We start from the raw sequence: 45,387 nt of genomic DNA on the forward strand, positions 1-45,387 counted from the left end.
TTCTATCCGAACCGGGTAAGGGAACTATATCTCTATTTTTCAGTTAAATGAAAGAGCCGTGTTTTTCTATATTCTTTCTTATCAATTAGATAGCTTAACCAGTACGAAAAACCACCTTTTTATCACGAACCATCCGAACCCTCCCAAAAAATGACTAAAAAAAACGTACGTTTTCATTAGTCATTTTATAGGATGATCCCAAGAAGGGACGAAAGAACTGAATTTCATTATATATAGTATTATTAATTAAATTATTAGATTATGAACAAAAAGTTTTCTACTCTTGTAGCAGCATGCTTATTGCTCTCTGGTTTCGCAAATGCAACGAATCCGGACGACGCTCCGAAAGATGCTGTGAAAGCTGAAACTGTAGCAACTGGTAATTATTACCACATTGGTGCTTTTACAGGTACTACAAATGTATTCCTTACCATTAAAAAGACGGATGATGGTTTTGCTCTGGTAAAAAAAGGTCTTGAATCAGGAGATTTGTTGACTGCATCTACTGACTCAGCTTTGTGGGAACCGACAGTGATTAAGTCACAGGCTCCTTCTGCTCCTGTTTATACTTTTAAGAATAAGTACACAGGTAAAATCTTAGCTGTAAAGTATGCTGGCGATAACAAAGATCAAACGGCTATCTTGGTTGATCCTGCAACAGAAGGCGCATTCTCTGAATTTACATGGGATTATAATGGTACTGACTCTGCGTTAGTTGCTTATGATGCTCAGAACAAGCCTTATGTATTGGATTTCTCAGGAGCGTCTACTGGTAGTGTAGTAAAATTTGTAAAAGGTAAAAGTGCAAATTTGAACGGAAAGGGTGTTAAACCTTTTAACCCTGCAGAGATTTATATGACAGCAGAAATGCTGAATGCAGAATTAGGAGGAAAATCTTTCAAACTGAATGTCTTAGGTACTTATACAGATAAGACTAAGGATCCTTTGATTGGTGAATTTATTGCTCAGGATGCGAGTACTTTAGGTAATCCCTTGACTTATCCTGGTGTTTATTTACAAGCCAAAGATAAAAGCAAAGATCGTAAAGTTAAAGATGCTGATGGTAATTATCTGAAGAATAATAATGTTTTTCTGGTTGTTGATACTGTATTTGTCGATGGTTTTGGTCGTGTAGACTCTATTAACGCAAAGGGGCTACGGATGGCATTAGATACTATCAGTTCAACTCATGCCGCTTGGTCCTCTCCAGCTGCTTGGACTACAGATTCTGTTGCTGCAGGTAGACAACCGGCTAACTATCGTTTCTTTATTTATAAAAACATTGGAAAGGTTGCATCTGACTCTTTGATTGTAAAAGTTGATACTATACCTTCTATTGGTGTAAGTGGTAATTCTTTCTCACAGGGTATTAACCATGCTTCTGCCCCTGGCGCTGGTTATTTGGCTAATTATGTAATTGGTACAGGTAATACTCCTGTTCTGACTCCGCTTGATTCTTCTTATTTAGTATCTCAGCCTAAATATCAGTTGCCATTTATTACTTTAGGTGAAGGAACAAAAGCTAACTTGCCGGAAGGCATCTACTCTATTCAGCAGAAAAATGGCGGCTTCTATCAAGCAGCTTTAGTTAAGGCTGGTGCCGTTGCTGAATATGATTCTCTCGGTACTGCCGTTTGTAAGGAAGTCCCTTATTCTCAGTGGAGACTTTCTGGTTCAAATGGACGTTATAGCATTGTAAACCGTGAAAATGGTGTTGTATTCAAGAATTATCAACAGGTAATGACTCTTTATACAACTGATAAAGAAAATGAATACAAATATGGTGACGAAACATTGATTATTAAACCGATCGCTGATGTAGATGAAGATGATGCTTACTTAGGTTACAAGCATTTCACTGCTGAAGAATTGGATAATTTAGCTGTCCGTTTACGGTTCACTGCATTTGGTGGTGTTGAAAACTTATATGTAGTTGGTAATAGAGCTGACTCATTACTTCATGTTCGTCAGGTTGCAGATGTGGAAGATGCTATCGAATTCAAACTTGTAGCTGTAAAAGATAAAGATGGAAAAGATAAAGATGTTAAATATAATGCTTCTGAAGGTTTGAATCGTCGCGCTTATCAGCTGATGGTCAATAATTATGGAGATAATAGTGTTAGAGAATATTTAGTTTGGGATGGTAGAAATTCTGCATTTGCATTGAGTGATTTTGAAGATCGTGGTGATGGTGCTGTTGCCGATAGCGCTGCTGTGGCTGTTATCTTCCGTCAGAATTGTGAAGGTGCATATCAGATACTTCCTGTTGATACAGCTATGATTGGTGTAAATCATTCTGGTTTTAAAGCAGATAGTTTGTGGGTAAATGGAACCCAGTTGACTGTAATAGGCTCTAATGATTTATTGGTTGGTTCTGATGTAAAGGGCTTACCTACCGGATATTTCGTATTGGATATTCCAGAAGCTCCGAAATATGCAGCAGTAGAAACAGGCCATTATAGAGTACAGTCTGTAAATAATACATCTTTGGCTATTACTACGAATGCTGATGGTGCAGCTGTATTGCGCGGTGTCGGTGAGTCAATGCTGAAGTCTGACCCTGCTTATGCAGCAAATAACTTCGTGTTATATGTTGATTCAGCTTGTACACATAATGCTGCAATGCCGACATATTATATTTCTACAACTCAGGCTACAGCAGGTACATTGACTCCAGAAGATTCTATTGCTGGTGCCCGTTATTATATGATGAATACTTTGGCAAGAGATGGCAAAGCAAATGCAGAAAAACTTGTATTTGCTAAAGCTAAACAGCCGTTTGAAACGGGTGATACTTTGGTTGTAGCTCCTTATGCAAAGACTGACACAATGGTAATTGGTGGTAAAGACGGTGCTCAGAACCGTGCAGCATTTGCATTCCAGACTACAGCTAATCCGGGTGAATATAAGATTCAGAATGTTGCAACCGGTGAGTATGTAAAACAGGTTAATACTGTTATATCTCTGGCTACAGGTTATGCCAATGGTAATAACTTTACATTGGAAGCTCAGGAAACACCGACTTCTAACGAGGGAGTTACCATTTCCGATGTAACTGTTATCGCAGGCGAAGGTCAGGTAACGGTTGCTAACGCTGCCGGCAAGAAAGTGGTTATCACTAACATCTTAGGCCAGACAGTCGCTAACACGGTTATCACTTCTGACAATGCTATAATCGCTGCTCCTCAGGGTGTAGTCGTAGTAGCTGTTGAAGGCGAAGAAGCTGTTAAAGCTATCGTTAAGTAAAAAGGATATTATGTAGAGGCGGGGCTTGCTTCGCCTCTCTTAATCAATATAATTCTAAAATTTGCCGTGCGCACGTAGGGATACACGGTTGTGTATTTTTACGATGGCAATTATCCCGTGACGGGTGAACAAGCGGTAATATTAATACTAAAGTAAAAAATTAAAAAAGTTCATCTGCCATTATCCCTGTGAAGAGAAAACGCAGACACAAAATGAAGCCTCTCCGGTAGCAATATCGGGGAGGCTTTTTGTTAAAAAGGCATTGGCTCTGTATGTTTTAGAGATTAAGATGAATCTGTTTCGTTTTTTCTTACTACATTTGTATTACAATAATACACAAAAAGACTAAGAGTTATGATACAGACAGTTCCAAATCCTAAGATGACAAGGACGGAAGTTGAAAATTTCCGTCGGGAGTTTCAGCGGATCAAAGACGGCAGATTAACTCCTGAAGAAAAGAAAATGGTAGCTGAAAGAGTGGCCAGAATGAAAAAAACCGCAGAAATATTTATTAGCAACAATGGAGGAAAAAACCCGATACTTGGATATTGAAAATTTATCAATTTGTAAAATAACGGAAGATGATAGCGAGGCGTTGTCATCTTTTTTTTGCGGAAGAGCAGAACTTGATGATTTTTTCCATAATCAAATATTAATCTGTGCAAAGCATCATTATGTCTCTGCATATTGCGTGCGAGACACTATAACTTCGGATATTTTGGCTGTTTTTACTTTAGCGAATGACGCTGTCATAGTTGATAATATGGAAGATCGGGAGGATTTTATCGAACAGTCATCACTGAAAATTAATAAGGAATATATTTCTACATTTGAGAAACAAACCTCATTTCCTGCTGTTAATATCGGCCATTTGGGAGTTAAAACTGGTTTTCAAAGTTTATCTATCGGGCAAATGGTTATAGATTTTGTCTTGTTTACTTTCTCGCAGTTTGACATATCAGGCTGTCAGTTTGTAACTGTAGATTCACTAAATAACCCTCGGACGAATAAATTTTACATGACGAATAGGTTCCTGCTTCAGACATCCTTAGACATATTTAATGAGACGAGAAGAATGTATCTTCCGATTCAATTTTATAAAGATTGAAAACGGCTTTATGAAAAGAGCGTATTCTATTTTTCTATTCCCAAAGAAAAAAATTGTACTTTTGTGAGCTACATTAATAAAGATGGAACAATGGCTAACGATGAAATGAAACAAATCTGGAAAGTGCCGGAGCCGACTCTTAGGAGGTTGCCGTGGTATCTTGCCTTTTTGAAACTGATGAAAGGAAGAGGGGAGACTTTCGTATCATCTACTCAGATTGCCAAAGAAATTAATGTGGATCCCAGTCAGGTGGCGAAAGACCTCTCCTTTGTGAATATTTCGGGGAAGACACGAGTCGGCTATGAGATCAGTACGCTGGTGGACGTGTTGGAAGACTTCTTAGGCTTTACGGCTCAGCATAAAGCATTCCTGTTCGGGGTCGGTAGTCTGGGAGCAGCCTTGCTGCAGGATTCCGGTCTGAAACAGTATGGACTGGAGATTGTCGGAGGCTTCGATGTCCGGCGGGAACTGGCCGGAACGGAGATCAACGGGATACCGGTCTACCACATGGATGATTTTCCTGCCAAGCAGAAAGAATACGGGGCGACGATCGGAGTGATCACCGTCCCTGTCGACAAGGCGCAGGAAGTGACCGAGCTGATTATCGCCGGAGGAATCAAGGCCTTGTGGAACTTTACCCCGTTCCGCATCCGTGTGCCGGAAGATATCGTCGTGCAAAATACCTCTATGTACGCCCACCTTGCCGTGATGTTCAACCGCTTGAATTCAATCAATCACTGACATATGAAAATAATAGCCGTAGGAATGAATTATGCCGCCCACAATAAAGAGCTGCATCATTCGTTAGAATTATCGGAGCCTACTATCTTTATGAAGTCCGACTCTTCGTTGCTGAAGGACGGCAAACCGTTCTTCATTCCTGATTTCTCTTCGGAGATCCACTACGAAACGGAGATCGTCGTGAAGATAGACCGGCTGGGAAAAAACATAGCCGAACGTTTCGCCCACCGTTACTATAACGAGGTGACGGTGGGGATTGACTTCACTGCCCGCGACCTGCAACGTAAACTGCGTGCGCAAGGTCTGCCTTGGGAAATCAGCAAGGCGTTCGATAATTCGGCAGTTCTCGGAACATTCATTCCGGTAGAGCGTGCGGGAGATGTGAACCGCATTCCTTTCCACCTGGATATTAACGGAAAGACTGTTCAGGAAGGAAACACGCAGGATATGCTTTTCCCGGTCGATAAGATCATTGCCTATGTGAGCCGTTTCTTTACGTTGAAGATAGGCGATCTGATCTACACCGGAACCCCGGTGGGCGTGGGGCCGGTCAAGATAGACGACCACTTGCAGGGATATATCGGCGAGCAGAAGCTGCTGGATTTCTTTGTGAGATAACACGGAAAAAGAACGTATGAAGAGAATCTTATATACCTTGCTGTTTGTATTCAGTCTGCTGACATCAGCCTGGGCGGATGGGAGTCGCTATGCCTCCCGGTCGGTGTTGAACTCCGGGAAATGGGTGAAGATACAGGTGGAAGAAGACGGCATTTACAAACTGACGGCTGCCGACCTGAAGAAGATGGGCTTTTCCAGCCTGGAAAAGGTCGCCGTTTACGGGTACGGAGGTTGGCCGTTGGAGGAAGATTTCTCTAAGATGTATATAGATGATGTGCCTGAAGTGGCTGTGTGGCGCGGAAGTGATTACTTGCTGTTCTATGGGAAAGGAAAACGCAAATGGGAATATTCTTCTTCCGATAAAGCCTTTGTCCATACCAATAACCCCTATTCCAACTACGGATACTATTTCGTGACCGAAAAAGAAACGGCCGGGCGGACGATGGAAAAGGCTGCATCCGCCGATGGGGCTACTCTGCAGGTGACGACTTTCGATGACTATGTTTTGCACGAAGAAGAGTTGGTATCGGTGAACAGTTCCGGGCGTGAACTATATGGAGAGTCGTTTACTTCTACTTTATCCCGTGATTTTACAATCTCGATTCCGGGCATTACGAACGATGAGGGAAAGGCCACCCTGTCTTTTATCTCCCGCGGCAACGGAACGGTCACCATGAATGTCGATGGCAACTCTTTAATCTCCGGCTCGGTGTCGGTCCCCTCGGACGAATACGAAGTGGCACGGGAACTGCATCGCGAAAGTGCTTGGACGGCTGATAAAGGCGAGACTGTAAAGGTCAACATCAGATACAGTACGACCGGACACAAGAATGTGCACTTGAACTATTTCCGTCTTCAGATGAAGAGGCTATTGAAAGTATATGACAATTGTACATTCTTCCGCAGTCTCTCGGCAAGAGGCAATGCTTCCCGCTTTGTGATTCAGGGAGCCGATGCCAATACACTGGTTTTTGATGTGACCGACGGGGTAAATCCGCAGCAGATGGAGACGTCTCTGAACGGGACGGAGCTGTCTTTTTCGATTCCTGCTTCCGTTTCTTTGAGGGAGTTTGTCGTAGTCAAGCCTTCGCAGATTAAAGCTCCCGTGACGGTCGGCGAGGTGGCGAACCAGAATCTGCATGCCTTAGGGCAGCAAGATATGATCATTATTGCCCAGCCTAATTTCACCGCACAAGCGGAACGTCTGGCGGAAGCGCATCGGACAAAAGATAACCTGACGGTCCAGGTCGTAGCGCCGGAAGCGATTTATAACGAGTTTTCGAGCGGTACGCCGGATGCAACCGCTTACCGCCGTTTTATGAAGATGTTCTACGACCGGCAGACTTCGGAAGCCGATGCTCCCAAATATTTGCTGCTGTTCGGTGACGGCTCGTTCGACAACCGTAAACTGACCTCTGCTTGGAAATCGGTGGATATGAGCAATATGCTGCTGACGTACCAGACGAAAAAGTCGTTGAATCAGTTTTCTTATGTGATAGATGATTATTTTGGCTTCCTTGAGGATGAAGATAGTGGCAATAGTGGCCAGAAAGAGTATGAAGATAAAATCCCCTATAAGAAAGTGAATATCGGTATCGGACGTTTTCCGATCCGTACGTTAGATCAGGCGACCAAAGCGGTGGATAAGGTAATCAACTACATGGAAAACAAGGAGACCGGCATTTGGAAAAACAATCTTTGTTTTATGGCGGATGATGGAAGCAACAGCGACGGGTTCTCTCAAGGGCACATGATCCAGGCGGATACGTTGACGGACTATCTGGTAGCCGACCATCCTGAGTTTCTTGTGAATAAACTCTACTTCGATGCGTATAGGAAAGATGTAACGGGCGGACAGAACGGATACCCCGATGTTCGTTCCAATTTGCAGAAGTTGCTGAAAGACGGCTTGCTCTTGGTTAATTATACGGGGCATGGCGGAACGACAGCCCTGAGCGATGAAAAGGTTTTGACGCAGACGGATATCACTCAGTTCTCTTATCCTCGTTTACCCGTGTGGATCACGGCGACTTGCGACTTTACCCGTTTCGACGATCTGAACACTTCTGCCGGTGAAGATTTGTTCCTGAATGCAAAAAGTGGCGGTATTGCTTTGTTCACGACGGTCCGCGTAGCTTACATCCCTTATAATGCATATATCAACAGTCGTTTGATCCGTAATATGTTTGAGAAGAAGAATGGAAAACGTTTGACGTTGGGAGAAATCATTAAAGAGACAAAATGTGATCTGATCAATTCTTCGGCGGCTCGTTATAAGTTGGGTTTCTGTCTGATCGGTGACCCTGCCATGAAACTGAACTATCCGGAGTATCGTATGCAGGTAACGTCTGTCAACGGAGAGGCTGTGGATGGAGAGGCCATCCCGTTCAAAGCTCTGGAAAAGATAACCGTCGAAGGGCAAGTGCTGGATCCGTCCGGAGCGTTGGCTACGGACTTTACCGGTATCGTGAATCCTACAGTGAAGGATAGTAAGGTCACTGTTACCTGCTTGAATAACAATAAATCAGATGAGGCCGCTTTCACCTTTACCGACTATCCGAATACGATTTTTGTCGGGAATGACTCCGTGCGTAACGGTAAGTTCAGCTTTACTTTTACGGTTCCGAAGGATATTTCCTATTCCAATTTGCAGGGGAAAATGAACCTGTATGCCGTCGATACGGAAAATGGCAATGAGGCGCAAGGCAATTTCGACAACTTCATTGTCGGAGGAACTTCCGATACGGCGGAAACCGATACGGTCGGTCCGGAAATCCGTGCCCTTTACCTGAATGATACGACATTTGTGGATGGCGGCCAGGTGAACACGACTCCCTATTTTGTCGCCGAATTGTGGGACAAGAGCGGAGTGAATATCACGGGAAGCAGTGTCGGACATGATATGATGCTGGTAATAGACGAGTCGATCGTCCTGAGCTATAATCTGAACAGTTATTACGAATTGCTGCCGGGCGAAGATGGGGCCGGCATCGTGAAGTTCCCGATCCCGGCACTGGAACCGGGCAAACATACGGCAGAGTTCCGGGTGTGGGATATCCTGAATAATTCGACCGTGCGGACATTTACCTTCGAAGTGGTGGAAGGGCTGAAACCGTTCCTGTTCGATGTGATCGCAACACCGGGCATCGCCCGCGAGCAGGTGACCTTCCATCTTATGCACAACCGTCCGGAAAGCCGGATGCGGGTGGGCATCATGGTCTATGATCTGGCTGGCCGCCAGCTCTGGAGACATGAAGAAAGCGGAACGTCAGGCCTGTTCGAAAACTATACGGTCTCCTGGGATCTGACATCCGGCGGCGCCCGTTTGCGTCCCGGTGTCTATATCTACCGGGCAGCCATCAGCACCGATAATTCCAAAGACGCGACAAAAGCAAGGAAGTTCATCATTTTAGGCGAATAAGAAGGAACGCATGAGCTCCATCGTATTTATCGTAGCCGTCAGGACAAAGAATCCGATAATAACCCAGTCCAGTATCCGGTACATGCGGATCGGCAATCGCGTGTATAGCCAACCCAGCAGGATCGGGACTGCAAACATCCAGTGTCCGCCGAACAGGATCGCTTCGTTCATCCCGTAGCGGATGATAAAGTGGATCACGAAATCGATACTCAGGTACATAAGCAGCAGTTGTACATATTTGTTTTTGAGGTTGAGCAAGGCCGAGGCGGCGACCAAGAACAGCAGAAACACGATCACGGCATTGTTCCAACTGTGCAGGTATTCGCTGGGTCGCAATACGACCTCTTTCCCGACTGATTGTTGTGTGAGAGGCGTGCTTATAATCGTATTGCCCCAGAAATCGACCAGTGCCTGTTTGCCGAATGTCTCGTCGTGGATAAAATATTGTCCGAGTTGCCTGGTCGTTTCGATCGGAGACGGACCTTCCGGATTGAACAGTTTCGCTTTGAGGGTGTAAAAGCTCATGACGGCAGCTACGCAAACGACAAATGGCAGCATGACTTTGAATCCCGTCCGTATTTTATGCCAGAACGGTGCTTTGTTCAGGAACAGGGCCATTGCCGGTTTGGCTGCGTTGGTGATTGTGATCCCTCCGCAAAGGAAAGAGAGGAAGAGAACAGTCCGCCCTTTTATATATCCGGTCTGTTTGTATTCCTTGGAAAGCATTAACAGTGAGAAGATGAGCAGGAAAAAGGAGAACGGATAGGTTTCCGTTGTGAACGACAGGACAACGGTTGTGAAGAAGCATCCCGTGAACCCTGTCAGCAATAGTGCCCGGCGGGAAGAAATCCGGACGATCTGTTTCAGGTAGCGGTAGATCAGGACCAGTCCGCCGGTTATCAACAGGTTCATCAGCATCAGGCAGATAATACCCGAAGTTTTCTCTTTGAACAGGGTTGTCAACAGGATTGTCAACAGGGTTTTCAACAAATGGAAGATGCCGAAGAAAGGATGGCTGACGTCGAACGCTCCTCCGCGCGTGTGAAGATGGAATAGATTGTCATAACCCAAGTAACTTCCCGCTCCCCCGTTGGGCACGTCTATCAGTTCCGTATGAAAGAGCATCCGGTAGCCGATACACCCGTAAAGGAGGAAGAAGAAAAGGAAAAGCCCGGTTTCTATCGGGGTCGGTGGAAATAACGTGCGCTTAGTCTCTCTCCACTCGATCCGGAGAGCGCGAAACAGAATAGACAGGCAGGATGGCATCATATCTATGTTTATTTGTTGTTGAACGGTTTATAATGGGGAACATCTGCAAGGGCGAGCAGTTCCTTGTCGCCGGAACTGTCGCCATATACATGCAACGTCTCGGAGGCGAAATCCGGATATAGCCGGCGGAGCCTGCGGACCTTCTCGTTTCCTTTACAGTTGGGCGTGGAAAATCGCCCGGTCAGCCTCCCTCCCCTGACTACCAACTCTGTCCCTTCCACAAGCCGGATTCCGACTGTTTGCGCCCAGGGACGTATCCAGTCAGGCGCGGACGCGCTGATAATGGCGATCTTGTTTCCTTCTTCCTGATGCCTGCGTATTTCTTTCAGGGCGGCAGGATAGACGAAAGCCGGTATGCGGGAGGCATATTCGAGGCAAGCCTGTTGGAAATCCTCCGTTTTCATCCCCCGCAGGAAAGAGGAGATCACAAGCTCTTTGGCCCGGTGCGTGGAGAGAATGCCTGCCGAGGCCGCTCCTTTCAGCAGGACCATCCAGGGGAGCCGCAGGAGGAAAGCCGTTCGTCCGCAAGCCTGAATCAGAAAGTCCGGCAGTGAGTCGCGGGAAATGAGGGTGCCGTCGAAGTCGAATATTGCGATTGCCATATCAATAAATAAGTAAAGCGAATACGATAAACCAGCCGGCCACGGTCAGCTGCAAAGTACGGTCCTGCAACAGGATATCGGTCGGGTTGCAGTTGCTCTTCTCCACCAGGATGATCTGCAGGTAACGCATGATACCTGCCAGTACGAACGGGATCGTGACATACAGGTATTCGCTGCTCCTCGACGTCACTTCGGGCGAAAGCGTATATACTATGTAAGCCACGGCAATGATGGAAGAAAGAAATGACAGGATCACGTTCAGGTAGTCGATCGTATATCCGGTAATATTCTTACGTGAAATCTGTCCGGTTTCCATGAAATTGCGCAAATCGTCCCGGCGCTTGGCGAAGGCGAGGAAGAGGGAGAGGATGAATGTCATGATAATCAGCCAGTGCGAAAGTTCTATCTTCCCGGCGACAGCTCCCGCTTCGAGCCGGATGATGAAACCGCAGGCGACGATCATGGCATCTATGATCTGCACCTGCTTGAGGTAAAGCGTATAGGCTAAGTTCAGGAGGATGTATCCTCCTGACAACAACCAGATCTGGTTGTTACTTGTATGGATGAAGCTGAAACAGACTGCACTCATCCCATAGAGCAGGAACATGAAGACGAGGGCTGCCATCGGCGAAACCTTCCGGGAGGCGATCGGACGGAATCGTTTGACCGGATGCAGGCGGTCTTCACCCGCATCCATCAAGTCGTTGAAGACATAGACGCCGCTGGTGAGGAGGCAGAAACCGGCAAACAGGATTGCAACGTTCCGCAACCTGTCCGCGTCCCCTATCTCCTGTGCAAAAAACATGGGAAGGAACAAGAGGATGTTTTTTACCCACTGGGAAGGGCGCATCAGAAGAAATAATGCTTTAACTTTGCCTGTCGATTGTATATCTTTCATACTCAAAAGGCAAAAGTAGGAATTTTATTCGAGCATACAATAAAGTTCGGATTATTCAGTTTATAATGCAGTGGGGACGGTTCGCGGACCGCCCCCTATTGAATCGGAAAATAATTAAGAATAGACATATGATAAGTAAATTCAGAATCGGTGCACTCGTTATAATACTCAACTTCTTGGTTGCGGTTGCTGCGGCTTGGGGACAAGTGGATAATCCTTCTTTGCTCCAAATGGCGGTTCCTTCGCTGAATATCGCTCCGGATGCGCGAGGCGGCGGTATGGGAGATATGGGGGCGGCAACTTTGCCGGACATCAATTCGCAGTATTGGAATGCTGCCAAATATGCTTTTATGGGAAGCAAGGCGGGAGTCAGCTTGTCTTACACGCCGTGGTTGCGTAAATTGGTCAACGATGTGGCTTTGGTGAACATGACCGGTTACTACAAATTAGGGAATAGCGATTTGCAGGCTATCAGCGCGTCTTTGCGTTATTTCTCATTAGGCGAAGTGAATATATGGGAGAACATCGGGGATGTCCCTATAGGAGTAAATCCGTATGAGATGGCGTTCGACGTGGCTTATAGCCGTAAGCTGTCCGAGTCCTATTCAATGGCGGTAACCTTGCGTTACATCCGTTCGGATATGGGGACGGACCAGAGTGACGAGAGCAATGCGGGCAATGCTTTTGCAGCCGATATTTCCGGTTACCTGGAGAAATATGTGCTGATGGGAAATGCCGAGGCGTTGTGGAGCTTCGGTTTCAACCTGTCCAATATCGGGAGTAAGATCTCGTATGACGGGGGCAATACGAACCAGTACCTTCCGGCAAAGCTGACGTTGGGAACCGGCCTGCTTTACCCGATCGACGACTACAACCAGATCGGCGTTTATCTGGACCTGAACAAATACATGGTCCCGTATGCCCCGCAAAAGGAAGAAGGAGAGACGGATGCCGATTTCCAGACGCGTGTGGACGACTATAAGTCGTGGTCGAGTATTTCCGGCATGATGAAGTCTTTTACCGATTCGCCTAACGGTTTGCTGAAAGAGATCATGGTCTCGGTCGGAGCCGAGTATAGCTATAATGAACAATTCTTCGTTCGCGGCGGTTACTTTTACGAGAATGCGAATGTCGGCAACCGTAAATACTTTTCCGTAGGCGCCGGTTTCCGTATGAGCGTGTTCCAGCTGGATGCCGCTTATCTGATCAGTACGGTTCCGCAGAACCCGTTGGACCAGACACTCCGTTTCTCCCTGTCTTTCGATATGGACGGGATCAAGAACCTGTTCAGGTAATTAAAAATTAAAAATTAAGAATTAAAAATTATAGCGGATGAAGATTCGGGTAGGTTTTGGATATGATGTGCATGCACTGGTTCCGGACCGCGACTTGTGGCTGGGCGGAGTGAAGATAGAGCATACGATGGGCTTGCAAGGGCACAGCGATGCGGATGTCTTGATTCATGCCATCTGCGACGCCTTGTTAGGAGCAGCCAATATGCGCGATATCGGGTATCATTTTCCCGATACGGCAGGAGAATACAAGGACATCGACAGCAAGATCCTGTTGTTCGATACGATGGAACTGCTCCGTGATGCCGGATATACGTTGGGCAATATAGATGCGACCGTCGCCGCCGAACGTCCGAAACTGAATCCCCATATTCCCGAAATGAAGCGGGTGATGGCCGACGTCCTCCAGGTGGATGTCGACGATATCTCCATCAAGGCGACGACCACCGAGAAGTTGGGCTTTACCGGGCGGCAGGAAGGAATAGCCGCCTACGCAACGGTACTGATACAGAAATAGTCCGCCTCTTCAGGATCTTTCCCCCTACTATTGCCGGGAGTTTCCCTTATGTGAAACTTTAGTTCCATGCCTATGAAACTATAGTTCCATGCGGGAGAAACTATAGTTTCATGCCGGGGAAACTAAAGTTTCATGGGCATGGAACTGATCTCTCTCTCTTACTCCTTTTTTACTTCGCAGGGAATGGTGAACCAAAACGTGCTACCCGCGCCTTCTTCCGATTCGACTCCGATTTCCCCTTTCAGGCATTCTATGATGGTCTGGCAAATCGATAAGCCGAGTCCCGTCCCTTGGATAAAAGCGTCGAATTTGGCGAACCGCTTGAATACGTGCGGGAGGTTCTCTTCGGCGATCCCTTTTCCCGTATCGGTTACATAGAAGCGTAACCCGCCGTCCATCTCTTCATATCCCATTGTGATAGACCCTTTGAACGTGAATTTGCAGGCGTTTGTCAGGAAGTTGGTAAGGACCTGCATCAGGCGGTTTTTCTCGGAATGGATGAAGCAAGGCTTGTCCGGGAGATCGCATTTCAGCTCCACGCCCGGTTGCGGCTTATCGGAGAATACCTGCATCAAGTGGTTGAACAGGGCGGAAACGTCGATATCACTGTATGTGAAATCGAGTTTGCCGGCTTCTATCTTGGAGAGATCGAGAATGTCGTTGATCAGTTGCAGAAGCAGTTCGTTGTTGGTCTCGATGATCTTGCAAAACTCCTCCCTGTCTTCTTCCGGGCATTCCCCTTGGGCGATCAGGTTGGAAAAACCGACGATTGCGTTCAACGGGGTGCGTATCTCATGGCTCATATTGGCAAGGAATGCCGTTTTCAAGCGGTCGGATTCTTCTATCTTCTCCTTTTCCAGCAATTCTTTTTTTCTTTTCTGCTTCAGGATAAGGAGGCGGATGCGCAGTGCGGCAATGGAAGCAAGCAGGAAGAGGATGACGATGCCGCAAAGGATGGCTATCTTGTATTTTTCGAGAAACGTGGGCGGTTCGTCGAAATAGATCGCATTTTTCGGGTAGAAGGACGGGTCGATACCGTGTGCGTAGAGATGTTGGTAGTTCAGGTAGGTTTTGGGTGTTCCTCCCACCAGCTCCCGGCCTACGAGCGCGTCTTTGTCTTTCAGTATTTCTTTCAAGGTGGAGACGATGGCGTCGCCGAAATCCTCGGTCGAAATATAATGTCCGCCGGCAAAACTCCCGTTCTTCAATCCCCGGTCGGATATCAGGAAGACGGGCGGATTGGAGAAACTGTTCGTCATCTTTTGCACGTTGTCCACCAGGTAGTGGCTTTCCTCTTTCTGCGGGGTGGCATACCAGGAGTAATAGATGATGCCGGCGTCTTTATTGCTGTAGGTCGTCAGTCTGTCCAGCAGGTTCTCGGTCGAAAGTTCCGGCCATGTGAGCATCTCCAGCCGGAGCGTGGGGAAAGCTTGCTTCAGGACGCTCTGCAACTCCTGCCCGGTTACGATGCTGATATAACGGTTGTCGCTGATGAATACGATTTTTTTCAGTCCGGGTTGTATCTTTAACATTGTTTCGACGGTTTCCCGCACATAGAGAGGTTGGCTCAAAGTCGTGACCTTATAGCCTTTTGTCACGGCAGCCGTCGGCATCATGGCCTTTTTCGGGTCCAGTTTGCGGTCTACCATGTCCTTTATGTTTCGCGGCATCATTCCCCGCGAATAGCTGATCAGGGTCGGAATGTCTTTCCATTCCTTGTCGAACAGCGGGCGGACGACCAGCCATGCCGGATCGCCGATACAGACCACCGCTTTGGGCGGTGTGGGATATTGTTCGCGCAGGTATTGTATTCTTTCGCAGATTTGCGCCGTGTCGCTGATGGCCGGAATCTGTAACTCTTCCCCTTTCACTTCGATCCCTTCGAGGGGAAACAGGGTCCGGATTTTCTCGCAGGGCTCATGTGTCCAGCTTTCGTTGAAATTGATAGAGTGGAGTAATAGAATATAATCCTGTGCCGCTTTCTCTTGGACGGACCAGGCCGGGCAGCACATAAGCAATAGAAACAATATATTTAGAGGGCCGGTTATTTTCATTTCATGTTAGATATAATAATTGAAAATCAGATATCTTTTGCAAAGATAGACAATGTAGTCCGTAACTCTATCACGCTTGGTTATAAAAATGAAACGACAGTTTCAGTTCGGCCTTGGCGAGGCCGGATTATCGTCGGGTATTGTTTATCCCGGCGTTAATTTGTAGATTTGACCCCATAAAGAAAGGATGAAATATGAAGAGTAACGACTGGAAGGACCGTTTGGGAGTCATGTATTCGACGAACCCGGATTTTCAATATAACACAGGAGACGGAGAGGAAGAAGAAACGCTTCCGAAAGAGAAGCAGCAGTTGCGCATCGCTTTGGATAAGCGGAACCGGGGCGGCAAAGCCGTGACATTGGTGACCGGTTTCCGGGGGACGGCTGCCGATCTGGAAGCGCTTGGGAAGTTCCTGAAAGTAAAATGCGGCGTCGGCGGCTCGGCCAAAGACGGGGAAATCATCGTACAGGGTGACCTGCGCCCTAAAGTGCTGGAATTATTGCAAAAGGAAGGCTACGTCAAAAGCCGCATAATCTGATCGTATGCTGACAGTCTACAGAGCCTCCGCCGGAGCCGGGAAAACGCACAAGCTGACCGGTGAATATCTGACCTTGCTGTTTACGGGGCCGGGCGCTTTTCGCCGTATCCTTGCCGTGACCTTTACGAACAAGGCGACGGACGAGATGAAGACCCGTATTGTCGACGAACTGTACAATCTGGCTTCCGGAAGGAAATCGGATTATGTGGAATTGCTGAAGTCCGCCTATTCGTTGACGGAGGTCCAGGTGCGGAAACAGGCGGCCAAGATATTGATCGATATCCTGCATGATTATTCCGCTTTCAACATCAGTACGATCGACCGCTTTTTCCAGCAGACCATGCGTGCCTTTACGCGCGAGATCGGTTTGCAGGGCGGCTACGGGATCGAGATGGACCAGGAACTGGTGCTCACGACGGCAATCGATCACCTGTTGTCGGATCTCGAAAAGCCCGAAAGCAAGGACTTGTTAGGCTGGCTGCTCCGGTTTGCGGAAGATAAGATAGAGAACGGAGGGGAATGGAACCTCCGTAAAGATATTATGGCCCTGAGCCGGGAGGTCTTCAAGGAGAGCTATAAGGCTTTCAGTGAAGCGGTCGGCCGGGATATAGAGGACAAGAAAGCGCTGGATGACTACAAAAACGAGCTGTACGGTATCATCCGTTCGGTGGAGGCCGCCGCTAAGGAACTGGGAGAACGCGGCTTGGCGATCCTGAATAAATACGGACTCAAAGTCACCGACTTCAAAGGCGGCAGCCGTTCGCCCCTGACGCTTCTCGACCGTCTGGTGCAAGGAGAGATGAAAGAGCCGTCGGCTACTTTTATCGGTCTGGCGGATAACCTGGACGGCTGTTTCACGAAAACGGTTTCGCTCGGTACCCGGCAGATCATCGGATGTGCTTTTGAGGATGGATTGAACGATTGCATCAAAGGGATCGTTTCCCTGTTCAATAATCTGACCGCCTATAATACCGCCCGTGAAATTGTCCGTTATTATTATACGTTGGGGATCCTGACCGATGTGTCCCGCCAGATAGCCGCCTACCGGGAAGAAAAGAATGTGATGTTGATTGCCGACACGACCGAATTGCTCAGTAAGGTGATCGGAGGCAGCGACGCCCCTTTCATTTACGAAAAGACCGGTACGCATGTCGACCACTATATGATAGACGAGTTTCAGGACACCAGCGGGATGCAGTGGGACAACTTTCGTCCTCTGATCGAAGAGAGCCTGGCGCATAGCCGGGACAACCTGATCGTGGGGGATGTGAAGCAGAGCATCTACCGTTTCCGCAACTCGGACTGGAAGTTGCTGGACGAACAGGTGCAATCCGACTTTTCCCCCGAAGAAATCCATGAAGAGACGCTGAAGGATAACTGGCGTAGTTGCCGGAATATCGTGGAGTTCAACAATGCCCTTTTTACGACACTTCCGGGTGTCCTGCAGGCTGTCTATAATGAAGCGCTGTCCGTCTCTTCCCTGAGCGAGGAACAGCGTGCGGCTTTTTTCACCAAGATCATGTCCGCCTATGGTAAAAGTTTCCAACAGGTTCCTCCTCCTTTCATGCAGAAAGACGGGCATGTACGGATTGAATTTCTTTCCGGCGATGATGAGAAAGATTGGAAAGAAGAGGCCCTCGGACGTCTGCCCGGCGTGTTGGAGAAGTTGCAGGATAACGGATATGCGTTAAAGGACATTGCGATCCTTGTCCGCACCAACCAGGAAGGGGCACAGGTGGCGGATGCATTGCTGGCCTATAAGGAAGAGCATCCTTCCGAACGCTACAACTACGATATTATTTCGGATGAGGCGTTGTTTGTCAGCGGTTCGACGGCTGTCCGTTTCATGGTTTCCCTGTTGCGTTACCTGAAGAACCCCGAAGACCGGACGAACGAGCAGATCGCTTTATACTCCTATCAGGTGTTGAAAGGGATATTTGGCGTCGAAGCCCCGGCTTTTCCGCCGGAAGTCGTCTCTGTCCTGCAAATTCTCTCCCGTCAGTCCCTCTATGAAATAACGGAAGGCCTGTTCCGCCTTTTTGCCGGCGACTTTCCCGAAAACGAGCAGGTTTTTGTCCAGGCTTTCCTGGATATGGTGTCCGAATATACCCAGAAGGAGAGCGCGGACCTGAACCGTTTCCTGAAATGGTGGGACGAAACGGGTTGCCGGAAAACGATTGCCACGCCGGACGGACAGAACGCGATCCGTATCCTCACGGTCCATAAGTCGAAGGGGCTGGGCTTTAAGGTCGTAATCATTCCTTTCGGGGATTGGGAGATCGACCATAAGCCGACAAAACCGGTCATCCTCTGGTGTCATCCGGAAGAGAAGCCGTTCGACCGCCTGCACCTGGTTCCCGTTCGCTACAGCCAGTCGTTGGGAAAGACGATTTTTGCAGGCGATTATTTTAAGGAACGCTTGCATGCCTTTATTGACAACCTGAATACGTTATATGTCGCTTTTACCCGTTCGAAAGAGGAGTTGATCGTTTTCTCTCCGCGTCCGAAGAAGATGAAGGAAGAAACCGGTGAAGTGGAAAAGATCTCGACTCTGACCGACGCCTTGTGGACCGGCCTGCGTACGGATCTGCCCGATACGCGGGAGGGAGAGAAACTGATCTCGCTGCCTGCCGCTTTCGATATCGGAACAGGCGTTTTCGAGCTGGGCGACTGGTGGCATCCTGCCGCAAAGGAAGAGAACGGGGATATGCAGGAGATCGGGATGACGCGCCTTAGCTCCATTTCGCCGGACGACCGTTTGCAATTACGCCTGCATGGAAAAGGCTATTTCTTCGATAATGCCCGCCGGAAACACGGGGCTTTGATGCACGAGGTGTTGAGCCGTATCCGTACCCGGAAGGATATTCCGCAGTCGGTCGAACGATACCGCCAGGAAGGGGTGATCGACAGAGAGGAAGCGGCGGCGCTCGTCGTACGTCTCGAAGAGTTGTTGAACCTGCCGGAAGCCGCCTCTTGGTATGACGGTACGGCACGTGTGTTGAACGAGGTCGATATCCTGTTCGGCAAAGGGCTGTCCAAGCGTCCGGACCGCGTGATGATCACCGGGAACCGTGTGGTCGTGGTCGACTATAAGTTTGGAGAACATGCCGACCAACGCTATCACAGCCAGGTAAGGAATTACCTGAAACTGATCCGGCAAATGGGGTATGACGAGGTGGAAGGTTTCCTTTGGTATGTTGAATTAAACAAAATAGAAGCGGTGAAAGGGTGATATATTTTTGTTATTCGGTAAAAATGAATATTTTTGCAAATTCTTACGATAAATACTCGATTGGATTAAAGAATGAAAGTACATAAAGAAGGAACAGGTCTATTATTAACGCTTTTCACGATATTCTTTGTCGTGGATGTTGCGCTGTATCATACTGTCGGTAGAAGTTGGGTATTCTATACCACGACTTTCGTCACCACAGTCCTGTTCTTGTTGGTACTTAACTTTTTCCGTAGCCCGTTCCGTCGTTTCCCGTTCGATTCGGAAGGGTTGGTGATCGCCCCGGCCGACGGTACGATCGTGGCGATCGAGGAAGTGATGGAGAATGAAATCCTGCATAGGGAATGCTTGCAGATATCCATATTCATGTCCGTTTTCAATGTGCATGCCAACTGGTTCCCGGTGAACGGGATTGTCAAGCAGGTGTCACACCAGAACGGACGTTTCCGCGCTGCTTACTTGCCGAAGAGTAGCACGGAGAACGAGCGTTCGGCTGTTGTCATTACAACCCGTAACGGGGTAGATGTATTGGCACGCCAGATCGCAGGTGCGTTGGCACGACGTATCGTGACCTATGCCAAAGTCGGTGAAAAGTGCCACGTGGACGAGCAGATGGGCTTCATCAAGTTCGGTTCGCGTGTAGACGTTTACCTGCCTGTCGGGACGGAAGTCCTGGTCGAGATGGATCAGAAGGTTACCGGTAACCAGACTCCGATAGCCCGTTTGGGAAAATAAGAGAAATAAATGAGCATCAAGAATAGTATACCTAATTTTGTTACCTGCTGCAGCCTGATATCGGGTTGTATCGCTTGTATTATGGCGTTAAGGGGGAACTTGCCGATGGCTACCCTGTGGATTGTCATTGCGGCCGTTTTCGATTTCGGCGACGGTTTTGCCGCACGCTCCCTGCACGCTTACTCTCCGATGGGAAAGGAGTTGGATTCCCTTTCCGATATGGTAAGTTTCGGGGTTGCTCCCGGAATGATTGTCTATTGGTTGTTGGAGCAGGCGTGCATGACGACTCCTGTTTTGGGAGAGGCGGCCGGTTATGTCCCGTATATGGCTCTGGTGATACCGGTCTTTTCCGGATTGCGCCTTGCCAAATTCAATATCGATGAAAGGCAGACGACTTCTTTTATCGGTATGCCTGTCCCGGCTCATGCTCTTTTCTGGGCGTCTATCGGGTATGCGTTCGATTCGGCCGTACCGGTGGACAGCATCGGGTTTATTGCCGGAACGATAGTTGTGGCGGTTCTGTTCTCGTTTTTGCTGGTGTCTGAAGTCCCGATGTTCTCATTGAAAGTAAAGTCGTTGGCATGGAAAGGCAATGAGTTTCGCTATAGTTTAGTAGCCGGGGCGGTGGCCTTTGTGGCTCTCTTTGGTGTTCTGGGCATTGCCGGAACAATCATTCTCTATATAACCTTGTCTTTTTTTAACAAAAGAAGATAAACAAGAGTTCGTATCTTTGTGTTTGTGTAATAAACCAACTAAGTGACGGAATATGTTTAAGTTTTTGTTTGTTATGTTCTTCTTCTTTATCCTGTTAGTTTTTCTAATGGGATTCTCTATCTTGCGTACCTTTAAAAATATCCTGTTCGGAAGCGGAAGTAGCGGAAAGAAGGGTGAACAACGCCGTCAGACAAGCGGTTACTCTTCCGACGCGCACAGCAACAGTTCTGCACGTGACGAATATGCTTCGCAGGCCTCCCGTAAAAAGATCTTTGCAAAAGAGGAAGGGGAGTATGTGGATTATGAGGAAGTAAAATAAGCTGTTCAGCGCTTGCGCTGAAAGAAGTTGCGCATTTCTTCGGCGCACTCGTTTTCGAGAACTCCTTTTTTGACTGTCGCTTTGGGATGTAAGGCTTTCGGTGCGTATTGCTGGAAGCCTCTTTTTTCGTCTGTCGCCCCGTAGACAATCTTGCTCAGTTGCGACCATCCGATCGCTCCGGCACACATCACGCATGGTTCCACCGTCACGTAAAGGCTGCATCCGGTCAGATACTTGGCTCCCAAAACACCGACAGCCGCCGTTATTGCGAGCATCTCGGCATGGGCGGTCGGGTCGTTCAGACGTTCCGTCTGGTTGTGGGCGCGGGCTATGATCCGGTTGTTGCATACGATAACGGCTCCGACGGGAACTTCTCCCTCATCGGCGGCTGCACGGGCTTCTATCAGCGCCTGCTTCATGAAATATTCGTCGTTGAACGGGTCGATCATCTTCTCATTTCGTTTTCGTTGAAAAGGGTGGGATAGTCCTCTTCCAGGGTTTTGAGTATGTGGGACAGGATGGTCTCGCGGTACCAGCGGGATTTGTTGATGATTTTATACCTGGCAAGATAACGTTCCACAGCCTTCTGCTCATCGTCGTTGAGCATGAAAGTGACCTTGTGCACGCGCGGGTGATTCGGCTGTGGAGATGAATATTTACGTTTCAGTGTCATAGTTTTGCAAATGTAAGGGTGAAAGCGCAAATAAAAAAGAAAAACGTTATATTTGTGCAAATTACATGGAATGGCTAAACGGAACGAAACAGGAAAAGACGGTGAATCGGTTGCACGTGCTTTTCTGGAAAAGCAGGGCTACAGGATTACCCATACGAACTGGCACTGGCATCATTATGAGCTGGATATCGTTGCAGTTAAGGATGCCTGGCTGGTAGTAGTAGAGGTGAAAACGCGTTCGGAAGATTACCTTTTGGCGCCGGAAGAAGCGGTCGATGCTCCCAAAATCCGCCGTATCGTGGCGGCAGCCGATGCGTATGTCCGCTTTTTCAATCTCGAACTTCCGGTCCGTTTCGACATCATAACCGTAATCAAAAAAGGAGAGGAGTTTGAAATAGATCATATAGAAGATGCTTTCTATGCTCCTTGCCGCTAATAAACCAATATAGAGCAGTATGAATATAGAAGAAGCCAGGGAATATTGCTTGTCGCTGAAGAATGTGACGGAATGTTTCCCTTTCGATGATGTTTCGCTGGTGTTCAAGGTGGAAGGGAAGATGTTCCTGCTCCTGCCTTTGGACGCAGTGGAACCGTGCGTGTCGTTGAAATGCAACACCGATTATGTCGAAGACTTGCGCGAACGATATACGGCAGTAGAAGGCGCCTATCATTTTAACAAGAAATACTGGAACACCATCTACCTCGGCCGGGATATGCCGGACGGCGAGATCAGGCACTGGATCCATCATTCTTATCGCGAGGTGATCGCCAAGTTACCGAAAAAAATAAGAGAAGCCTACGAAAATGAATAACGAAAACGAAACACCTAAGATCATCCGGCTTGACGAGACGGATTCGACCAATAACTACCTGCGGCAACAATGTGCAAAAGCCAGGTTGCCGGAAGGCAGCCTCGTCATAGCCGATTTTCAAACAGCCGGAAAGGGGCAGGTCGGAAACTCATGGGAGTCGGAAGCCGGAAAAAACTTGATGTTCAGCATTCTTTTGTATCCTGATTTTCTTCCCGCGAACCGCCAGTTCCTGATTTCCCAGATCGCTTCCCTGAGTGTGAAGGAGACGCTGGAGGGGGTTACGGATTCCGTCACGGTGAAATGGCCGAACGATATTTACTGGAAAGACCGTAAGATATGCGGAATGCTGATCGAGAACGATCTGTCCGGGCAGCATCTCTATTGTTCCGTAATCGGTATCGGGCTTAATATCAATCAGGAGGTATTCCGCAGCAATGCGCCCAACCCCGTATCCTTGACTCAGATTACAGGTAAGACGTATGACCGGGAAGAAGTACTGGCCCGCTTCCTGCGTATCTTCTTTCACTACTATTTCCTATTATTGCAGGAGAAAGAGGCAGAAATCCGCGCAGCCTATATGGCGGCCTTATATCATGGTGACGGTTATTATTCCTATATCGATGAAAACGGCCCTTTCGAAGCTTGTATCCATGCAATCGAACCGACCGGCCATCTGATCCTGCAACTCCGTAGCGGCGAACGGAGAAGGTATGCTTTTAAAGAGGTGACAACCGTTGTCCCCCGGCAAGACCTTCCGGCCGGTCTGTCATTGTGAACACTAAGGTTCCGCCATTCATGATATCCTTGTGGCTGATTGTAAGTCCGGTAACAGGTTTTCCATTCAGTTCCACCGATTTGACGTATGGGTTGGCTTTGGACAAACCTCTGGCTTCGACAGTGAAGGTCTTGCCTTCGGGAAGGGACAAGGAAACCTTTTCTATTTGCGGAGCGCCTAACACATATTCCCCGCTGATCGGGTTGACCGGGTAGAAGCCCATAGCCGAGAAGATATACCAGGCGGACATCTGACCGCAGTCGTCATTACCGCAGAGGCCGTCCGGTTTGGCCAGATAGAAGCGGTCGAAGATTTCGCGGATCACCTGTTGCGTTTTTTCCGGATGGCCGGCATAGCTGTAGAGATAGGCTACATGATGGCTGGGTTCGTTGCCGTGTGCATATTGTCCGATCAGTCCGGTTACATCGGAGACGAAACCCGTGTTTTCGGCCGTGCTTTCGAGGAAGAACAGCGAGTCCAGTTTAGTCACGAACGCCTCGTTACCGCCCATCAAGTCGATCAAGCCCTGTACATCGTGCTGTACGTGCCAGGTGTATTGCCAGGAATTGCCTTCCGTGAAGTCGCCACCCGAAGAACTGGCATGCGAGAGCAGGAAGGAATTGAACGGTGTGCGCCAGTTGCCTTTGGAGTCTTTTCCTCTCATCAATTTAAGTTCCGGGTCGAAGAGGTTCTTATAGAATGCAGCACGCTTGGAGAAATGTTCGTAATCTTCCGTCTTGCCTAATGCTTTTGCCATCTGGGCAACACAATAGTCGTCGTAAGCGCACTCCAGCGTTTTGGAAACCGATTCGGTATCAATGATGTCGAACGGGAAGTAACCATATTTCTCGAATGTCTCCCAATCGGAATTGAAGTGGCTGGTGGCGGCACTCGCCTTGACTGCCTGATAAGCCTCTTCCGCATCGAATCCTTTGAAGCCTTTCAGGTAAGCCTCCACGACTACCGGGATGGCATGGTTGCCGATCATACAGAAGTTTTCTTTACCCCACAACGCCCAGATCGGCAGGAAGCCCTGGAGTTTCTGGTGGTCGAGCATGGTCTGGATCATGGCGTCTACCTTGTCCGGATTCAGGATGGTGTACAGCGGATGTGCGGCACGGTACGTATCCCAAAGCGAGAAAGTCGAATAATACTGGCCTGTCGGAGAAGTATAGATGTTGTCGTCGATGCCGCGATAGCGTCCGTCGGTGTCGGCGATATTGTTAGGCTGCATCATCAAGTGATACATGGAGGTGTAGAAACTTGTCTTTTCATCCGTCGTGCCTGTGACCTGGGCACGGGAAAGAAGTGCTTGCCATTGGTCGCGTGTAGCCTGTCGGACCGCCTCGAAATCCCATGCGGGGTTTTCTTTTTGAAGGGAAGCGAGAGCGCCGTCGACGCTGACGCCCGATATGGCGACTTTCACCTGTACGGTTTCACCCGGTTTCGTGTCGAATTCGAGTACCAGGCGTTTTGCTTTTTCTCCTTTCTCCGCCGGAAGTTCTTCCTTGACCGTGTAAGGATGGTCGAATTTGATGACATAGAAATAGTGGCGCGTCACCCAGGCGCGTGTCTGGTTATGTCCGGTGATCGTCTGGTTGTCCGGCATTTCAAGCTCGGCTTCTAAGACATGCGTCTTCAGCGCTTCCTTGCTGCCGACCATACCGCGTTGCAGGTCGACCAACAGGCGTGCCGGTTCTTCGCTGTTGAATTTATAACGGTGGAGAGCCGTATGGGCCGTAGCCGTTATTTCCGCATCCACGCCGTAGTCGGACAAGGTGACGGCATAATAGCCCGGTGATGCCTTCTGGGTGGATTTGTCGTATTCGCTTTTATACGTGTTGTCTTTTATGTCGCCGCTGAACGGAAACAGCAGGATATCGCCCAAGTCCGGGCAACCCGTTCCATTCAAATGCGTCTGGGCGAACCCTTCGATAAAGTTGTCTTCATAATTATATCCCGAACAATACCTCCAGGAGCCGACTCCCGATTCGGGGCTTGCCTGTATCAGGCCGAACGGGGCGCAAGCTCCGGGGAACGTATGCCCGTTGTCCGCATTTCCGATAAAGGGATTCACATACTGGCAATAGTCTTCTTCGACATGGTCTTTTGTCTGGGGTACAGGGCTGCACGCACTGGCCATCCCCAACAGGAACAGTCCGATCACAAGGTCCTTGTCTTTCATCTTGTCCCGAATCTTCAACCGTTTGATCTGCAGGAAACGCAGCAGGCCGATAACAAGAACGGTCGCCGCGATCACCCCGAAATACTGCACATAATCAGGATCGGCTTGTTTGCCCGGCCAGCCGATTATACTCATAACGATCAGGTAAATCAATAGAACTGCGGTTGTTATATTTACTTTCTTCATTGCATTTTTAGTATTTAAATGCAAACTTAGAGAAAAAATATGATGTATGTTTATTATTCTTTCTATTTAACGGAGAAATACAGAGAAATGTCCGGATTGATAACCTGAATAATTCAAAATGCACAATCTCGCCATCGTTGATGTTCAGGTGGAGGTAGTGGTGGGAAAAGCGTTTTTAACTGAATAAATCTCGTGGAACAGATGAAAAGTTATATCTTTATCGGCGATTTGACAGTACATGTATGAAAGGCGGATCCGAGATATATTCTTTTAATCAGTTGTTTACTGACTATAAAAGTCGTTTTGTCCATTTTGCCAATACGTATGTAGGCGACACAATGATTGCGGAAGATATCGCGATCGAAAGCCTGATGTATTATTGGGAAAACAGAGGAAAACTTGCGCCCGGCTCGAATGTCCCGGCCTATGTCCTGACTGTCATCAAGCACAAATGCCTGAATTACCTGCAACGTTTGCGTACGCGGGAGGAAATAGTCGAATATTTGAAAGATTGCGACACCTGGGAACTGAACCTGCGTATCGCTACCCTTGAAGCCTGTAATCCTGAAAAATTGTTCTCCGACGAGCTGCAGGCGCTTGTCGACAAAACATTGGAAACATTGCCCGAACAGACGCGTGACATCTTTGTCCGCAGCCGCTACAACAACCAAAGCCATAAGGAAATCGCCGCAGCCTTGGGCATCTCGACGAAAACTGTGGAGTTCCACATCACCAAAGCCTTGAAAGTCTTGCGCGTAGCCTTAAAGGATTATTTCCCTTTACTGGCATTCTTCCCCAAATTCTTCTGCTGAAAGTTGCCTGCCGACAATTGTCGGCAAGCCTGCTCACAACTGTCGGCAAGCTTGTCGACAATTGTCAACAAGCCTGCTGACGGTTGTGGGCAGGCAGCTATCCGCCGGGAAAATTCCAACTGCCTGCCGGGGAAATCCCGAATACTTGCCGGTATTTTGAAAAAAGTCGCCTTTTCCGTTAGGGATATTTCCCGCTTGTTTGCTTTATTAATAGAAACGGAAAAATGGAAAAAGAAATACTATATAAATTCTTTGACGGAAAAGCTTCCCGTGAAGAGAGGGAAACTGTTCGTACCTGGTTGGAATCTTCTCCTGAAAACGAGCAAGAGCTTTTCAGGGAACGCGAGTTTTTCGATGCGATGATCCTGTCGGGCAGCACGAAGGCGGCCGTGACGGAAAAGAAATCCCGTCCTTTCTATCGGACTGTCTTGTTCGAAGCCATAAAGATTGCCGCCGTGTTTGCCATTGCTATCGCCTGTGGAACGTATTTCTATAAGTCGGAAATCAAGAAGATAGGCGAGGCAATGAATACGATTACGGTTCCTGCCGGCCAGCGTGCAAACCTGACTTTGCCGGACGGCACGAATGTCTGGCTGAATGCCCGTTCCGAAATGCGTTACCCTGCCGCCTTTACCGGTAATAAGCGGGAGATAACCTTGGATGGTGAGGCCTATTTCGAAGTGACTCACAAGGATGACAAGCCTTTTGTCGTCCGGACGAACAAATGTAATGTCGAGGTGCTGGGAACGAAATTCAACGTGGAAGCGTATAGCGACTCTGAGGATTTCTGCACGTCGTTGATGGAAGGTTCGGTACGGGTGTCGGAGAAGGAGAATCCGTCGGAAAGCCTGGTCCTGACGCCTAATCATCAGGTTTCTTTGGTCAACGGCCATTTACAGTCGAAACCGATTGCGGACTTTGATCCTTTTCGCTGGAAAGAAGGATTGATTTGCTTTAAGAATATGAACTTTAAGGAGCTGATGTCCCGTTTTGAGAAATGCTACGGTATACATATTATTATAGAGAACCCTCAATTAGCCGATTATATCTGTAGTGGTAAATTCCGGATATCGGACGGTATAGACAAGGCATTGCGTATTCTGCAAAAAGATGCCAAATATACGTTTGAACGGAACAAGGATGAATCGGTGGTTTACATAAAGTAATGTTTAATCTTAAAATAGAATGCCTATGATATACGAGAAAGGTTAACCTTCAATGAAAAATGCCGATAAATGTCCCCACACTTACCGGCATTGACTTAACACAATTATTTAACTGTATTAATAAACTTGATTTCCAAAGATATGAATAAAAAATCTTTGTCGATGTCTTATTCTGTAAAAAGACCTCGATGTAAACAATTTTTTAGAGTCATGAGAATAACCACCTTGTTATTATTCGTGTTCATTTTCTGTATGCACGCAGAAAACTCCAATTCTCAGAATGTAAATGTTACGATCAAAAGAAGTAACACCGAACTTGAGAATGTATTGAACGATATTGAGAAACAAACTGATTATCTGTTTATTTACAACAAGTTTGTGAATGTGGACAGAAAAGTGTCTGTTAACCTGAAAAAAGCCTCTCTGGAGGAAGTCTTGGCAAATCTGTTCGCCGGAACGGATGTGAGATACTCTGTCGATGGTTCGTATATACTACTGTCCGCAGGTGGAACGACCACTACTATCCCTTTGTCTGCACAGCAGGGCAAAACAGTCAGTGGCGTGATTACGGATATCAATGGTGAACCTATTATTGGCGCCAACGTGATCGAAAAAGGTTCGAAATCTGTCGGAACGGTAACGGATGTCGATGGCAAGTTTATGCTGGCGTTGGACAAACCTTCCGCCACATTGGTCGTGTCTTACATCGGCTACCTGACGAAGGAAGTGCCTGTCGGTAACCAGTCCGTCCTGAAGATCATCTTATCCGAAGATACCCAGAATCTGGAAGAAGTGGTTGTGATCGGTTACGGTTCGGTAAAGAAAAGCGACTTGACCGGTGCTGTCGGTTCCATCCAGGTAGACAAGGTGCAGGGTATCAGTGTGAAATCCGTAGACCAGATGTTGCAAGGACGAACTTCCGGTTTGTATATGGTGCAGAATTCAGGTATGCCGGGTGCAAGTTCCACCGTCCGTATCCGTGGCGGTAACTCAATTTCCGGCGGTAACGAGCCGCTATATATCATCGATGGTATGCCGGTTTATCCGAGTGCGGATGCAAGCCAGACGGCATTAAGCCCGCTGAACTCGATCCCGACATCGGATATCGAATCGATAGAAGTTTTGAAGGATGCTTCTTCGACCGCTATTTACGGTTCCCGTGGTGCTAACGGTGTTATCATCGTAACAACCAAAAAAGGTAAAGGTGGAAAAACAGCTGTTGCATTTGATGCTTACTGGGGCATTCAGAATATTTACAAGAAATATGACTTGTTGGATGCCCGCTCATTTGAGAAACTGGCAAATGAGGCATTGGTGAACTCAGGTGGTACGGCAATATATGACGAAAGTTTGATTCCGGAAACAACGGATTGGCAGGATTTGACTTCCAATAAGAATGCGCTGACACAAAACTACCAGTTGACGGTTTCCGGCGGTAATGACAAGACGACTTTTTTAACTTCTTTCAATTATTTCAATCAGGAAGGGGTAATCAAAGCATCCGAGATGAAGAAATATGCTTTCCGTGCCAATATCGACCATAAAATTTCTTCAACGATAAATTTAGGGTTGAGCTTGACGATGACGAAAGTCGACAATAATCGTGTCGGAAATTCTGTTTTGCAGTCCCGTTTGACTACTCCTCCAAATTTGTCGGTAAAGCAAGAGGACGGAAGTTATACGTTTAGTGATAATAATGGTGTCATTACATTCGATAACCCGGTTGGAATTATAAACGAAAAGGTTGCTTGGAACAATAGTTTTCGCACATTAAACACTGCTTTTGTAGAATGGAATATAATAAAAGGTCTGAAGTTTAAATCTTCGGTAGGTGTAGATATTAATTATTCTACGGCTAAAAATTATAATCCGCGTTCAGTTTACTCTGGCAGCCAAAAGGGAGGAGAAGCCGCGAAATATTCTAATAATACTTATACTTGGATAAATGAGAATATTTTGACATATACGAATACGTGGGATGTTCATTCTTTTACAGGAATGATTGGATATACGCAACAGCAATCGACTTATGACAATTTTAATGCCGGTTCATATGGATTTTTGAATGATAATTTGCAAATGAATAATTTAGGGGCAGGGACAACTTATACAGCGCCTAAATCCGAAGTGACAAAATGGGCTTTAAACTCTTATCTGGCCCGTGTTAACTACACTGTGAATAATAAATATTTATTGACTGCATCTATCCGTGCTGACGGTTCTTCTCGTTTCGGTTCGGACAATCGTTGGGGATATTTTCCATCTGCCGCTTTGGCATGGAGAGCTTCGGAGGAACCATTTATTAAGGACTTGAACATCTTTAGTAACTTGAAACCCCGTGTAAGTTTTGGTGTTACAGGTAACCAGGATGGAATTGGTACTTATCCAGCGTATGCCTTGTTGGGGTCGAACGGTTATGTGGCAGGCGATAATAAAGTGACAGGTTATTATCCGTCACAAGTTGCCAATACGAATCTTAAATGGGAAACGACTTCTCAGTTTGATGCCGGTATCGATTTCGGCTTTTTTAATAATCGTCTGACTGTAGTGATCGATGGGTATTACAAGAAAACCCGTGACCTGCTGTTGAAAGTGAAAGTGCCTGGCTCTTCCGGTTTCTCTACCGGTCTGAAAAATATTGGAGAAGTCGAAAATAAAGGTTTTGAACTGGCAATCAATGCTACACCGGTAGAAGGAGAGTTTACTTGGAATACAAGCTTAAACCTTACTTATAATAAAAATAAAGTATTGGATTTGGGTGATGTTTCATTTATTTATCCGAGCCAGCCGGGGCAGGATGAAACCGGAATACATTTGGGGCGTATCATACAGGTCGGACAGCCTTTAGGAACGTTTTACGGATATGTGTATGACGGACTTTTCAGCACGACGGATGATATAGCTTCTTCCGCCCAGCCGACAGCTAAACCGGGTGATATCCGCTATAAAGATATTAGTGGGCCGGATGGTGTGCCTGATGGAATGATTAATGACCTTGATCGTACGATCATCGGTTGTGCACAGCCAAAGCTCTTCGGGGGATTCAATAATACATTCTCTTATAAGAATTTTGATTTGAATGTAAATACGATCTTCACGATCGGAAATGATGTTTATAACGGAACGAGAGTTACTATGGAGAATATGCAGGGATCAACGAATATGTTTGCTTCAACAATGAATTATTGGACGCCTGATAATCAAAACGCTCCGTTGCCACGCCCGCTCCGTTCAAAGGCTGTGATGCGTGTTTCCAACCAATATGTGGAAAACGGCTCCTACCTGCGCTTCCAGAATATCACGTTAGGTTATAATGTGCCTGCTGAATTCTTGAGCTTTACAAAATATGTTTCGGGATTACGGGTGTATGCGTCTTTGCAGAATTTCTTTACGATAACAAGCTATTCCGGTGACAACCCGGAAGTCAGCAAGTATGGCCAGGATAACCTGGGAGCCGGATATGATGCATTCTCTTATCCGTTTGCAAAGTCAGTATTGTTTGGTTTGAATGTTAAATTCTAAAAGAGTCTAAGTAGTTTATGAAAAAAATAGCATTTATAATATTGAGTTCGGTCATGATGAGCTCATGTACGGACATGGATCTGATACCGGAGTCCAATTTGAGTCCTGAAAACTTCTTTAAATCCGAAGAAGATGCAACTGCAGCGGTCTATGGAACGTATTCGGTTTTTACTGATAATGATATCTATAATCAGTTTTGGGAAGTATTGCAAAGCCAGGGAACCGATGATTGCGAGTGGAGCGGTGGTCGCACAACGACCAATTTGGACAAGAATGCTTTGGATAAATTTGAATATGATGGAAATACGAATTTAGTTTATTCTGTTTGGATTAAACATTACATAGCTGTTAACCGCTCTAATTTTGCGATAGAAAATATTTCGAATATGGGGAGCGACCAGATAAAGGATGATGCCAGAAAGAGACTGATTGGGGAGGCTAAATTCTTACGGGCATTGGCCTATTTTAATTTGGTCCGCGTATACGGAGGAGTCCCTTTGGTCTTGAAGCAAACCACTTCGCTGGATGGCTTGGAAGTTCCCCGGAATACGGTTGACGAATGTTATGCACAGATTATTTCAGACTTGCAAGAAGCGAAATCTGTTCTTCCTGCTATCGGCCAGCTTCCGAAGGGATATTTAGGACGGGCAACGAAAGGTTCCGCATCAGCCATGCTGGCAAAGGTTTATTTGACTCGTGAAGATTACCAGAATGTAGTGAAGGAGACATCGGAAGTGATGCAGATGGGTTATAAACTATGGGATAACTATGCGGATAACTTTGATGTGGAAAAAGAAAACGGACAGGAATCCATTTTTGAAATCCAATATAAACGGAATACTCCCGGTGTGTCAGGCAGTAATTACAATGGATATTATCGTCCTCCCTTTGTCAATATAAATGGTTGGGTCGGATATGGAGATGATCCGGTGACGCGTAATCATTATGAATGTTACGAGGAAGGTGATTTACGTCGGGATGTAAATGTGCGTCTTTATACGAAGGAAGAGTATCCGAATATGTCTTCCAACTATGAGTTCCCTTGTTATGTAAATAAATTTCAAGATCCTTCGCCGTTGGCCGTACGATCTCAAGGAGGAGAAAATAATTATCCGATATTACGTTATTCGGATGTCTACCTGATGCGTGCGGAAGCTTTGAATGCGATTAATGCATCTGATAAAGAGGCGTATGAATGCCTGAATATCATACGTCGTAGGGCTTTCGGACTGAATATGAACGAGGCTTCTGCTATTGATATTAAGCCGGGATTGAGTAAAGAAGATTTCTTGGATGTAATTCTTTTGGAACGGCGTAAGGAATTTGCCTTTGAAGGACAACGTCGTTTTGATTTGGTACGTACGCATAAGTTGAAGGAAGCGATGATGGCGCAGAATCCTACTATTGGTGCTGTGGTAGAGGAAAAACATTATCTGTTGCCTATACCTGTGACAGAGTTGGATGCAAATAAGTTATTGGAGCAAACTCCGGGATGGTAAATAAGTAGTATTATATGAAGAGAAGAAATTTTATCAGAAACATAAGTTCTTTAGGCTTGGCATCTGTAGCGATGGGGAGATCTTTCGCTACAGAAAGTCCCAAAAATGGCAGTTCGCCGGGGAAATCGAAAATACCGGTGTACGATGATTGGGACGTAATAGTTGTGGGAGGGGGACCTTCGGGATGTGCTGCGGCTACGGCCGCGGCACGCGAAGGGGCCAAAACTTTGTTGATAGAAGGGACCGGTGCCTTAGGCGGAATGGGTACTTCTGGCTTGCTGAATGCGTGGTGTCCTTTTACGGATGGCGAGAAAATCATTTATAAAGGGATTGCGGAACGGGTGTTTTCCGAATCCAAGAAAGGTGTTCCCCATATTCATTATGATAATTGGGTACCGATAAATGGTGAATATCTGAAAGTCGTGTATGACGATTTGGTGACCTCCGAAGGGGTTTCGGTTCTCTTTTTCACAACAATGGCTGCAGTCGAAATGAAACGTAAAGGAGTTGTCGATGCGATAGTCGTTGCCAATAAAGCCGGATTGTCTACTTACAAAGCTAAAGTTTTTATCGACTGCACGGGCGATGGTGATCTCTCGGCTTGGGCCGGCGCTGATTTTGTGATGGGAGATGAAAGTGGTTCCGTACAGGAAGGTACTCTATGTTTTACCTTGTCGAATGTCGATCCTTATGAGTTTTCTTTAATAGGAAATGTTCATACCAGCCGGAAGAATGGTCCGATTCATTCTATTTATGGTAACCCCAAATATCCGTTGGTGAAGGATAAGCATATGAATGACAAATTGATCGGGCCGGGTTTCTTAGGATTTAATGCAGGGCATGTGACTGTTGATAGTACGGATCCTGCTTCTTTGACTGAAGCAATGATGAAGGGACGTAAGTTGGTTCGACAGTTGCATGAAGGATTGGTCGAATTTGAGCCAAAGTCTTTTGGCGCTTCTTTTCTGGCAGGTACGGCTAATTTGATGGGAATCCGGGAAAGTCGCCGGATAAAATGCGATTATACATTCACGTTGGAAGATTGGCTGGCTCGTAAGGAATTTGAGGACGGTATCGGACGTAACTGTTATTATATTGATGTTCATAAACAGGATGCGACTGTATATCCTCGTTATAAGAAAGGAGAATCTCATGGAATCCCTTTCTGTTGCCTGACTCCTGTGGGTTTGAAGAATGTAATGGTAGCCGGACGTTGTATCTCGACGGATTCCTACGCTCATGGCAGCCTGCGTGTGATGCCGCCTTCTTTGGTTACCGGCGAAGCGGTGGGTGTCGCAGCCGGCCAGATTTGTAAGTCCAAGTCTCCCGATGTCCACAATGTCGATATTCAGCAGTTGCGGAAACGGTTGAAGGAAGTGGGACAACTGATCTGATTCTGTCTGTTAGTTATTTTTTGAGAAGGTGTGCCAAACCGTCCTCTTCCCGTGCTTGACGCAGGGAGAAAGGGATTTTGACGCACCTTCTCATTCTATCGTTTATAAAAGGATTACTTTCTGGTGTTTTTGGTATTTTGCGGAGTGTATTTGTAGAATATACATTCCGGGTCTGTCGGTAATCCGAATCACCTGCGAACCTTGTCGTATTTCCTTTTGAAGCAAACATTGTCCCATCATATTCAATAGCCTGATATATCCTGTTTCCGGAATATTTCTCAGATATAGCTGTTTGTCTTTTATGAAGAAATGAAAATCCTTTGCATACGGATTCCCGATAGCTGTGTTTTGCTTGGCGGGATGAGGTTCGGCAATGCTTTCGTTTAAGGGAAAGTTTGTTTGGATTATCTCCATTGCTTTTGTGGATGTGTTGTTGGATGATACTTTCAATTCAGTCGGTGAAGAGGCTTTTATGAAGAAGGCGGCGAAAGGGGGGAGGGCATAGTTGCTGTTGAGGGAATAGGTTTTATAACCGCTCCCGTCATATATATAGATGTTCCCGTCCAAAGCGCTATTTTTTTCTATTTGTGATAATACGAGTGGGGCAGGGAATGGATTGCCGCACAAATACCAGCCATAGTTTTCTTGATTGTCTGAAGTTATGTCGGAGCCTAAAGGGATTGCACTAACTCCTGTATGGGCGAAATCTTCGGGAATGTCGCCGAGATGGGATGAAAAAGACAATGTTCGGTCTGTCGCTTTCTCATCTAATGCGATCAGATAACCTTTGTTCTTTTCAAACAGGGGGACGTTTTCGGGACGGATGGGTACGACTTCCCAGTTTCCGGCTGATTGGTTGGTCGAGGATCGTTTATCACCATTGTAAGACTGGACATAAAAATAGTTGCCCCCGTCGTTGGGCGTTGCATCCTTTTGTTCAAAACGGGGATCGATACCGGATGGGTAGACGTCGAAAGGAAAAGATATAAAATACCATTTACCGGCTTCTTCAAAAGTTTTATGGAGGGTGATACGGTCGGAAAGAAGTATCGTCCCTTCTGAATAGAGAAAGGCCTCGTTTTCGTATACGTCCAGATTCTGTAAGATAAACCGATTGCCCGGATTGATTTGCAGTGATCCGGAACAGATGGCGATATCTTTGCAATAAGTATCTGTCGTTATATTTACATCCCCTTTTATGAGTGCGTTTCTGTGGCGGAGTGGGGGAAGATGAGACCAAAGGGTCGTGTCGTTCCAGTTTCCGATACCGGAGAAGAGAGAATATGAAGGGATGTCACCGTATGTGTAAACGCTGTCAGTCATGTAATATCCACCTTTACTGCTTGATGCTTGGAGCGTTCTCAAAGAAATACTGCTTGGTGCTTTCCCGATAATGAGGGTATTGTATTTGAAGAAATCTTTGTCTGATGTTGATGTGTGACCAATCACCGTTTCATTCTGTTCGTTCCTGTATGTATCGAACAGTAAATTCTCCTTTGGAGCCAGGTTTAATCCAGCGACATGAATGGCTATTTTCACCTCATCATAGATGGAAGAAGAGATAGGTTGGAATGTCGTCCCTGAACCGACAGGAATTTTCATCGTGAATTTATCTTGGACGACAGATGAGTTCCCGTTTAAGGAGAAAATCCAGTTGTCCCATATAGATTTGCCGAACGTCTGCAACCTGAACGTGTCGGAGACAAGTATATTGTCATCGCTGTTTACAAAACTTTCCCATGAAGACGGATTGGAAACTTGTGCGTGGAGTTGATAACTTGCACCGAAGAATAAAATCTTTACAAGTGCACGGTGAACAAAGTGTATGACTTTCTTTTTCATAGTTACTACTATTTTGGATTGATATTATGGGTACAAATATACATAAATAATTGAATTTACTATCTTTGCCGTATGAAAGAATTTATTATATCTGAAGCACAGACAGAAAAAGCTGTTCTCGTAGGGCTGATTACTCCCGAACAGAATGAACAGAAAGTGAAGGAATACCTGGATGAATTGGCTTTCCTGGCCGATACGGCAGGTGTCGAGGCTGTGAAGCGTTTTTATCAGAAACTGGATTATCCGAACTCCGTGACCTTTGTCGGTTCCGGCAAGTTGCAGGAGATAAAGGAATATGTGGTGGAAAATGAGATCGGGTTGGTGATATTCGATGACGAACTTTCCGCCAAGCAATTGCGTAACATCGAGAAAGAGTTGCAGGTGAAGATTCTGGACCGGACGAATCTGATTCTGGATATCTTCGCCCGGCGTGCACAGACTGCCCATGCGAAGACGCAGGTGGAACTGGCTCAATATAAATATATGTTGCCCCGCCTGACCCGTTTGTGGACACACTTGGAGCGTCAGCGTGGCGGTGTCGGTATGCGTGGTCCGGGTGAGACGCAGTTGGAAACGGATAAGCGTATCATCCTGGATAAGATTTCCAAGCTGAAACGGGACCTGGTCGAAATCGATAAGCAGAAAAGCGTGCAACGGAAGAACCGCGGAAAGATGGTTCGCGTGGCCCTGGTCGGTTATACCAATGTCGGAAAGTCCACATTGATGAACCAGCTTAGTAAAAGCGAAGTGTTTGCCGAGAACAAACTGTTTGCGACGCTCGACACGACCGTCCGCAAGGTGATTGTCGACAACCTGCCTTTCCTGCTGTCCGACACGGTCGGCTTTATCCGCAAGTTGCCGACCGAGCTGGTCGAATCCTTCAAGTCGACTTTGGATGAGGTGCGTGAGGCGGACTTGTTGGTGCATGTCGTCGATATCTCTCATCCGACGTTTGAGGAACAGATCGAGGTGGTAAACCGCACCTTATCGGAAATCGACAAGACGGAGAAACCTATGATTATGGTATTCAATAAGATCGATGCTTTCACTTTTGTCCCGAAAGATGAAGATGACCTGACTCCGCGTACGCGTGAGAATATCGACCTCGACGAACTGAAACGTACCTGGATGAACAAGATGCAGGATAATTGCATCTTTATCTCGGCCAAGGAACGGACGAATATCGATGCGCTCAAAGCCTTGCTGTACGAGCGGGTGAAACAGATTCATATTACCCGTTTCCCTTATAATGATTTTCTTTTCCAACAATATGATGAAGAATGAGTGAAGGATATTTAAGGCATCTGCAACCGGAGGAAATTGTAGATTTGGAGATAAATGGTTGTACTGCGGATAATTGGGAAAACGTAAAGGTCGCCACTCCTTTTTATGCCGAACACGTTTGTAACGTTCATTTTTCAGGGAATGTGACATTGGGCCTTTTTGAAAAGGAGTTTACTCTTCCGGGAGGAGTGAAGAAACATAGTGGCATCCGGAATGCGACTTTGCATAATTGCGAGATCGGCGATAATACGTTGATCGAAAATGTGCATAACTATATCTCTAATTATTTCATAGGCGATGATTGCTTCATACAGAACGTGAATGTAATGTATGTGGAAGGAAGATCCTCTTTCGGGAACAATGTCGAAGTGTCCGTCCTGAATGAGACGGGAGGCCGTGAAGTGCCCATTTATAACGGCTTGTCCGCATCATTGGCCTATCTCATTGCTTTGTATCGCCATCGGCCGGCCTTAATACTGCGTTTGCAGGCTATGATTGCCGGCTTTGCCGATTTGCAGACCGGCAGCTATGGTTTTATCGGCAACCATGTGAGAATAATCAATACGGGGACTGTACGCAATACAGTGATTGCCGATTATGCGACGGTCGAAAACTGTACCCGTCTCGATAACGGTACGGTCAATAGCAATGAGAATGCCCCGGTGTATATCGGCGACAGCGTGATCGCAGAGGACTTTATCATCTCTTCGGGGGCCGTGGTGGCCGATGCCGCCAAGATTATCCGTTGCTTTATCGGGCAGGCGTGCCATGTGACGCATAACTTCTCTGCGCACGATTCGCTTCTGTTCAGCAACTGCGCTTTTGAAAACGGGGAAGCTTGTGCCATCTTTGCAGGGCCTTTTACGGTGTCGATGCATAAGAGCAGCCTGCTGATAGCCGGCATGTATTCGTTCCTGAACGCCGGAAGCGGCTCGAACCAGAGTAACCATATGTATAAGTTAGGTCCCATCCACCAGGGAATCGTGGAGCGAGGTTCCAAGACGACCAGTGACTCCTATATCTTGTGGCCTGCACGTGTCGGGGCTTTCTCTCTGGTAATGGGACGTCATCACCATCATAGCGATACGTCGGATATGCCTTTCTCCTATCTGATAGAGAAAGACGATGAGACTTACCTGGTTCCCGGTGTGAACCTGCGTAGCGTCGGTACGATCCGTGACGCACAGAAATGGCCGAAGCGGGATAAGCGAACCGACCCGGAACGGCTGGATATGATCAACTACAACCTGCTGAGCCCGTATACCATCTACAAGATGATGAAGGCTGTCGGAATCCTGAAGAACTTGCAGGAGTTGGTGGGCGAGACATCCGAAGTCTATTATTACCAGAATACCCGTATCAAGGGTTCCTCTTTGCGTACGGCCCTCGACCTCTATGGCATGGCGATCAATAAATTCCTGGGAAACTCCCTGATCAAACGCTTGGAGGGAACGGATTTCCGTTCTATGGATGAAGTCCGGGCGCAGTTGAAACCGACCTCTCCCGCCGGTCACGGGGAATGGCTGGATCTCTCCGGGCTGATCCTTCCTCGTGAAGAATTGGACGGGTTGATTGAGAAGATCGAGGAAGGCGAGATCACTTCGCTTGAGGCGATAGAAGAGTTCTTTGCTGCCATGCATTCCAATTATTATGATATGGAATGGACATGGGCGTACGATATGCTGGAAGAATATTACGGTGTGAACCTGTCGTCCATATCGGCAGCGCAAGTCATCGATCTTGTCCGCCGTTGGCAGGACTCGGTGATCGGTCTGGACAACCTGCTTTATAAAGATGCGAAGAAAGAGTTCTCCCTTACCTTCATGACCGGTTTCGGCGTGGACGGTTCGGATAAGGAGAAACTGGAAGATTTCGAAGGCGTGCGCGGAGCATTCGAGAGCAATCCGTTCGTCACGGCAGTCAAAGAACATATTGTTGTCAAAAGGGCTTTGGGAGAAGAACTGATCGAACGCATGGAACGGCTGCTCTAATCCCGCGGCTTGCTTCGTGGATGATGTTCCAGTATCTCCTTTCGTAGGAACTGGCGGTCGATATGTGTATAGATTTCGGTGGTGGTGATCTTCTCATGTCCTAACATCTCCTGGATCGCGAGCAGGTTGGCGCCACCTTCCAACAGATGGGTGGCGAAGGAATGGCGGAACGTATGCGGGCTTACGTTCTTTTTAATGCCTGCCATTTCCGTCTGCTGCTTGATGATATGGAATACCATGATCCGTGACAAGGCCGTTCCCCTCCGGCTCAGGAACAGGATATCTTCAAATCCCTTTTTCACCGCGACATGGTTGCGGTCATAGAGGTAGTTCCTGATCTCCTTGATGGCCGTTTCCGAGATGGGGACCAGGCGCTGCTTGCTTCCCTTTCCTTCCACCTTGATAAATCCTTCGTCGAAATAAACATCCGTGAAGCGTAGCGAAACCAACTCCGACACGCGCAGTCCGCAGCTATACAAGACTTCGAGCATCGCCCGGTTCCGTTGCCCCTCCGGCAATGTCAGGTCGATCGTGTCCAGGATGCTGTTTATCTCGTTGACAGTAAGAACTTCAGGGAGTTTCAAACCGATTTTGGGCGATTCTAACAATTCGGTCGGATCAGTTGTTATATAGTCGTCTAAGAACAGGAATCGATAGAAAGATTTGATCCCTGAAATGATCCTTGCCTGCGAACGTGGATGGATGCCGATATCACGTAAACGGGCAACAAACTGTTGCAGGTCGTCATACGTGACATCTGTATACTTCTTGCCTTCACTTTCGACAAAGTTTGTCAGTTTGTCGAGATCTGTCAGGTAAGCGTCGATAGAGTTGGCTGAGAGCGCTTTCTCTAAACGGAGATAAATTTTATACCGTTCTATTTTGTCATTCTCTTGGTGCATGTTTTGATTTATGATTTTAGATTTATGATGTATGATTGGCGGAAGGTGTTCGTGAGGGCTTTGGAAAAAGTTTCACGAGGCTTCCGGAGCTGAAACTAAAGTTTCAACTGTTCCCTTTGGACGAAACTAAAGTTTCATCCGGGGAAACTTTAGTTTCACTGGCGGGAAACAAAAGTTTCATGCCGATGAAACTTCCGGCAGGCGGGAACGAAGGCGGAATCATACTTCATAATTCATAAGTTTTTACTATCTTTGCCAGATATTTCCTGTCCGTAAAAGACAGGACAAAGGTAATAAATTACGGCAAAATGAAGAAGATTCAGATTATTAACGGCCCCAATCTTAATCTGTTAGGCAAACGCGAACCGACAGTGTACGGAAATGCTTCGTTTGAAGGCTATCTGGGTGAATTGCGTGCCAAGTATCCGCAATGTGAAATTGCTTATTTTCAGAGTAATGTGGAAGGCGAGATGATCAACAAGATCCATGAGGTCGGCTTCGATTACGACGGGATTATTATGAATGCAGGCGCTTATACGCATACGTCCATTGCTCTCCACGATGCGATAAAAGCTGTAACGACTCCGGTTGTGGAGGTACATATCTCAAACGTGCATGCCCGTGAATCTTTCCGTCACGTGTCCATGATTTCCGCCGCTTGCAAAGGAGTGATCTTGGGCTTCGGGCTGGATTCGTACCGGTTGGCGGTGGAAGCGGTGCTTCAATTGACTATTGACGATTAGGAAGAATTTTGTTTAGGTAAAAAGATGTTTAATAAAGGTTTGGCTCTTGGAGTTGAGGATTGGCTGTTTTTTAAATTGTCAATTGTCAATTGTCAATTGTCAATTTAAAAAAGGGTTATATGTTAAAGCATACGAAGATTGTTGCTACTGTTTCTGACCAGCGTTGCGAGGTCGAATTTGTCGACGCGTTGTACAAGGCCGGAATGAATGTCGTGCGCCTCAATACGGCTCACATGGCAGAAGAAGGTTTGACCAGAGTCGTGAATAATGTCCGTGCAGTTTCCGATCGCATCGGTATTCTGATGGATACCAAAGGCCCCGAAGTGCGCACGACTACTGCGCAGGCTCCTATCGGGTTCAAAACCGGGGAAACGGTTAAGATCATGGGAAACCCGGAAGGCGAAACCACGCATGATTGTATTTATGTCTCATACCGGAATTTCGCCAATGACCTGGCTATCGGTAGCGATATCCTGATCGATGACGGAGATCTGGAATTGAAAGTGATAGGTAAGAAGGAGGATTATCTGGTTTGTGAGGTCGAAAACGATGCTACTTTGGGCAGTCGTAAGAGCGTGAACGTGCCGGGTGTGCGTATCAACCTGCCTTCCCTGACAGAGAAAGACCGTAAAAACATCCTGTGGGCGATCGAAAACGACTTGGATTTCATTGCTCACTCATTTGTTCGTAACAAGCAGGATGTGATGGATATCCAACGTATTCTGGATGAACATAACAGCCCGATCAAGATCATCGCCAAGATAGAAAACCAGGAAGGTGTCGATAATGTGGATGAGATTCTCGAAGTCGCTTATGGCGTCATGATTGCCCGTGGTGACCTGGGCATCGAAGTGCCGGCGGAAAAGATCCCGGGTATCCAGCGTACGTTGATCCGTAAGTGTGTGGAAGTGAAAAAGCCGGTTATCGTGGCCACCCAGATGCTCCACTCCATGATCAACAACCCGCGTCCTACGCGTGCCGAAGTGACGGACATCGCCAATGCCATTTATTACCGTACGGATGCCCTGATGTTGAGCGGTGAAACGGCCTACGGCAAATATCCGGTAGAAGCCGTCCAGACGATGACGAAGGTAGCCCGCGAAGCGGAAAAGACGAAGCTCTCAGCCAATGATATCCGCGTCCCTATCGAAGGGAACGATCTGGATGTGACATCTTTCCTGGCAAAACAGGCTGTAAAGTCGTCCTCCAAACTGCATGTGAAAGCCATTATTACAGATAGCTATACCGGACGTACGGCACGTTACCTGGCTGCGTTTCGCGGCACTTCCACCGTGTTCTCGATCTGCTACAATCCCCGTGTCATGCGTATGCTATCTCTTTCTTACGGCGTATGGGCTGTTCACCAGCCTTATAACGACAGTCGTCGCGGCTATTTCTACGATGCGCTGAACGAACTGATCAAGAGCGGACGTATCACCCGTAACGACATGGTGGCTTACCTGAGCGGCAGCTTCGGTGAAGGCGGCGGTACGAGCTTCCTTGAGATTAACAATGTAGGGAAGGTGCTGGACGCCGGAAATAATTATCAGTTACCGACGTTTAAGGAATAAACAAAGATGTATGGTTTGTGATTTATGATTTATCTCCCAGCAGGCAAATCATAGATCATACATCATGAATCATGGATCGTAAAGATGACAATAGACGAATATATCCTTTCCCATAGCGACGAAGAGGGTGCACTGCTCTCGGCCCTGAACCGGGATGCGAATGTGAACCTGCTTCGTCCGCGTATGTTGTCGGGGCATCTGCAAGGGCGGATATTGAAGATGTTCTGCCGGATGCTTCGTCCTCGCCGCGTGCTTGAGATCGGTACTTATACGGGGTATGCGACGCTCTGTATGGCGGAAGGGCTGGAAGAGGGCGCTTTGATCCATACGCTTGAGATCAACGACGAGATGGAGGACTTCATCATGAAATATCTGAGACAGTCGCCCCATCAGGATAAGATACGGGTTCATTTCGGCGATGCACTCGAAATCATCCCGACGTTGGATGATACTTTCGACCTTGTTTTTATCGATGCCGACAAGCGGCTGTATCCGGAATATTTCGACCTTGTCTTCCCGATGGTGCGTCCCGGCGGCTTGATCCTTGCCGACAACACCTTATGGGACGGTCATGTGGTGGAAGAACATCCTACGGATAAACAAACGCTCGGTATTCTTAGTTTTAATGATAAAATCAAAGAAGACCCGCGTATTGAAAAAGTTATCTTACCTTTGCGTGACGGCCTTACAATGATCTGGAAAAAATAAAAAAGCAAGAAATTATGGAAAGTACAAGACTTAGTAAAATAGAACGTCTCCTGCAAAAGGAGTTGAGTGATATCTTTCAGAAACAGACACAGGCCATGCATGGTGTCCTGATCTCTGTCAGCGTGGTACGCGTAAGCCCTGATTTGAGTGTGGCACGTGCTTACCTGAGTATCTTCCCGTCCGACAAGTCGAAAGAAATGCTTGAGAATATCCGGGCGAATACGAAAGCGATCCGCTTTGACCTCGGACAGCGCATCCGGAAACAGGTCCGTAAGATCCCCGAACTGACTTTCTTTATCGACGATTCCCTGGACTATATCGAAAATATTGATAATCTGTTGAAAAAGTAAAAGACTATCGCGTTGAACTTCCCGTTTTATATAGCCCGGCGTTACCTTTTTTCGAAGAAATCCCACAATGCCATCAATATCATTTCGATGGTATCTGTCTGTGGGGTGGTGGTCGCTACAATGGCCTTGGTATGTGCGTTGTCCGTATTGAACGGGTTTGTCGGGCTGGTTTCTTCGATGCTCGGCAACTTCGATCCGGAGTTGAAGATTCAGCCTGTGCATGGAAAGGTTTTCGACCCGTCTCTTCCGGCTGTCCGGGAAGTGAAGGAGCTGCCGGAGGTCGCCTTGTTTTGCGAGGTGCTTCAGGACAATGCGCAAGTCCGTTATCGGGATCGCCAGATTACCGCTACGGTGAAAGGCGTAGACGATACTTTCGGGCAGCTGACGCGGATAGACAGCATTTTAGTCGATAGCCGGGAGGATACCTTTGTCCTGTCCGATGAAGTGGCCAATTATGCCACCTTGGGTGTCGGGACGGCTTTCTCTTTGGGCGTGCGCCCTAATTATGCCGATCCCCTGGAAATTTATGCTCCCAAAAGGAACGAGAAAGTCAATCTCGCCAACCCTGTCGCCTCCTTGAATTTGGAATATGCTTTTGTGGGCGGCGTTTATGCCACTAACCAGCAGATGTATGACGAGAACTTCATCCTGCTGCCTTTGCCGGTGGTCCGTTCTTTGTTCAGTTATGAGAAGGAAGTCTCGGCGATAGAGTTGTCATTGGTTTCCGGAGCGGATATCAATTCGGTCAAGAGCCGTATAAAATCGCTCTTGGGCGATAACTTTTCGGTCAAGGACCGCTATGAACAGCAGGAAGCCTCTTTCCGGATGATGCAGGGGGAGAAATGGATGATCTTTCTGATCTTGTGTTTCATTCTGATCCTGGCTCTGTTTAATGTGATCGGTTCGCTCTCCATGCTGATGATAGAAAAGAAAGAGGATGTCCGTACATTGCGGAATATGGGTGCGGACGACCGTCTGATCCGTCGTATCTTTCTCTTCGAGGGATGGATGATTTCCGGGCTCGGTGCTTTGATCGGTATTGTTATCGGCTTGGTCCTTTGTCTGTTGCAACAGGAATTGGGCATTATCAAGTTAGGCCAGGCGGCCGGTTCCTTTATCATTGATGCCTATCCGGTCCGTGTCGAAGCCGGCGACATCGTTATTGTCTTAATAACTGTTCTTTCCATCGGCTTCCTTGCCGCCTGGTATCCCGTCCACTACCTGGGGAAGAAGTGGCTCACCCGATAACCTTTGGAAGATAAGATATTACAAAAATATTATGGTACATCCGGTTCACATTTGGTAAGAAGTAAATCAAAATCAGCCGGAGTGTTTGAATACATAACGTCCCGGCTGACTCTGCTGATAAACACTGGTCGGTTATAACTCGTTAATTTCTTTCACCGACAAGCCGGTACATTGTGCAATCGTCTCGATATTGATTCCCTGTTTTTTAAAATTGGCAGCGATAAGACGTTGCTCTTCCGCTTTACCCACAGCTTTGCCTTCTATTTTGCCTTTTTCCATCCCGTCTTCGAAGCTGGTGTCGAGGGCGGCGGATAGGTCGCGTTCGACGGAAAGGCTCAGTTCGTATTCCAGGCGTTGGTCAGGGGTCATGCGCTCTACCTCCACGATGCTTTTCAGCTTGCGGAATATCTGATTGTTCA

The 45,387-nt window shown here is 47.1% G+C and carries 37 protein-coding genes and 1 pseudogene; 28 read left to right on the forward strand and 10 right to left on the reverse strand.

Annotation, left to right across the window (positions count from 1 at the left end; genetic code table 11):
* Positions 1 to 261 precede the first annotated feature (261 nt).
* The 6 genes from RDN79_RS15265 (at position 262) to porU (ending at position 9,134) form a co-directional block, all read left to right on the forward strand.
* The gene (locus tag RDN79_RS15265) at positions 262 to 3,246 is read left to right on the forward strand and encodes a DUF6383 domain-containing protein (RefSeq protein WP_298552119.1); all 2,985 of its coding nucleotides are present in this window, start codon (positions 262 to 264) and stop codon (positions 3,244 to 3,246) included.
* 354 nt (positions 3,247 to 3,600) lie between these two features.
* A complete protein-coding gene (locus RDN79_RS15270) occupies positions 3,601 to 3,798 on the forward strand; it encodes a hypothetical protein (RefSeq protein ID WP_298552120.1) in 198 nt (65 codons plus the stop codon).
* Positions 3,767 to 4,354 carry a hypothetical protein gene (locus RDN79_RS15275; RefSeq protein WP_308573259.1) on the forward strand — a complete coding sequence of 196 codons (588 nt, stop codon included), beginning with the start codon at positions 3,767 to 3,769 and terminating at the stop codon, positions 4,352 to 4,354. Before RDN79_RS15270 ends, RDN79_RS15275 begins: the two co-directional genes overlap by 32 nt.
* Positions 4,355 to 4,444: 90 nt before the next feature.
* Positions 4,445 to 5,095 carry a redox-sensing transcriptional repressor Rex gene (locus RDN79_RS15280; RefSeq protein WP_259032922.1) on the forward strand — a complete coding sequence of 217 codons (651 nt, stop codon included), beginning with the start codon at positions 4,445 to 4,447 and terminating at the stop codon, positions 5,093 to 5,095.
* A 3-nt stretch (positions 5,096 to 5,098) separates the two neighbouring features.
* Positions 5,099 to 5,713 carry a fumarylacetoacetate hydrolase family protein gene (locus RDN79_RS15285; RefSeq protein WP_298552122.1) on the forward strand — a complete coding sequence of 205 codons (615 nt, stop codon included), beginning with the start codon at positions 5,099 to 5,101 and terminating at the stop codon, positions 5,711 to 5,713.
* Positions 5,714 to 5,729: 16 nt separating this feature from the next.
* The gene (porU, locus tag RDN79_RS15290; protein ID WP_298552123.1) at positions 5,730 to 9,134 is read left to right on the forward strand and encodes a type IX secretion system sortase PorU; all 3,405 of its coding nucleotides are present in this window, start codon (positions 5,730 to 5,732) and stop codon (positions 9,132 to 9,134) included.
* Here porU and RDN79_RS15295 read toward each other — a convergent pair.
* From RDN79_RS15295 to RDN79_RS15305, 3 genes are read right to left on the reverse strand one after another with little or no spacing between them, the layout of a single operon-like run.
* The gene (locus RDN79_RS15295; RefSeq protein WP_298552124.1) at positions 9,123 to 10,403 is read right to left on the reverse strand and encodes a DUF6080 domain-containing protein; all 1,281 of its coding nucleotides are present in this window, start codon (positions 10,401 to 10,403) and stop codon (positions 9,123 to 9,125) included. The two genes, porU and RDN79_RS15295, sit on opposite strands and share 12 nt — an antisense overlap.
* Before the next feature lie 8 nt (positions 10,404 to 10,411).
* Entirely contained in the window at positions 10,412 to 11,005 is a 594-nt protein-coding gene (locus tag RDN79_RS15300) for an HAD-IB family hydrolase (protein ID WP_298552126.1), read from the reverse strand.
* A gap of 1 nt (position 11,006) precedes the next feature.
* Positions 11,007 to 11,903 carry a decaprenyl-phosphate phosphoribosyltransferase gene (locus RDN79_RS15305; RefSeq protein ID WP_298552128.1) on the reverse strand — a complete coding sequence of 299 codons (897 nt, stop codon included), beginning with the start codon at positions 11,901 to 11,903 and terminating at the stop codon, positions 11,007 to 11,009.
* Between the two features lie 128 nt (positions 11,904 to 12,031).
* Between RDN79_RS15305 and porV the strand changes: the two genes are divergently transcribed.
* Both porV and ispF read left to right on the forward strand, forming a co-directional pair.
* Positions 12,032 to 13,198: a type IX secretion system outer membrane channel protein PorV gene (gene porV, locus RDN79_RS15310; protein ID WP_298552130.1), complete on the forward strand. Its 1,167-nt coding sequence runs from the start codon at positions 12,032 to 12,034 to the stop codon at positions 13,196 to 13,198.
* Between the two features lie 37 nt (positions 13,199 to 13,235).
* On the forward strand, positions 13,236 to 13,712 hold the full coding sequence (gene ispF / locus RDN79_RS15315) for a 2-C-methyl-D-erythritol 2,4-cyclodiphosphate synthase (protein ID WP_298552132.1): 477 nt from the start codon (positions 13,236 to 13,238) through the stop codon (positions 13,710 to 13,712).
* Positions 13,713 to 13,870: 158 nt separating this feature from the next.
* Here the strand turns inward: ispF and RDN79_RS15320 are convergent, their stop codons facing one another.
* A complete protein-coding gene (locus RDN79_RS15320; RefSeq protein ID WP_298552133.1) occupies positions 13,871 to 15,766 on the reverse strand; it encodes a HAMP domain-containing sensor histidine kinase in 1,896 nt (631 codons plus the stop codon).
* A 194-nt stretch (positions 15,767 to 15,960) separates the two neighbouring features.
* On the opposite strand from RDN79_RS15320, the gene RDN79_RS15325 reads away from it, so the two are divergent.
* The 5 genes from RDN79_RS15325 (at position 15,961) to RDN79_RS15345 (ending at position 21,305) form a co-directional block, all read left to right on the forward strand.
* Entirely contained in the window at positions 15,961 to 16,305 is a 345-nt protein-coding gene (locus RDN79_RS15325) for a translation initiation factor (RefSeq protein WP_298552134.1), read from the forward strand.
* 4 nt (positions 16,306 to 16,309) lie between these two features.
* Positions 16,310 to 19,537 carry an exodeoxyribonuclease V subunit beta gene (locus tag RDN79_RS15330; protein ID WP_298552135.1) on the forward strand — a complete coding sequence of 1,076 codons (3,228 nt, stop codon included), beginning with the start codon at positions 16,310 to 16,312 and terminating at the stop codon, positions 19,535 to 19,537.
* Between the two features lie 72 nt (positions 19,538 to 19,609).
* On the forward strand, positions 19,610 to 20,272 hold the full coding sequence (locus RDN79_RS15335; RefSeq protein WP_298552136.1) for a phosphatidylserine decarboxylase family protein: 663 nt from the start codon (positions 19,610 to 19,612) through the stop codon (positions 20,270 to 20,272).
* 9 nt (positions 20,273 to 20,281) lie between these two features.
* Positions 20,282 to 20,986 carry a phosphatidylcholine/phosphatidylserine synthase gene (locus tag RDN79_RS15340; protein WP_298552139.1) on the forward strand — a complete coding sequence of 235 codons (705 nt, stop codon included), beginning with the start codon at positions 20,282 to 20,284 and terminating at the stop codon, positions 20,984 to 20,986.
* 52 nt (positions 20,987 to 21,038) lie between these two features.
* Positions 21,039 to 21,305 (forward strand): DUF4834 family protein, encoded by a 267-nt coding sequence (locus RDN79_RS15345; RefSeq protein WP_298552141.1) that lies wholly within the window; start codon positions 21,039 to 21,041, stop codon positions 21,303 to 21,305.
* Positions 21,306 to 21,310: 5 nt separating this feature from the next.
* On the opposite strand, the gene RDN79_RS15350 is transcribed toward RDN79_RS15345, so the two are convergent.
* On the reverse strand, positions 21,311 to 21,754 hold the full coding sequence (locus RDN79_RS15350; RefSeq protein WP_298552143.1) for a nucleoside deaminase: 444 nt from the start codon (positions 21,752 to 21,754) through the stop codon (positions 21,311 to 21,313).
* A complete protein-coding gene (locus RDN79_RS15355; protein WP_005644624.1) occupies positions 21,751 to 21,978 on the reverse strand; it encodes a hypothetical protein in 228 nt (75 codons plus the stop codon). The genes RDN79_RS15350 and RDN79_RS15355 overlap by 4 nt, the downstream gene beginning before the upstream one ends.
* A gap of 70 nt (positions 21,979 to 22,048) precedes the next feature.
* On the opposite strand from RDN79_RS15355, the gene RDN79_RS15360 reads away from it, so the two are divergent.
* From RDN79_RS15360 to RDN79_RS15370, 3 genes are read left to right on the forward strand one after another with little or no spacing between them, the layout of a single operon-like run.
* Positions 22,049 to 22,414: a YraN family protein gene (locus RDN79_RS15360; protein WP_298552146.1), complete on the forward strand. Its 366-nt coding sequence runs from the start codon at positions 22,049 to 22,051 to the stop codon at positions 22,412 to 22,414.
* Positions 22,415 to 22,433: 19 nt separating this feature from the next.
* Positions 22,434 to 22,790, forward strand: coding sequence for an MmcQ/YjbR family DNA-binding protein (locus tag RDN79_RS15365; RefSeq protein ID WP_298552148.1), 357 nt, complete (start codon positions 22,434 to 22,436; stop codon positions 22,788 to 22,790).
* Positions 22,783 to 23,565 carry a biotin--[acetyl-CoA-carboxylase] ligase gene (locus RDN79_RS15370; RefSeq protein WP_298552150.1) on the forward strand — a complete coding sequence of 261 codons (783 nt, stop codon included), beginning with the start codon at positions 22,783 to 22,785 and terminating at the stop codon, positions 23,563 to 23,565. The genes RDN79_RS15365 and RDN79_RS15370 overlap by 8 nt, the downstream gene beginning before the upstream one ends.
* On the opposite strand, the gene RDN79_RS15375 is transcribed toward RDN79_RS15370, so the two are convergent.
* Entirely contained in the window at positions 23,507 to 25,750 is a 2,244-nt protein-coding gene (locus RDN79_RS15375; RefSeq protein WP_298552179.1) for a GH92 family glycosyl hydrolase, read from the reverse strand. The genes RDN79_RS15370 and RDN79_RS15375 overlap by 59 nt on opposite strands.
* A gap of 428 nt (positions 25,751 to 26,178) precedes the next feature.
* On the opposite strand from RDN79_RS15375, the gene RDN79_RS15380 reads away from it, so the two are divergent.
* From RDN79_RS15380 to RDN79_RS15400, 5 genes are all read left to right on the forward strand, one after another.
* Positions 26,179 to 26,748, forward strand: coding sequence for an RNA polymerase sigma-70 factor (locus tag RDN79_RS15380; protein ID WP_298552151.1), 570 nt, complete (start codon positions 26,179 to 26,181; stop codon positions 26,746 to 26,748).
* Between the two features lie 224 nt (positions 26,749 to 26,972).
* Positions 26,973 to 27,914, forward strand: a complete 942-nt coding sequence (locus RDN79_RS15385; protein WP_298552153.1) for a FecR family protein — start codon at positions 26,973 to 26,975, stop codon at positions 27,912 to 27,914.
* A 210-nt stretch (positions 27,915 to 28,124) separates the two neighbouring features.
* A complete protein-coding gene (locus RDN79_RS15390) occupies positions 28,125 to 31,436 on the forward strand; it encodes a TonB-dependent receptor (protein ID WP_298552155.1) in 3,312 nt (1,103 codons plus the stop codon).
* Positions 31,437 to 31,453: 17 nt separating this feature from the next.
* A complete protein-coding gene (locus RDN79_RS15395) occupies positions 31,454 to 32,935 on the forward strand; it encodes a RagB/SusD family nutrient uptake outer membrane protein (protein WP_298552157.1) in 1,482 nt (493 codons plus the stop codon).
* A gap of 14 nt (positions 32,936 to 32,949) precedes the next feature.
* The gene (locus RDN79_RS15400; protein ID WP_298552159.1) at positions 32,950 to 34,329 is read left to right on the forward strand and encodes an FAD-dependent oxidoreductase; all 1,380 of its coding nucleotides are present in this window, start codon (positions 32,950 to 32,952) and stop codon (positions 34,327 to 34,329) included.
* 102 nt (positions 34,330 to 34,431) lie between these two features.
* Here RDN79_RS15400 and RDN79_RS15405 read toward each other — a convergent pair whose 3' ends face one another.
* Complete coding sequence (locus RDN79_RS15405) at positions 34,432 to 36,171, reverse strand: T9SS type A sorting domain-containing protein (protein ID WP_298552160.1); 1,740 nt, start codon at positions 36,169 to 36,171, stop codon at positions 34,432 to 34,434.
* Between the two features lie 72 nt (positions 36,172 to 36,243).
* Between RDN79_RS15405 and hflX the strand changes: the two genes are divergently transcribed.
* Positions 36,244 to 37,455 carry a GTPase HflX gene (gene hflX, locus RDN79_RS15410; RefSeq protein ID WP_186929603.1) on the forward strand — a complete coding sequence of 404 codons (1,212 nt, stop codon included), beginning with the start codon at positions 36,244 to 36,246 and terminating at the stop codon, positions 37,453 to 37,455.
* Positions 37,452 to 39,446 (forward strand): DUF4954 family protein, encoded by a 1,995-nt coding sequence (locus tag RDN79_RS15415; RefSeq protein WP_298552163.1) that lies wholly within the window; start codon positions 37,452 to 37,454, stop codon positions 39,444 to 39,446. Before hflX ends, RDN79_RS15415 begins: the two co-directional genes overlap by 4 nt.
* Here RDN79_RS15415 and xerD read toward each other — a convergent pair.
* Complete coding sequence (gene xerD, locus RDN79_RS15420; RefSeq protein ID WP_298552165.1) at positions 39,443 to 40,348, reverse strand: site-specific tyrosine recombinase XerD; 906 nt, start codon at positions 40,346 to 40,348, stop codon at positions 39,443 to 39,445. The genes RDN79_RS15415 and xerD overlap by 4 nt on opposite strands.
* 308 nt (positions 40,349 to 40,656) lie before the next feature.
* Between xerD and aroQ the strand changes: the two genes are divergently transcribed.
* The 5 genes from aroQ (at position 40,657) to RDN79_RS15445 (ending at position 44,968) form a co-directional block, all read left to right on the forward strand.
* The gene (aroQ, locus tag RDN79_RS15425) at positions 40,657 to 41,091 is read left to right on the forward strand and encodes a type II 3-dehydroquinate dehydratase (RefSeq protein WP_298552167.1); all 435 of its coding nucleotides are present in this window, start codon (positions 40,657 to 40,659) and stop codon (positions 41,089 to 41,091) included.
* Positions 41,092 to 41,210: 119 nt separating this feature from the next.
* Positions 41,211 to 42,662 carry a pyruvate kinase gene (gene pyk / locus RDN79_RS15430; RefSeq protein ID WP_298552170.1) on the forward strand — a complete coding sequence of 484 codons (1,452 nt, stop codon included), beginning with the start codon at positions 41,211 to 41,213 and terminating at the stop codon, positions 42,660 to 42,662.
* An 84-nt stretch (positions 42,663 to 42,746) separates the two neighbouring features.
* Positions 42,747 to 43,370 (forward strand): O-methyltransferase, encoded by a 624-nt coding sequence (locus tag RDN79_RS15435; protein ID WP_298552172.1) that lies wholly within the window; start codon positions 42,747 to 42,749, stop codon positions 43,368 to 43,370.
* A 14-nt stretch (positions 43,371 to 43,384) separates the two neighbouring features.
* Positions 43,385 to 43,720: a 30S ribosome-binding factor RbfA gene (rbfA, locus tag RDN79_RS15440; protein WP_298552174.1), complete on the forward strand. Its 336-nt coding sequence runs from the start codon at positions 43,385 to 43,387 to the stop codon at positions 43,718 to 43,720.
* A gap of 12 nt (positions 43,721 to 43,732) precedes the next feature.
* The gene (locus RDN79_RS15445; protein ID WP_298552176.1) at positions 43,733 to 44,968 is read left to right on the forward strand and encodes an FtsX-like permease family protein; all 1,236 of its coding nucleotides are present in this window, start codon (positions 43,733 to 43,735) and stop codon (positions 44,966 to 44,968) included.
* Positions 44,969 to 45,100: 132 nt separating this feature from the next.
* On the opposite strand, the pseudogene RDN79_RS15450 reads toward RDN79_RS15445, so the two are convergent.
* Positions 45,101 to 45,387 (reverse strand): annotated as a pseudogene (locus RDN79_RS15450) (hypothetical protein); the annotation flags it as partial.

The organism is uncultured Parabacteroides sp., assembly GCF_902493135.1.
Classification (GTDB): Bacteria; Bacteroidota; Bacteroidia; order Bacteroidales; family Tannerellaceae; genus Parabacteroides.

Excerpts from the sequence above, each read along its gene's own strand:
- RDN79_RS15355 (WP_005644624.1), bottom strand. The coding sequence starts at position 21,978 with ATGACACTGAAACGTAAATATTCATCTCCACAGCCGAATCACCCGCGC.
- xerD (WP_298552165.1), bottom strand. The coding sequence starts at position 40,348 with ATGCACCAAGAGAATGACAAAATAGAACGGTATAAAATTTATCTCCGT.
- RDN79_RS15305 (WP_298552128.1), bottom strand. The coding sequence starts at position 11,903 with ATGAAAGATATACAATCGACAGGCAAAGTTAAAGCATTATTTCTTCTG.
- RDN79_RS15270 (WP_298552120.1), top strand. The coding sequence starts at position 3,601 with ATGATACAGACAGTTCCAAATCCTAAGATGACAAGGACGGAAGTTGAA.
- RDN79_RS15395 (WP_298552157.1), top strand. The coding sequence starts at position 31,454 with ATGAAAAAAATAGCATTTATAATATTGAGTTCGGTCATGATGAGCTCA.
- RDN79_RS15300 (WP_298552126.1), bottom strand. The coding sequence starts at position 11,005 with ATGGCAATCGCAATATTCGACTTCGACGGCACCCTCATTTCCCGCGAC.
- aroQ (WP_298552167.1), top strand. The coding sequence starts at position 40,657 with ATGAAGAAGATTCAGATTATTAACGGCCCCAATCTTAATCTGTTAGGC.
- RDN79_RS15360 (WP_298552146.1), top strand. The coding sequence starts at position 22,049 with ATGGCTAAACGGAACGAAACAGGAAAAGACGGTGAATCGGTTGCACGT.
- RDN79_RS15320 (WP_298552133.1), bottom strand. The coding sequence starts at position 15,766 with ATGAAAATAACCGGCCCTCTAAATATATTGTTTCTATTGCTTATGTGC.
- RDN79_RS15285 (WP_298552122.1), top strand. The coding sequence starts at position 5,099 with ATGAAAATAATAGCCGTAGGAATGAATTATGCCGCCCACAATAAAGAG.
- porV (WP_298552130.1), top strand. The coding sequence starts at position 12,032 with ATGATAAGTAAATTCAGAATCGGTGCACTCGTTATAATACTCAACTTC.
- RDN79_RS15435 (WP_298552172.1), top strand. The coding sequence starts at position 42,747 with ATGACAATAGACGAATATATCCTTTCCCATAGCGACGAAGAGGGTGCA.
- RDN79_RS15370 (WP_298552150.1), top strand. The coding sequence starts at position 22,783 with ATGAATAACGAAAACGAAACACCTAAGATCATCCGGCTTGACGAGACG.
- RDN79_RS15385 (WP_298552153.1), top strand. The coding sequence starts at position 26,973 with ATGGAAAAAGAAATACTATATAAATTCTTTGACGGAAAAGCTTCCCGT.
- RDN79_RS15400 (WP_298552159.1), top strand. The coding sequence starts at position 32,950 with ATGAAGAGAAGAAATTTTATCAGAAACATAAGTTCTTTAGGCTTGGCA.
- RDN79_RS15375 (WP_298552179.1), bottom strand. The coding sequence starts at position 25,750 with ATGAAAGACAAGGACCTTGTGATCGGACTGTTCCTGTTGGGGATGGCC.
- RDN79_RS15340 (WP_298552139.1), top strand. The coding sequence starts at position 20,282 with ATGAGCATCAAGAATAGTATACCTAATTTTGTTACCTGCTGCAGCCTG.
- RDN79_RS15325 (WP_298552134.1), top strand. The coding sequence starts at position 15,961 with ATGAAGAGTAACGACTGGAAGGACCGTTTGGGAGTCATGTATTCGACG.
- RDN79_RS15405 (WP_298552160.1), bottom strand. The coding sequence starts at position 36,171 with ATGAAAAAGAAAGTCATACACTTTGTTCACCGTGCACTTGTAAAGATT.
- RDN79_RS15345 (WP_298552141.1), top strand. The coding sequence starts at position 21,039 with ATGTTTAAGTTTTTGTTTGTTATGTTCTTCTTCTTTATCCTGTTAGTT.
- RDN79_RS15335 (WP_298552136.1), top strand. The coding sequence starts at position 19,610 with ATGAAAGTACATAAAGAAGGAACAGGTCTATTATTAACGCTTTTCACG.
- RDN79_RS15415 (WP_298552163.1), top strand. The coding sequence starts at position 37,452 with ATGAGTGAAGGATATTTAAGGCATCTGCAACCGGAGGAAATTGTAGAT.
- RDN79_RS15365 (WP_298552148.1), top strand. The coding sequence starts at position 22,434 with ATGAATATAGAAGAAGCCAGGGAATATTGCTTGTCGCTGAAGAATGTG.
- RDN79_RS15380 (WP_298552151.1), top strand. The coding sequence starts at position 26,179 with ATGAAAGGCGGATCCGAGATATATTCTTTTAATCAGTTGTTTACTGAC.
- RDN79_RS15350 (WP_298552143.1), bottom strand. The coding sequence starts at position 21,754 with ATGATCGACCCGTTCAACGACGAATATTTCATGAAGCAGGCGCTGATA.
- RDN79_RS15295 (WP_298552124.1), bottom strand. The coding sequence starts at position 10,403 with ATGATGCCATCCTGCCTGTCTATTCTGTTTCGCGCTCTCCGGATCGAG.
- RDN79_RS15275 (WP_308573259.1), top strand. The coding sequence starts at position 3,767 with ATGGAGGAAAAAACCCGATACTTGGATATTGAAAATTTATCAATTTGT.
- porU (WP_298552123.1), top strand. The coding sequence starts at position 5,730 with ATGAAGAGAATCTTATATACCTTGCTGTTTGTATTCAGTCTGCTGACA.
- RDN79_RS15265 (WP_298552119.1), top strand. The coding sequence starts at position 262 with ATGAACAAAAAGTTTTCTACTCTTGTAGCAGCATGCTTATTGCTCTCT.
- ispF (WP_298552132.1), top strand. The coding sequence starts at position 13,236 with ATGAAGATTCGGGTAGGTTTTGGATATGATGTGCATGCACTGGTTCCG.
- RDN79_RS15330 (WP_298552135.1), top strand. The coding sequence starts at position 16,310 with ATGCTGACAGTCTACAGAGCCTCCGCCGGAGCCGGGAAAACGCACAAG.
- RDN79_RS15280 (WP_259032922.1), top strand. The coding sequence starts at position 4,445 with ATGGCTAACGATGAAATGAAACAAATCTGGAAAGTGCCGGAGCCGACT.
- RDN79_RS15390 (WP_298552155.1), top strand. The coding sequence starts at position 28,125 with ATGAGAATAACCACCTTGTTATTATTCGTGTTCATTTTCTGTATGCAC.
- hflX (WP_186929603.1), top strand. The coding sequence starts at position 36,244 with ATGAAAGAATTTATTATATCTGAAGCACAGACAGAAAAAGCTGTTCTC.
- pyk (WP_298552170.1), top strand. The coding sequence starts at position 41,211 with ATGTTAAAGCATACGAAGATTGTTGCTACTGTTTCTGACCAGCGTTGC.
- rbfA (WP_298552174.1), top strand. The coding sequence starts at position 43,385 with ATGGAAAGTACAAGACTTAGTAAAATAGAACGTCTCCTGCAAAAGGAG.